The sequence below is a fragment of the Candidatus Moraniibacteriota bacterium genome (assembly GCA_016699795.1).
Classification (GTDB): domain Bacteria; phylum Patescibacteriota; class Minisyncoccia; order Moranbacterales.
On sequence record CP065011.1, the window covers coordinates 633,171 to 690,841 of the forward strand.

Genomic DNA, 57,671 nt, shown 5'->3' on the forward strand with positions numbered 1-57,671 from the left:
CACTCTTCTTGTTCTCGTTTTATAGATTTTTCTTCTACGGAAGATGAATTTGTAGGGAATGAAATTGTGACTGAGGGAGAAAAAAAATACCAATGCTCAGGTTTTTCAGTATATGATTTTGAAAAAGAAAGAACGGGAATAATTCTTTTAAAAAGTGATGTTTCTGAAACTTTAGCTTTTGGAGATAAACAGATTCTTTCCCTCGTTCTTTTTTCAGGTGGAATATTTTTTACTTTCCTTATTCTTTTTGAGATTGTAGTTTGGAGAATAATTACTTCTCCTTTGCATAGACTTCTTATTTCTATTCAAAAAGTAACTCAAAATTCAAGGAAACAAAAAATAAATATCGAATCAGGCTATGAAGTCGGAAAAATTTCTTCCGCATTTAATGAAATGATAGAGGTAGTAGAAAATGCTCGAGAAAACTTGGAAGAAAAGGTATTGAGTCGAACTGAAGAGTTGGAGAAAGTAAATAAATTTATGATAGGTCGTGAGTTAAGAATGATCGAACTTAAAAAAGAAATAAACAGATTAAAAAAAGAAAAAGAATTTTAATTGCATGACAATGAAAAAAGAAATTTCTCATATTATTTTTTTCTCAGGACTTTTTACTCTTATTGTTGTAGGTTTTTTCATAAATATATATTTTGAGAAATCAACAGAAAAAACTCTTCGAGAAGAATTGACCCGATTGAGTGAAGTTGTTAATTTGACCGTAGATTCGAAAAAAATAGCTTCTCTAGAGGGGAATTTAGAGGATGAAAAAAATGAAGAATATCTTCATTTGAGGAAACAATTCCTTCTTGTCGGAGAGGCTTTAAAAAAGTTTGATATCAGATGGATTTATTTTCTTAGAAAAGAAGGAGAATCCTGGATTTTTTTGGTAGATTCTATCGAAACAGAATCTTCTGATCATGCTTTTCCTGGAGAAGTCTACATAGATTATCCCAAAGAAATAGATTTAGTAGCAAAGAGATATGAATCATTGGTGGCGGGTCCATATACAGATCCATGGGGAATATTTATTTCTTCTTTTATTCCTGTTAAAGATTTTGAAACTGGAGAGTCGATTGGTGTTTTGGGCCTTGATATTGACGCAGATGTTTGGCAAGAAAAAATTACAAAAGCACAAATCTTTCCAAGCGTAGTAATAGGGACTCTTATTCTTTTTTGGATTTCTTTCTTTTTATATCGTCAAAAACGATCACAAAATGAAAAGAAAATTTCTATAAGAGACTTGCAATTAGAGTCTGTGACAAAAAACATTCAGGATGTGGTATATCGAGTGAATCAAGAGGGTATAATAACGTATATTTCTCCAGCTGTGGAGGCTATGTTTGGATTTTCTCCAGAAGAAATAGAAGGGAAAAGTATTGATTTTCTTCTTTTTCCTGAAATAAAAAAGGAAGAGGAAGAAAGATTTTGGCAATCATTTCAAGAAAAAAATGATAGTTTAATGAATATTTTATTGCGTCATAAAAATGGAGAGATGAGAGAAGTGGAAATTTCTGGAGTATTTATTCAAGAGAAAGAATCTATAATTGAATTTCAAGGAATAATTCATGATGTAACGAAAGAAAAAAGAATTAATCAAAAAATAGAAGCACAAACGGAAAATTTGAAAAATTCTCAAAAAGCACTTCTTAATGTTTTGGAGGATATTGAAATAGAAAAAGAAAAAATGGAGCAAGAAAAAGATAAATTAGATGCTATTTTGTATAGTATTGGAGACGGCGTGTTTGTCGTGGATCGTCATCTTAAAATAGTTATGGTGAATAATATGGTTTCTACATTGACGGGTTATTCTAATGAAGAGCTTCTTTTGAATGAAGTTTATTTTGAAAGGATGAAATTTATATCAGATGATAATGAGATGAAAAGAGATACGTTTGTAGAAGATGTAATACAAACAGGGGAAGAGAAAAAAATGATGGAGCATACAGCACTGATTCAGAAAAATGGAAATAGAATGCCTGTAGCTGATAGTGCCTCACCTTTAAAAAATAAAAAAGGAGAAGTGATTGGTTGTGTCGTTGTGTTTCGAGATGCTACAAAAGAGCGTGAAATAAATAGAATGAAGTCAGAATTTGTTTCGGTAGCATCGCACCAATTAAGAACACCTCTGACAAGTATAAAATGGTTTGCAGAACTTCTTCTTGATGAAAGTAATGTAAATTTAACCAATGAGCAGAAGGAATATGCCAAAGAAATCTATGAGGGAAATGAGCGTCTTATTGATTTAGTAAACGATCTTTTAAATGTTTCTAGAATTGAAACAGGGAAAAATTTTGTAGTAGAAATGAAAAAAACAGACATAGTTGAAATTGTAAGAGATGTGGTAAAGAAACAAATTCCGAGCGCAAAAGAAAAAAATATTACTATCGTTTTAGATGAAGAAATTCCTGAAGTCTTGCTATTGGATATTGATGGGGTTAAAATAGAACAAGTTTTCCAGAATCTTTTGAGTAATGCTATCAAATATTCTCTAGAAAACAGTGAAGTGCGATTTGGTTTCTTGGAGGAAGATCGTTCGGTATGTTTTTCTGTGAAAGACTCTGGAATAGGCATTCCTGATGATCAGAAAAAACATATGTTTGAGAAATTTTTTCGAGCAAGTAATGTTATTATGACGGAAGCACAGGGAACTGGATTGGGCCTGTATATAGCAAAGTCAATTATTGAGGGGCACGGAGGGGAGATTTGGTTTGAATCAAGTGAGAAGGGAACAACATTTTTTATTCGTTTACAAAAATAGTATGGCTTTTATCTGGAGTGATGAGTATAATCTTGGTATAGAGAGAATAGACAAACAACATAAACATTTTGCTCGTCTTATTGAAAAACTTCATAATGCTATAAATAATACAACTTTCGATCAAGAATTAGAGGGTATTATGGTTGATTTGGTGGAATATGCTCAGTATCACTTTAAAACGGAGGAATTTTATTTTGATTTGTATCAATACGAATTTTCCGAGGAACATAAAGAAGAACATAAAAAATTATTACAAAAAGCACTTGATTTTCAAAAGCAGTATAAAGAAGAAAGGGTAATTTCATTAGAAGAGTTTACTGAATTTTTAGAGGATTGGCTTGTTGATCATATGGGAGGACAAGATAGAAAATATATCCAATGCTTTCGCGAACATGGATTGTCTTAAACTTTATTCTAGAAAAAGTAAAGTATTTTGAAAACTAGCTAGTAATAAACAATAAAATTTTAAATAGAAAAATAAAAAATATAATTATATGTATCAAAAAATCCTTTTTTTATTACTCGTATTTTTTTTCTCAATTCCTTTCGGGGTTCAGGGACAAGAAATGGCAGAGACCCCCCCTCAAGCAATGGCCAATAATGAGGATTCTGAAATATTCACTATTGCCACAGTTAATATTGATAGCGTTGATGTTGTTTCAAAAGATAATAAAACATTTGATATCTCAATGGCTTTGAGTAATGAAGGTGGATTTCAGCCACAGATTGGATATTTTGTCCGATTAATTCATGTAAATGAAGATGGTTCTCAATTACTTGCAGACACAAAAACATATACGGATATTTTTGATATTGGTGAAAATTCTCGAATAGAGAAGAGTTTTTCTTATACGGTACCAGATACTATTTCAGGAACCTATGATCTCTGGGTTTTTTTGGAGAATAAGAATGGACTTTCTCTTTCGTTTACTTCGGTAAAACAGAACATTGCACTTACTGCACAAAAACAAATATTATCTTTTGATCCTTCGAAATGTTTTATTACAATTGAAAATTTAAAAACAGAACAAGCCCTTCTTTCTGAAGATATACCGAAAAGATATAATCTTTTACAAGGAGTGGATTTGGATCCAAAAAAAGAATCATTAATGTTGGAGTGTTCTATTTTTAATCCTTTTGCTGAATCAAAAGCTGTTGTTCCTCGTTTGAAAACGAAAAAACGAGCTATTCTTGGAGATACAATTTCAGAGAAAGATCTTACAGATCAAATATTTTCTTTTTCCCCTTCAGAAACAAAAACTGTAAGAATAAATATTCCTGTTCCAGAAACTCCTCAAGCGTATCAAACAATACTTTCTTTTGTTGAGAAAGGAAGTAATAGACAACTTTCTTCAGAGTTTGATCTTCATTATGTCATACAGGGAGAATCAGGGACTATTCAAAATATTCTTTTTGATAAGAATATGTATGAAAAAGGAAATACTGCTGTTATTCGTTTCTTTTGGAGCCCTTCTGCTGATGGATTTCCTTCTGCTCGAGGGGGTGTTGGAACTGAAATTACTGGTTCTCCCACAGTAGAGATTGCTATTATGGACGAGAATGGAACTGCTTGTTCTGATAAGATAGAGAGTTCTTTGAATACGAATCCCCAGCAGACTCTTTCAGTGCCTATCTTTAAAAATTGTAATAATCCAACTTCTATTGTTCGTATAAAAAATGGTGAGGGAAAAATTCTTGATGAACAAAGCGTGATGGTAATGAGCACTTTTAATGATTTCACAAAGGAAATGAAGAAAGAATCTTCTCAAGAGGAATATCAAAAAAAACTAAGCATTCTTATTCTGATAACAGTAGTGATCTCTGTAGGAATTGTTCTTTATCTTTTTTTTCGAAAGCGAAATAGTACGCATAGATTTAGAAGAAGTACGATGAATTTATTTCTTTTTCTTTTATTTCTTTTTAGTATATTGGGAATTGGTACTGAAAAAGTAAATGCATATACACAAGGATTGCGTGTAATGGGACAAGAAGGAGATCCTCTTGGTACTTTTGTTATCTATTCAGGAAGTGTTACTCTTTCTGGGAATATTGTTACAGTGACAGGAGGTGTTGTTGGGTCAGCTTGTAGTAATGCATCAGCGGAAGGATTTCTTTCTGCATCACATACACCCTCCGGAGTTGTGTGGAAAGATTTAGTAAGGAGAGCATTTTTTATAGGAGAATATGGGTTTCATCATGGAGCCCCTTTTTCTTATACGGGGAATATTCAATCGTTCACAAAATTTCCAAATAAAAATGTCGTGAACATGTACGCGGGATTAACCCTAATTGATGATTTGGATTGGATGACGATGCTTCTTGATAATGGAACATATACCATAGCACAGATAACTGCAGATAGATGGTCTAAAACATGTCGCAATGGTACTCGATGGTGTAGAAGCGTGAGTATTCTTTTTGATGTTCCTATTCCCATTCCTCCTTCCTGTCTAGGAAATAAAAACTTTCCAAACGCATCTCTTTGTTCTAATGATGAAATAAATATTACTAGGGATACACGATATACATTGGGAGAAATCTGCACACCTGCAAAATGTGAATATATTTGTGATTCGGGATATACCTTTAACGCATTTTCGAATTCGTGCACCCCCATTCCCACGCCACATCTTATTCTTTGCCCAGAAGCATTGAATCTTATAAAAGGATCAAGCGGTAGTTTAAAAGCCCAATACTGGGGTAATTATACTGGTACTCCTAATTGTTCTACTCCAGGTTTTACTGATGTAACAAATAGTTCTATTTGGTCTTCAAATAATACAACGATAGCAACTGTGAATAGAGGAACTGTACAGGCCTTAAATATTGGTAATAGTATTATTTCAGCAAGGTATAGTGGTCTTTCTGATTCTGCTTCGGTAACGGTAAGAAATGAGCAATATATACTTACTGTGACAAAAGCAGGTGACGGAGCTTCTATAAGTACCGTAAAAGCAAATAGTACTGAGTGCACTCCTTCTTGTAGTTTGACTGTGAATGGAGGAGATCCTGTTTCATTAGAAGCTATCCCTAAAACAAGTAATAATGTAATTTTTAAGGGATGGAACTCTGGGTGTAGTGGTAGGACTGAATCCTGTACAAAAAATGTGGATAGGACAGAAACAGTGATAGCAACTTTTGGCTGTAGTGATGATTATACTTGGAATTCAACTACGAATTCATGTGAAGGTGTTAGGGGGGAATGCGCAGAAAATCTACCTTGTTATGAAAAAATGCCCGAAACTAATCCTTCTACGATTCTTTGTAAAAAAGGCACTCCTAGATACCTTTCTTACTCTTCTGGAAAATTCGAATGGACATGTTCTGGTCTTGGTGGAGACATTCTTTGTACCACAAATCAATGTGCACGATATAAAGAGGTAACCCCGTAAGTTTAATAGGGGAGTGATACACTAAGATTATCAAATAAAAATGCCATAGAATGGCATTTTTATTTTTCAAAATGGGAAATAAGAAGTTATTAAAAAACAGTATCTTATGATATTCTTGTTCTAGAGTAATCTTTTAAAAAAGCATTTTAGGAGGTGAAATGGAAGAGATGGTATTTTGAAAGAAATAGTCTTTTTATTTGTTTAATTAGGAGAGGTTAGAAATGGGGATTGGGGTTGTTGAGAGAGAAAAGGCATTCTCTAGTGGAGAATAAATAGTTTTCAAGTCTTTATTATAGAAGTTTATGGTGTGGAAATATATTCTTTTTTCTTTGGGAATTGGTGTTTTGAGTATTTTTTTGTTCGAATATTTTTTTCAAAAAGATGTTGAAAAAACAACTATCGATTCTTTAGATCTTTTTTTCAAACCAAAAAATACTATTGGTCCGTATCCTTCAAAAATTATAAATCTTTCCAATTGGAAAATAACACTTCCTATCGGGACGGAAAAAAAGCCAAAATATCCTTTGGAAATTCGTCAGCCAGAACTCAATGAATATCGATTAGATCCTTGGTTTTCTCTTACTCCTGAAAAAGACGGAGTTGTTTTCCGTGCTCCAGTAAATGCTCCAACAACAGGGAATACGAAATACGCTCGATCTGAATTGAGAGAAATGAAAGATGGGGGAAAAAACTCTGCGAGTTGGTCTTCAACCGAAGGAAAACATACAATGATTCTTGATCAGGCTGTTACGGCTATCCCAAAAGTTAAACAGCATGTAGTAGCAGGTCAAATCCATGACTCAGAAGATGATGTTATTGTGATTCGTTTAGAGTATCCTAATTTATATGTAAATGTTGACGGGGAGAACGAATATGTTTTAGATGCGAATTACACATTAGGAAAAAGATTTACTGTGAAGTTTGTTGCGGAGAAAGGAAAAACTTCGATTTATTATAATAAACAAGATGATCCTGTATATGTATTAGATCTTGATTATTCCGAGGCTTATTTTAAGGCGGGTGTTTATACACAGTCAAATTGTAAAACGGAAGAAGATAAAAAATATTGTCAGAGTGATAACTATGGCGAAGTGATTCTTTATAATGTAGAAGTTATTCATATATAGTTTGTACAAAAAGAAAGTCATTTCGAAAAAAAATAAAAAAGTAAGCATTCCATATAAAGGAGAAAAATTTTTAATAAAAGTGGTGTCTATAATTTTTGAGGTAACTATGTTATTATGAAAATAGCTTTTAAAAAATAAAATTATTTGTGTATGGAAAAAAAAATGAAGATATTCCTTTCTTTTATGGGAGGGCTTGCTCTAGTCTCTATCTTTTTTATTCTTTTTGATAATTTTTATGATAAGGAAAATTCAAAGGGTATAAGCATATTTGAATCTGAAAAAAAGAAAGACGAAAGTATTGCACGTAATTCTATAAAGCAGTTTTCTTCCGAAGAAGAATTTAAACAGTATCTTGAAAATGCTGAAAAATATGAAATGAGTACTCCTCGAAATTTTGGTGAATCTGTTGATAAAAATTCTTTAATGATGGGATCTCCTAATGGTAATGGAGGTGATATGCCTTTTACTTTGGAATCTAAAAAAGGAGATAGTACGAATGCCGGAAGATTTTCTCAAACAAATGTTCAGGTTGTGGGTATTGATGAGCCAGATATTGTAAAAACCGATGGAAAAGAAATATATTATTCTCGAGAGAATGAACGATATTATTTTTATGATGATGTTACCGCATTAGAACCAAGAGGAATTTCTTTCGAAGAGAATGAAAAAAATCAAGTGCAAATAGATGCTTTACCACCATCTATTTCACCTCCTTCTTCTATTTTGCCACCAAGAGAACCAATTGAAAATGATAGTGAGACTTCCCTTATAAAAGCCTTTCCCATTGATGAAATGGTGCAAAATGGAAAAATAAAAAAGACGGGAAAGATGCTTCTTTTTGAAAATATGCTTGTGATATTTTCAGGAAATGATATTTTTGGATTTGATATTTCGAATGTAAAAAATCCGATTGAAAAATGGAAAATAGCTTCTGAGGAAAATACTTCTTTAGTTCAATCAAGAAAATTAGATAAAGAACTTTATGTAGTGAGTAATACCTTTATAAATAAAACACATCCTTGTCCTCTATATCCCTTGTCTTTGGGAGTGGATAAAATAAGTATTCCTTGTAATGAGATATATTATCCTTCTTCGGGAAGAGCTTTTATAAATTCAACCTATTCTATCTCGGTAATCAATCCAAAAAATGGATCTTTAAGAAAATCAATGTCTTTTGTTGGATCTTTGGATAATTCCACTCTCTATATGAATAAAGATTTTCTGTATATTGCTTATGGAATATACGGAGACTTTTCTAGATCTTTTTTAAATTTTATTATGGAGCAAGAGGATTTATTTTCTCCCGAAGCTTTGAAAAGAGTAGAAAAAATAGCACAGTATGATATAAGTCAGGAATCAAAAATGCTTGAATTTGGAAAGGTTATGGAAGATGAATCTTTATTCCAAAATGAAGATGATCAATTAAAGTTTTCTAATGAGCTTGAAAATAGAATGTCTCTTTTTGGAGAAAAACACAAAAGAGAAATGTATTCAACGGAAATAGTAAAAATAGCGATAAAAAATTTAGAAATTAATTCAACAGGAATTGTTCCAGGAAGACTCCTTAATCAATTTTCTTTGGATGAATATGAAGGTACTCTTCGTGTAGCAACAACGATAGATGGTAGTTTTTTTGGAGGCTCGGAATCTTCAAATGATGTCTATATTTTAGGAAAAAATCTTGAAGAAAGGGGTTCGATAAAAGATCTTGGTTTGGGGGAACAAATATACTCGGCAAGGTTTTTGGGAGATATGGGGTATGTTGTAACATTTCGTCAGACGGATCCATTTTACGTACTTGATCTTTCTAATCCTGATAAACCAAGAAAGGCGGGAGAATTGAAAATTCCTGGATATTCTTCATACTTACACCCCTTGGAGAAAAATCTTATTTTGGGAATTGGTATGGAGGAAGGGAAAGTAAAATTGTCATTATTTGATGTGAGCTCTCCGGATAATCCTCGAGAGGTAAGTAAATATCTTCTCAAAGAATATTTTTCTGAGGCGACGAATAATCATAATGCTTTTTTGGCAGACCCCAAGAATAAAATATTTTTCCTTCCTGGATCTGAAGGTGGATACGTATTCTCGTACAATGATGGGGAACTTAAAATGAAACTTGCAAGTGGTGATAAAGAAATTCAAAGAGCGGTTTATATTGATAAGTATCTCTATGTTATTGGGAAAAAATCAATATCCGTTTATGATCAAAAAAATTGGACCAAAGCAAAAGAATTTACTTTTTAGTAGGATAACAATGAGTCATTGTTATTTTCTACTGTAACTCTTACGTTTCTAGTTTAAGCCTGTGAAAATTTCGTGACAAAAGAAAATAATAATTTCATAAAATTTTTAGAGAAAAGACGTTTTTAAAAACCCCTATTTCAACCTAAAGAAGAGGGGTTTTTATTTTTTATTGAGTGATAAATAGGGAAGATTAAATTTTAAGAAGCAGATGATTTTTTACTGGAAGTACTTTTTTCTTTTGCAGCTTTTTCAGCAGCAAGACGAGCACTTTCAGCAGCCTTTTTTTGAGTAGCTAATTTTTGAGCAGCAGCTTTTTTCTCAGCAGCGATACGAGCATTTTGTTCTTCCTGATTTTTTTCAAGAACACGACGCTCTTCGTTGGCGAGTTTTTCTCTGAGTTTATTTTCCATTTCAAGTTGTTTCTCTTTAGCAAGAGCGAGTTCTTCTTCTAATTGCGTAACATAAGCAGAAATGGTATCTTTTTCTCGAATAGCTTTTTGAAACTTATCTTCCACGTCTGGGATGATATTCGTTTGATACGCCATAATAGTTCCTGAGAGAACTACAAAAAGAACGGAAGAAAAACTAAGAAGAATGGTGATGATATGTTTTTGCATACGTATCCTTTAGATATAAAAAGAAGTTTTAATAGTATAATACATATGCTTTCTGAATACAATTATCATACGAGAATAATGGGTTGTGATTTTGATTTAACCTTTCTTGCTGAGAGTGAGGAAGAAGGGGATTATTATTTTATACAAGCATTAGAAATAGCTCAAAACTATGAAGAAAAATTTTCTCGTTTTCGTAATGAGAGTGAGTTAATGCAACTCAATACAAAAAAATCAATGAAAATGACTGATGATTTTTTGGAAGTGTACGAAAAAGCTCAAATAGTATATGAAGATACGGAGGGAGGATTTAATTCTCTTATTCAAGTGGGTCGTATTGGATATGATCGTTCTTTCGAAAAAATGAAAGCAGGAGATAATATTTCTTTTGGCGATTTGAAATACAATACTTGTATGGAGGATATCCGAAGAGATAATTGTGAACTTTCTTTAAAAAAAGATCAGCGCTTAGATTTCGGGGGTTTTCTTAAGGGTTTTGTGACTCAAAAAATTGCACAAGAGAATAAATCAAAAGGATTGATAATTAATATTGGTGGGGATATTTATACAAAAGGATTGAACGCTAAAAATAAAAAATTTATTTTTACTATACTGCACCCTCAAGACGAAAAGAAAAATATTCAAGTTGTTCTTAAAGATAAAGCGCTTTGCACAAGCGGAACCTATAAAAGAAAATGGAAGTATGAAAAAAAGAATTTACATCACATTGTAAATCCTTATTCAAAAATAAGTTCAGAAAGTGATCTTATTTCGGCAAGTGTTATATGCAAGGATGGTTATATCGCAGATGCCTATGCGACATATGCAATAATTCTGGGAATAAATAAGGCTGAAAAATTTCTAGTTTCTCGAGGCGTTAATTTTGTACTTATAGATGTACATGGTAAAGTAAGAACACTGATTAATTAATAGATAATAAAAAAAATATGAAAGCATTACGAAGAATACAGAATATTCTTTTGGCGATATCACTTTTTATTCTTATGTATCTCCCTCTTTATTCTGCTTTTGGAGATGATAACTTTGTGGTGAAAGGAAATCTTTTTATGATATCCTTTTTTTCTGTATTTCTTGTTATGCTTATTCGACCTTTAGCAGATATTTTTTCTAGTCAAAAATGGCTTCGCAATTTAGTTTTGTTAAGGAAAGGATTTGGTGTTCTCTCAGCTTCGATTGTTGTGGGGTTTATGTTGGGAAATATTATTGATCCTTCTTCAAATTATTTGGCAAAAATATTTAGTGCTTCTTATTGGTCTTTAGAAAATTATGCATTCTTTGCTCACATTGGTGATATTACTGGTCTCATACTTCTTCTTACATCAAATAATCTTTCCATTATCTTTTTGAAAGGTAATTGGAAACGTATTCAGAGACTATCCTATGTTTATTTCTATGCGGGAGGAATTTATGAAGCATTTGCATTTGAGAGTGCTTTTGCTGGATATGCTATGGTAGTGGTAACAAGTGTTACTCTACTCGCTTTTTTTATAAAATTGTTAAGAAAGAGATTTGGTTGGTAGTGTAATAAAAAAGGTATGTATTTTTCTTGGAAATTTTTGCGAAAAACATATATATTTGGTTTTATTTTTGTTATATTTTTGGTTTTTATTGATTTGTTTGTTTTCTTTTTTCTTCCAAATTTTCCTTTGAGGGATGTTTTTTTAGCTACAAGAGAGCAAAATCCACTTACTTGGATAAGTAGTGTAGCTCTTTTTCTTATTGCACTTTTCTCTTTCCATACGTATTGGGAAAGTAGAGAAAAAATATGGTGGGCAGTAGCGTTTCTTTTCACATTTTTTAGTATAGATGACGCTATTTATTTTCATGAGAGATTGAGTGGTATCGTAGTTTCTAAAAATGAATGGCTTAGTTTTTTTCCTACTTACATATGGATTCTTTTTTATTTACCAGCACTTTCTTTGGCGTTTGGTTTTCTTGGTTTTCAATTGTGGAATAGTCATATAAAAAAAATAAGAAAGTATACACTCATAGCCTTTTTTTTATTGGGGATAGCGTTAATATTAGATATTCTGGATGGAATTGTATTAAAGGATGAAACATTAGTGTTTTGTCTGAACGCTTTCTGTGAAGAAACTATTGTGCATAGCATAAGGCTATGCGAAGAAATTTTTGAGGCTATTAGTTTGGGGATTTTTGGAATTTGTCTCATTTCAAAAAATATGAGAAAATAGAGTGCACTTTATTTTTTAAATATATAGTATTTATGAATTCTTTAAGAATCGAAACAAGAGCTCTTCCCTTTTTTGTTTTTGCAATCATTATGTTTTTTGGATTTTATTCAAAGCCGATGTATGCAGCAATGGTTTTGGGTGAAGAAAGTCAGAAAGAAGAATCGGAAGAAAGAAAAGATGAAACTTCGGAGTCATCAGAAAAACGAGAGGATGAGAAAAGTGAAAGAGAACCTATACAGGAAAAAGTTGTTCCTGTAACAGAAGAAGTAATTATTCCTTCAGAAGAAAAATTCAAGCAATACCTTATGGAATTTTAAACGAAGAAACTTCTTCCGAAGCGGGATTAACTGAAAATAACGAAGCTCCATTAATGGAAGAGCAAGAGATGAAAGAAGATGTATTAAAAATAATGGGCTATGAAGAAGAAAATATTCTCAATAGAGATGGAAATAAAGCAACTGTTTTAGATAGAGAAAAACTTTTTGGTATATTTCAGATAAAAATTACATCCGAAATAGAATTTGATGATAAGGGGAATGTGCTGAATAAAAAACAATCCCTTTGGAATCGAATACTTTCATTTTTGAGCTTTTAGTTATTCCTTTCTAAACTTCTTTCTAAAAAATTTAGAAAGAAAGACATTTTTCACTTTAAACAGTTGAATTTTTATTTTGTTTTGCTTTGGATTTATTTTTTGGATTGTACGGAAGAAAATTTCTTTTTTTCTTGTAAGGAATGAAAAAAGGATGCTCCGATAAGAATAGCCCCAATGAGACCAGTAACAGCTTCTGGAATTTCTTGTACAACACCAAGAAGCATTAATATTGCTAAAGCGCCAATGGCCCAAAAAGCACCATGCTCTAAATAACGATAGGTGGTGAGAGTTTTCTTTTCAACAAGCGTAATGGTAAGTGATCGAACAAAAATCGCACCTACCCCCAATCCTATGGCAATAATAAAGAGATTATTAGAAAGGGCAAAGGCACCAAGCACACCATCAAAAGAAAAAGAAGCATCAAGAATTTCAAGGTAGAGAAATCCAGCAATACCTTGGCGTATAATGGGTGAGGTATTCTCACCTTTAGATCCTCCAAGAATAGAACCAATACCTTTAGAGAAAATATAAGTAATGAGTCCCCAGAGTCCCGCAGTAAGACATTCTATACTTTCTTTTGTATCAAGCATTCCTGATACGGTAATGAGAATAAGAAGGGCGAGAGCAGCTTCAACAGCTTGAATTTGTCCAAGTTTGGTGAGGGGCTTTTCTAATTTTTCAATCCAATGATTATTTTTTCTTGTGTCAATAAAAAAGTGAAAAAATACCATAAGAAGAAACATCCCGCCAAAAGCTGCTACTTGATGATGAACACCTTCAAGAAGGTGAGCGTACCCTTCGGGATTTTCTAAAGCAAGATCAAGAACGGCAAAAGATCCCATTCCTGTTGCTAGTGCAACTATGAGTATGGGAAATAAGAGTCTCATACCAAAAACAGCAATAGGGAGTCCAAAAATAAGAAATATTCTTTGCCATTTCTGATTCCAATTTTCAAGAATTTTTGCATTAACGACAGCATTGTCTATGGAAAGAGAAATTTCTAAAACAGAAAGAAGTGCTACGATCCAGACACCTCGAAATCCATCAATAAAATATCCAGCGATAAGACCAAAAAAAAGAAAAAGAAATGATCCAAAAAAAGGAATTTCTGTAATTTTTTTCATAATAATGAGAGAGAAATAATCTATTTTTAATACTTTCTATGCTATAGTATAAAAGTTGTTATAAAAAGTAAACTTCCCCGCTGCGTATGATACGAGAAAAAATACTGTTTTCTATAAAAAAATGGAGTTTGTCTATAAGAATTATTCCTATTGTTTTGGGCGTAGTTATATTAAAAATGATATTTCATGTATTGGGTTTCGAATATATTTCTTTGAGTGCTCTTTTTACAAGCCTTATTGCTGCGACCACATTTCTTCTTGGGTTTTTAATTTCTGGAGTTATTTCTGATTATAAAGAAAGTGAAAAAATTCCTGGAGAGATGTCTTCAAGTTTAGAAGCTTTATATGATGAAATGTATATTCTTGATAAAAATAAAGGAAATAAAAGAACGAAAGAATTTCTTTTGGAATATCGAAAATTTCTTATTGATATACGAAACTGGTTTCATAAAAAAGAACGAACAAAAAGCCTTCTTTTAAAACTGCACAGTATGAATGATTATTTTGCTGATTTTGAAGGAATAATGCAACCAAATTTTTTGACGCGAATGAAAAATGAGCAAAATGCTATTCGAAAAATGATCATTCGAATTAATAATATTAGAGATGTTTCTTTTATTGCATCTGCTTATGCTATCGTTGAATTTTTAGCATTTTTTGTTATATTCGGACTTCTTATTTTAAAAGTAGAGCCATTTTACGAGGCTTTATTTTTTTCAGCTCTGGTTTCATTTTTGATGATATATATGATATTTCTTATTAAAGATTTAGATGATCCTTTTGATTATTCTAAGGGTAAAAATAATGGAACGGAAGTTTCTATAAAGCCTATTTATGATCTTATAGAACGGATGAAAATAAAAGAGAATAAATAATAGTTTTTCAGAGTCTATTCAAATTCTTTCAGAAACGAAAAAAGATTCCTTTAAATAATTCATTTTAGAAAAGTATTTTTTTTGAAGCTATTCTTTACAGTAAAGTAAATAATGGTGAGATCTTTATATATACTAAAAATTACCTAAATAAAAGGATGTTATTTAAAAATTTTTATTTTTTAAAGATTGAAGATATTTTTTAATAAGCTCTTTTTTCTTTTTTTGGGAGACATAATTTTTTCTGGAAAAAACATCATAATTATTTTCTCGACAAGCATCGATAATAGCTTTGTAAAGTATAATAGAAAAAGCAATAGGAGCTTGAGATTGTTTTGGAAAAAGATGAATATGGGAAAGTGAGTCGTTATAATATTTTTCAGCTACTTGAGCGATTTCCTCAAATATTTTTTTGAAACGAGAATCATTTTTGGCAGAGACGAAGTCTTGATGTGAAAAATTATGTTTTTTGAGAATGTCTTGTGGTATATAGATACGATCATTTTTATAATCTTCACCGACATCGCGAAGAATATTGGTGAGTTGCATGGCATGCCCAAGGCAAATAGCAAAATTTCTTAATTTTTCTTCTTTTTTGGGTGCGAGAATGGGAAGAAGCATAAGGCCCACGGTTCCAGCGACGAGATAACAGTAATCTAAGAGTTCAGAAAGAGTTTTGTAATCTTTGTGATAAAGATCTCTTTTTTGACCCTCAATCATTTCAAAAAACGGTTTGTAATCGAAGTCTTTGTAATAAAAACGAGTTGCCTTTCGAAGGGCTCTCCAGCGAAAGTGGGGTATTGTTTTTCCTTCTACAAACATTTTCAATTCAGATTCAAGTTTTAAAAGCTCTTTTTCATTTTTTTTATCATCAACAATATCATCGGCGTAACGACAGAAAGCATAAACAGCATAAATAGCATTTTTTTTTCTTTTGTTGGGAATCTTAGAAAAAGCTTTATAAAAAGTAAGTGAATTTTTTTGAATAATTTTTTTACACTTTTTAATATCAAGATATTCTTGAATATATCTATAAAAGAAGATTATCAAAAAAAATAAAAGTGCGACAATGATTGTGTAGGTAAAAAAAACATCAATCATAGAGTATTAGGATAATCTTTTATAATTTCATTGGTTGCGAGTTTTGCACTTGTGAGAACGAGGGGAACTCCTGCACCAGGATGATTACTACTCCCTGTAAAATATAATCCTTTTATAGGTTTGAATGTGTTTTGTGGTCGGAAATAGTTACTTTGAAGAAGTGTGGGCTTTAATCCAAAGGTCGCTCCGTATTGAAAATTGAATTTTTCTTGAAATGTTTCGGGTGTAAAAACTTTAACAATTTCAATATGTTTTCGAATATCTTCAAAATTAGGAATTTTTTCTAAAATTTTAAGTATCTTGTTTTTATAACTCTCTGTTTTTTCTTTTGTCCAATTGATTTTTTCATTATGAAGAGAGGGAACTGGAATGAGTATATAAAGAACTTCTTTTCCTTCGGGTGCCATAGTAGGATCTATCTGGGATGGGGAATAAATATAAAATGAAGGATCATTAGGAATGGTGAAATTGAATAAATCTTTAATATTTTTATTAAAGTTTTTGGCAAAACGAATGGTGTGTACATTTGTGGGATATTTTTTTGTAAGTCCAAGATAAAGAATGAATGATGACGAAGAATATTCCATTTTTTGTAATTTTTCTTTTTGGTATTTTCCTCGATTCCTTTCTTTTTTTATAAGATTTTGAATTGCCCATGGAAAATCAGCATTGCACAAAACAATATCTGATTGAATTTTTTTCTTTCCAATTTGAATACCTTGAATTTTTTTATTTTGAATAAGGATTTCATCTATAGTTTTATTGAGATGAATTTTCCCCCCGAGTTCAAGAAAGCGTTTTTCCATCGCCTTTGCCATGGAATACATACCTCCTTTGATATACCAAACGCCATAAAGAAGTTCGATCATAGGAATTATAGTGTAAATAGAGGGTCCTACAAAAGGAGATATTCCAATATAAAGAGTTTGAAATGAAAGCGCTTGACGTAGTTTTTCATCTTTTACGAAATGGGAAATGGAAGAATATGCACTATTGAGAGTTCGAAGTTTTAGTGCATTATAAAGAGATTTTGGATTGTAGAAGTCGATGGCATTTCCAAAAGGTTTTTCGATAAAATGTTTTTTTGCGATACAGTATCTTTTGTAAATATCAGCTAAATAAGCAAGATATCCCTGAGCATCTTCTTCATTAAAAGATTCTAATTGGGCAATGAGCTTTGTAAGATTAGTTGAAATATCTAATTTTGTTTTGTCTGGAAAATGAATGCTGTACATAGGATCGAGACGTTGCATCTCAATATAGTCATTTGGATCTGCTTTAGAAAAAATAAAAACCTCTTTATAGATGGCGGGCATCATTACAATAGTGGGTCCAATATCAAATGTGAATCCACGCTCTTTTATTTGGTACATTCTACCGCCTACTTGTTCGTTTTTTTCGTATATTTCAACACTGAATCCCAAAGATTGAAGACGAATTCCAGCTGCCAATCCACCAGTCCCTGCTCCAATGATAATAATTTTTTTCATAAAAACTAAGAATGCTTAGAGGAATGGAGAAATGAAGGGATAATTTATTTTATTATGACGAATATAACTTCCTCTACGATACAGTAAAAATGATTTTTTTGATAGATACTTTTGATACTTTTTTATGTAGCTATTTATAAAAGGAGGAAATTTTTAGCTTTCCTTAAAAATAGATATACGAAAAATATTTGAATGAAGAGTCATTTTTTTGAGGTATTTGTTGAAAAACAAAAATAACGTCAGCATCTTGCCAAAATAAATATTTAGTTTACAATCCTTCAGAGTGGAAAATAAGTCATGAAGAAAGGCTTTTGTTCACGAAATTGTTTAAATGATAATTAATAGTTTAATTAAAAAGAAAGAATAGTGCTTGTAAGAGGATTAAATATTTTGTTTAATTTAATGCTAGTACGTTCTGTAGGAAGGAAATTGTTGTATGAAAAGAGTCGCTGTTATTGGGAGTGGTGTTGTGGGAAGTGCTACGGGAAAAGGCTTTTTGGAAAAGGGGCATGATGTTGTTTTTTATGATGTTCGAGAGGAAACAATCGCTAATTTGAGAAAACAAGGCCTTTCTGCAGAGCATATTAATAATGTAGATGTGCAAAAAAGCGACATTTTTTTCTTTGTTGTTTCAACCCCTACAGAAAATGGGAAGGTTAATTTGAAATATTTAAAAAACGCGGTAACCGTTTTGGGTAAAAAATTAAAAAAACGAAAAGAATATTTTGTCGTTGTTGTTCGTAGTACTGTTCCTCCAAGAACAACACAGGATATTATTTCTCCTATTTTAGAAAAGATGTCAGGGAAAAAGGCTGGAAAAGATTTTGGCTTGGCCATGAATCCTGAATATTTGCGTGAAGTTTCCGCAGAAGAAGATTTTAGTCATCCTTGGGTATTGACACTTGGATCTCTTGATGAAAGAACAAAACTTTTTCTAGATGAAATTTTTTCGGGATATTCTTGTCCTGTACACCACGTTTCTTTGAGTGAAGCTGAGACACAAAAATATGTTCATAATCTTTTTAATGCAGTAAAAATTGCATTTTTTAATGAAATGCGAATTGCGAGTAAAGAGATTGGTATTGATCCAGATAGAATTTTTGAAATTACGACTGAAAGTGCGGAGGGTATCTGGAATAAAAAATATGGAATAAAAAATATCGGACCTTTCGATGGAATGTGTCTTCCAAAAGATACGCAAGCATTTTTTCACTGGGCTAAAAAAAGAGGAATTCGAATGGGTCTCTTAGGAAGCACTATTCAGTCCAATAAATATTTCGAAGAATTTTGGGAAAAAAATAAAAAATAAAAAACTATAGAAAATAAAACAAAAGAATTGAATTGATAATATACGTTCTGTATGGAAACTTTGGTGAATTCTTTTGTATCAATTTCGTTTTTTCAGGAACATCTTTCCTTGTGGTGGGGATATGTTCCTTTGGGTGTTATTGGTGTTTGGCGATGGTCAATATGGGCTTTTAAAAAAATTATAGCTCTCTTTTATCGTATTCCTGAAGGAAAATATGATGCAACTTTGGCAATTGTAACTCCTGTGTACAATGAAGATCCAAAGATGTTTCAAAAAGCTCTTTATTCGTGGAAACGTAATAAGCCTGATGAAATTATAGCTGTAATTGATTCTACGGATAACATGTGTATCAAAGTTTTTAAAAAGTTTTCTAAAGGATGCCCTGAAGCAACGCTTATAATTACGAAAAAATATGGCAAAAGAGCTGCTCTCGTTGATGGAATTAAGGCTTCAAAGAGTGAAATGATAGCACTTGTTGATAGTGATACCATTTGGACAAGAAAGTTTAAAAGTAAAGTTCTCGGTCCTTTTGAAAATCCTAAAGTCGGAGGAGTTGCTCCTCGTCAAGATGTTTTTGAGCCAAAAACTTTGGCGCGAAAATTATTTCGTATCCATATTTTTAATCGATATGGAAATGATTTGATTTATCAAGCGGCATTTGGGAATGCTCTTTCTTGTATTTCTGGACGAACTGGAATCTATAGAAGAAGCGCTATCGAACATTTGACGCATGAGCTAGAGCAAGAGAAATTTTTGGGAAAAAAATGTATTAGTGGTGATGATAAAAGATTAACAGGTCTCGTGCAACGTGATGGATGGTTGGTAAAATATGTAGAAAATGCTCTTGTTTATACACCAGGAACGAGCGACATGAAAACGTACACGAAACAACAGGTTCGGTGGACGCGAAATAGTTGGAGGTCTGATCTTAAGGCAACTTTTTCTCGATGGTTATGGAGAAATCCCTTTCTCGCTTTTCATATATTAGATCGCTTTGTGCAGCCATTTACACTTCTTTTTGGTCCGATATTTTTTATCATTGCACTGTACCGAGGTGATTGGTTGGTAGCTTCTATTATTTTTTGTTGGTGGATGGTAAGTCGAGCGATCAAAATTTTCGGTCATTTAAAAAATTATCCTAAGGATATTTTTATTTTGCCTCTCTATGTGTTTTATTGCTTTTTTCTTGGGATGATAAAAATATATACATTGATTACTGTGGATGAACAAGGTTGGATTACTAGGTGGGATAAAAGCCGTTTGAAAGCCTTTGTTTTCTTTCGAGATACTTCCGCTCATATTGCAACTCTGGCTATTTTAGTTGGTCTATTTTTTGTAGGATTTCAAATGAATAGCGGATCATTATCTCATCTAAAAGAAATGCAACAGAAAATTTTTGCTGCAGAAGAACGTGCTGAAAAAAGACTTTGGAAAACAGAAGATCAAAGTACTCTCGTGGATATTTCAAAAGAAGAAGCTCAAATATTTCGGGATACATTGATAGAAAAGATTGAAGCTGATGCTTTTGGATACTATCGTATCCAACCAGGAGAAACGCTTTCTGATGTGAGAAGAAGATTTTTTCTTGAACAAGAAACATCTTTATATACTGAAGAAAAAATAGTATTAAAACCTTTTGAAAGAGTATTTTCAGGAACAAGAATTGCTATTCCTGTAAAAGATCTCCGGACTCCTAATTGGAATTGGTATCGTGAGAAAAGTAGAACTCGATTTGTCGCTCTTGCTTATCCAAAAGAGAATGCGATACGAATAAGTGGAAAAGGATCTTTTGTAACTATTCCTGAATTAACAAATCGATTAAGAAACCCTTCAATACTAGAAAATTTAGGAAACGGAGAATTTATTCTTCGAAAAAATCTTTTTATTGATAATGGGGTTACTCTTCTTGTGGAAGGAGAAGATGTAAAATGGCTGAAACTTAGAAGTGGAGTAAATGATTTTTCTTGGATAAAATCGGAGGGAGGAAATATTTTTATACAAGGAACTAAAATTACTTCTTGGGATGAGGAAAATAATAATTATGATAGTAATTGGGAAGACGGAAGGAGCTATATTTTACAGAAATTAAGCGGAAGAATGGATATTATAAAAAGTGAAGTTGCCTACCTTGGTTATTTCGGCTCTCCTCAGCGAGGAAAACCCTTTGGGGGTCCTTATGGTGTTTCATGGAAGATTTCGGATGATTCTTTTCGAGATGAACTTTCAACAGGCGTGATAGATGAAAGTAGTATTCATCATAATCTTTTTGGTTTATATACCTATGGTATGACAGGGGGAATATTCACAAGAAATGATGTTTCCTATAACGTTGAATATGGTTTTGATCCTCATGATGATTCGAATAATTTATTGATCGAAAATAATAGAGCGACCTATAATGGAAATCATGGAATAATCACTTCAAAACGATGCTTTTCAAATATTATTCGAGGAAATGTTTCAAAATATAATCGTTTGCATGGAATTATGCTAGACCGATCTTCTAATAATAATTTAGTGGAAGGAAATACTCTCTCAGGAAATATTAATGGAGTTGCGTTGTATAATTCTATCGATAACGTTGTTGTAAATAATATTCTAACTGAAAATGGAATTGGTATCCGTGCCAACAGGGAATCTCGACAGAATTTCTTTGGTGAAAATATGATTACTGGAAGTAAAAAAGGTATTTATGCGTATCAGGAATCATTCGATAATTATGCCTTTGAAAATGTACTTGTTAACAATAAAATTAATATACATATAAAAGATGGTTCGAATTTGTTTTTGGTAAAAAAGGATAAAGTGCCTTTTATACGAGCTAAAGAAGAAAAGATTGTTGGCTATTAAAAAAGAAGATTTGGTCGTTTTTCTTGAATTAAGAAATTATAATATAAAATTATTTTTTGCTATTTTAAAAGAAATTTTCTATGAAAATGAGTAGCATTTTTTTTGTAGCAATAGGTCTTAGTATAATTTTTTTTGTTTTCTTTAATAAAAAAATTGAGGTAACATCGGAAATCTTCGTAGAAGAACAGCAAGAGGAAGTTGAAAGAAAAGAAAAAAAATATTTTATTTCACCTCTTGGTAATGATTTATTTGATGGTCTTTCTGAAGAGACGGCTTTTGCGACTATACAAAAAGCCGTCGATATCCTTGATGCTGGAGATCGAGTATTTCTTTTGGAAGGAGAGTATTATCAAGATATTATTTCTATTCGTTCGGGAAAAAAAGAAAAACCCATTATTATAGAAGGGACAAAAAATTCTATCATAAAGGGAGCTGGTAATCGGGAAAAAATTGTTGAAATTCGACACAGTTTTATCCATCTTATAGGATTTACTCTTGATGGCCTTGTTGGAGAGGGAAATCAAGAAATGCATTATAGAAGTAAACTACTTTATATCGAAGGATCGGAAGTTCTTTCTGGTGTAACGGGTATGAAAGTTCTTTCTATGAATTTTCAAAATGCCGGAGGTGAATGTATTCGTATAAAATATTTTTCCCATGAGAATGAAATTGCCTATAGTTCTATTCGTTCTTGTGGTGTATATGATTTTGTTTTTGGTGGGGGAGGAAAAAATGGTGAAGGTATTTATATAGGAACAGCTCCAGAACAAATTACAGAAGATAAAAATCTTACGAGAGATGTTGATGCATCAAATGCTAATTGGATTCATCATAATACTATCGATACTCAAGGAAATGAGTGCATTGATATCAAAGAAGGATCCTCGGAAAATATCGTAGAATATAATTCTTGTACGGGTCAGAAAGATTCTCAATCCGCGGGATTAGATAGTCGTGGAAATCGAAATATCTTTCGAGAGAATGAATCATTTGGAAATGTTGGAGCGGGGATTCGTTTGGGAGGGGATAAAGAAGAAGATGGTATATATAATAGTATTGAAAGTAATTATTTTCATAATAATGAAGGGGGTGGTGTGAAATTACAGAGAATGCCTCAAGAGAAAATATGTAAAAATCGTTTCGAAAATAATAAGAAAGATGATTTTGTAGGAGAATATAAAGAAGAAGGTAAAAATGAAAATTCTTGTTAATCCTGTTTCTTGTGGAATTATTTTTAGTAATTTATAATAAAAAATCGATTTAATCTGATAGCCTGAATTGGAATGAAAAAAAGTCAAAAAACAGCCCTCATTATAGGTGCTGGTCCTGCAGGTCTTACAGCAGCGCTTGAAATACTGAGAAAAAGTAATCTCCAAGTTATTATTATAGAAAAAGACTCTGTTGTTGGAGGAATTTCTAAAACAATTCCCTTTAAAGGAAATCGTATTGACATAGGAGGTCATCGTTTTTTTTCAAAATCAGATGAGGTAATGCTTTGGTGGAATGAAATACTTCCCATACTCGACAAAAACAATGATCATTTCTTACCCAAAGAGAGTTTTCACTTTATTTCTCAAAAAGAGTATAAAAAGAATCTCCCTAAAAATATAATGTTTATTCGAAAAAGAATCTCAAGAATATTCTATGCCAATACATTCTTTACGTATCCCATAACATTTACTTTAGAGACCCTTAAGAATCTCGGTTTTTTTTCTTCCCTTACTATAGCCTTTTCCTATATTTTTCATAAACTCTTTCCAAGGAAACCAGAAAACACTTTAGAAGATTTTTTTATCAACAAATTTGGAAAAAAACTTTATTCTTTATTCTTTAAAGAATATACCGAAAAGGTATGGGGGACTTCCTGTAAAAACATACAAGCTACGTGGGGAGCACAAAGAATAAAAGGACTTTCTTTGAGAAAGGTTATTTCTCATTCATTACATACCTGTTTTTCAAAAAAAACTCTGTCTTCCAAAAAAATTGAAACCAGTCTTATTGAAAGATTTCTTTATCCAAAATATGGACCAGGACAAATGTGGGAACTCGTAGCAAAACACATACTAAAAAGAAAAGGAAAGATTCTTTTTCATCATGAGATAGAAAATATATATATTTCAAAAAATACAGTTACTTCTCTAGAAATAAAAAACAAAGAAACTCAAGAAAAATTCACCATAAACACCGACTTTGTTTTTTCAAGTATGCCCATTTCTGAGCTCATTCACACCATGAAAGATCAGCCACCTCAAGAAGTTCAAGCTATTTCTAAAGAACTTACCTACCGTGATTTCATAACAGTCGGAATACTTTGTTCTTCTTTTTTACCCTCAACAAAAATCAAAGATAATTGGATATACATACAAGAACCAGGATTACAAGTAGGAAGAATTCAGATATATAACAACTGGAGTCCTTTTATGGTGAAAAATCCAAAAGAAACAATATGGATTGGATTGGAATATTTTACGAATAAACATGATGCTTTTTGGAGTATGAACGATGAAGAAATTCTTTCTTTAGCAAAAAAAGAATTAGTTCAAATGAAAATGACTTCATTAGAAAATATTCTGGATGGTATTGTTATTAGAGTTGAAAAAGCCTATCCTTCTTACATAGGAAGTGGCTATAAACAATTCTCTATAATAAAGGAATATCTTCTTTCTTTAGAGAATCTTTATCCTATAGGAAGAAATGGAACACATACCTACAACAATCAAGATCATTCCATGCTTTCAGCGATTCGATCTGTTGAGCATATGCTTACGAATTCTCCAAGTAAAGAATCTCTATGGCGGATTAATTCTGAAAAAGAATATCATGAGAAAAGGTGAGGTATTTATTTTTTTTCGAGAATAAAAAATATATTGATATGCGGAATGTGTAAATAAAGGAAATCAGGTATAATATGGATGAAATACGAAAGTTTTGGAAGATTTTCCCGGTAATTCTTTTTGGTCTTTGGACGTTTGGAATTCTCATTGCTTATTTCTATTTCTATGAAAATTATAGAATAGCCCTTCTCGATGGGCTATTTATTCTTCTTTTTCTTGGTTTAATTTTTTGTATAGGAGCTTTTTTCTTTTTTTGTATTTATTTGACGTTTGCAATTTTTAAAAAACCATTACCAAAATTCTTTTCATTATTTCTTTATTTCAAACATAAAGAAATAATTTCAATTTCTCTGAAAAAGATTATCCTTTCATTTTTCACCGTTTCACTTTTGTGGATTGTTCTTATTTTTCTTATTTCAAAAAATTTTCAAATAGTTGTTAATAATGTAGTTTCTCTTATTCTTATCTTTTTTTTCGTTTTATTAGGATTTTCTTTGGGTAGTGTTCTTATTCGATATTTTCAAATAAAGACCTTAGGACTTCTTGAAAGATATATTCTGGCGAGCCTTTTTGGCTTTGGAATTCTTATGTTTTTGATGTACGTCTTGGGAATGATCGGTTTATTGTATTCACGGAGCGTTTACATAATACTTTTCGGTATTCTTATTTTTTTTCGAAAGGAGTGGTTCCAACTTTTTGATGAGATGGGGACGGTACATTTTCAGTGGAAAATCCGACCATTTCTTTCATTTAAAAATTTTTCTTTTTTGGCATTATTTATTCTTTGTTCTTTAACTCTGACGAGTCTCTTCTCGCAATTCCCAATTGGTTTTGATGAACTTCATACCTATCAAGGATTTTCTCACAATTATGCAGAAAATCATCGTATTGTGAATTTTCCATACTGGCTAACAAATGGATTCCCACAGAATGGAGAAATGCTCTTTACTTTCGGACATCTTCTCGGAGGATTCCAAGTCTCGGCTGGTATAAATGTTGTTTTTTATTTTCTTTTGGGTGGAATTTTAGTTCTTTTTTTTCGCTTTCTTTTTGTTCGATCGAAAGAATATTATCTTCTTCTTTTGTACTCGATTTCTTCTATACCATTTTGGATGCTTTTTGATCATAAGATCGATCTTATTTTTTGGAGTTATGTGATGTGCGGAATATATTTTCTTTTGAAATTTATTGAACAAAAAAAGAAAGAATTAATGATTCTTTCTTTCATTCTTTTAGGAATTTCTGCTGGAGTAAAATACAATTTTTTTTCTCTTATTTTACCGAGCATTCTTTTTGTACTCATCTTCTTTCCAAGAGAGTTTGCTTTTAAAAAAAGATTTTTTAATAGTATATTGTGCATTTTCTTTGTAGGTCTTTTATTTAGTCCTTGGGCTTTGAAAAATGTTCTTTTTTCAGGAAATCCCATAGAACCAGCTTTCGGTGATTATTTATCTCGAAAGGATGTCTTCTTTAAACAGATAGGGAGGAATTATTCCGATCATCTAAGAGAACAACTTGCAGATGGTTTTGTTTGGGCGGAGAATCAAGATACTAGGGATTGGAAATTTTACGCAACATTACCATTTCGATTGACATTTAATTATGAAAAAGAAAATTTTTCTGATACTTTGAATGTGGGGCCAATATTTTTAATTTCATTTCCTTTTCTCTTTTTTCTTTTTCAAAGAAAATATAAAAATATAAAAATTTTTCTTATTTTTCTTCTTATTTTTCTTCAAATATTATTTTGGATTTTTTTTAGTAACCTTCTTTTATTTTATAGTTTTATTGCTTTTCTTCTTTTATTTTTAATTTTAAGCGATACTTTGAGCAAAAAAAATATCTTCTCTCTCCTTTTTAGAATTTCTTTTTTTGTGTTGGTTTTTACGATAGTACCATTACGTCTCACTAGCTTCTTTTATAATGAAACTTTTTTTATTTTGGAAAATAATGGAAACTATAATCTTTTTGAAGTGGCACAATTTATTAATGAGGAAAAACTTCCCGGACTAATTTGGGATTCTTACGGACTTTCTTTAAATTATTATGTTCAAAATGCTCATTCAAGAATTATTTATGATTTTTATATGTTACTTTTTTATTTCTTATGTCAAAGATATGAGGGAGATGTGATTGTGGATTTTATGAAATCACATAATGTTTACTATTTTATTTATAAAGAAAATAGTATTAAATATTGGCAAAATGTTAGTAGACGAGCGGAAAAGGTCTCCCCCTTTTCCTCAAAATTATATTTACAAAGCTTTGAAGGATATTTGGGATTTAGGGAAAAACATCTTAAAGAAATATTTCGTAGTGGGGATATTGGATTATATACGTATAAAGATTAAAATATGAAAACAATAAAAAGAAAGACTTCCTGGAATTATTTCGATAAATTAACTTCATTTTGGAGAGCGCAATTTATAAAACCTTTTTTGTCCGATAAAAAAACTTTTTGTGATGTGGGTTGTGGTCAACAGGGGTCAGTTCTCTTGAGTATTGCAGATAAAATTAAAGAAGGTTACGGCTTTGATTTTAATGTAAAGATTGAAGGGAAAGTTCGAAAAAACATCACACTTTCAAGAAAAGATTTTCTTCTCATAAATAAGAAATTCGATGTTATTATTTGTTTGGCAGTATTAGAGCATTTACCTTATCCTAAAGAGTGTGAAAAGGTTTTGAAAAAGATTTTTGAAAATTTAAAACCCGGAGGATTTTTTATTATGACCACTCCAGACAAAAAAGCAAAATGGTTGCTTGAATTTTTAGCTTACAAAATACATATCCTAAACAAAGAAGAAATACTTGATCATAAGCACTATTTTGATAAAAAGGAGTTATTTCTTTTTATAAAAAAAGCAGGATTTATCGATATTAAACATCGATATTTTCAATTGGGTTTAAATAATCTTGTTATTTGCAAAAAGAAAAAATAGTAAGTGTTTATGCAATTAAAAGTAGGAAATAAATTTTTACTTAATTTTTTTGATTTTCTGAAGGCAGTATATAAGTACGAGCAAAAGAAGTCCTTCAGTGATGATTTTAAAAGATTCTTCCAAAATAGTATAGAGAATAAAAAAAGTTGTGTTTTCTTTACTTTTTCCCAAAGAATCGAAAAAAATCATAATAAGAAAAGAGATGGTGGAAAGAAAAAGAAAAGATCGTGTTTCTTTGAAAGTATAAAAACTATTGCGAAAAAAGAATACCCAAAGAGAAACTATCAAAAAATAAGAAAAGACAATTATATCATCAAGTCGACTTGTTTGTTTGTTTGTGATGATATGAAGGAAATCTCGAATGTTTTGTCCAAGTAGATTGTGAAGCATAAAAACTTCATCAAAGGAGAGAAAAAGAAATCCTATGCCGAGAAAAATCCAGAAAAAAACAGAAGAAAATTTTTTCTTTGCTTGATAGAAACGAGAGGCAATATAAACACAAAAAATAGAGAGAAGAAAAAGAAAAGAAAAAGAGACCCAAGCTATGATGCCATTTTGACCGAAATGTATAGGAAGATTATGAGAATAATATCCTATGGTTATAGTGACGGAGAGAATACAAAATTGAATAAAAGCGATCCAAAAAATAGATTCTTTTGTTTTGGAAAAAAAGAGAAGGAAATCTCTTCGAAATTTTTTCAGGAGGAGAGCTTTCATAGAAGATATGTTTTTAATAGAGAGATTCTTTTAGTCTAAGTAGGTTAGTTAAATATGTAGTAGTGTGGGGTATTGGTAGGGGAGCTCTTGAGAAAGAGATACCTTTAAAATTTTTTTGCCTTTAGGTATTTATTTTTTGGAGAGAATTTTTCCAGTCATTTCGGGTGGGATTGGAATATTCATAAGAGAAAGTATGGTTGGGGCAATATCGGGAAGTGTGCCATTTTCCAAAGTATATTCTTTTTTTGTTAATATCGCAGGTACAAGATTTGTCGTGTGAGCTGTATGTTTTTCTTGCGTTTTGTGATCAAAATTTTGTTCTGCATTCCCATGATCAGCTGTAATAAAAACAAAACCCCCTTTTTCGATTGTTTTTTCAACAACTCTTTGAAGTTCGCGATCTACCGTCTCGATAGCTTTTTTGATAGCAGGAACATTTGCAGTGTGTCCAACCATATCAGCATTAGCAAAATTTATGAAAATAAAATCAGTACCTAATTGGATTTCTTCTAGCGCTTTATCAGCTATTTCTTTTGCTCGCATTTCTGGGGCTAGATCATGCGTGGGAATATCTTTTCTGCTAGGAACAAGAATGTGTCTTTCTCCTTCGTGAGGAAGCTCTCGACCTCCATTAAGAAAGTATGTGGCATGGGCATATTTTTCTGTTTCAGCTATGTGTGCCTGAGTAAGTCCTTTTTGGGAAATTTCTCCAGCGAGTGTTTTTTTTGGACGAAAAGAGGGAAAAGCAACAGGATAAGCGAGTGTTTCATCGTACTCAGTAAGCGTTACAAAATATATATTTTTTGCTTTTGCGTATTCGAGAGATTTTTTTGTAAGCATTCTTGCTCGATCTGCTCGGAAATTATAAAAGAATAAACCATCATTTGGCTCGAGGGCATAATTTTTTCCTTCGGAATCGAGAAATACGACAGGCTCAACATGTTCATCAACAATACCTTTTTTGTAAAGATTTCTGATGACTTGGGAGGCTTTTTCGTTATGATATTCTTTTGTTCCTTTTCCTTGAAAGATAGCATTCTCGACCTTTTCAAGACGATCCCAGTTTTCATCTCTATCCATAGCATAAAATCTTCCAGAAGCTGTTGCTATATGACCAACACCCATATCATCTAAAATATCTTCAAGTTTTTCTAGATAGACAGCTGCGCTTTGAGGAGAAACATCTCTTCCATCAAGAAAGGCATGAATGGCTATTTTTTTTATTTCTGCGTCTCTGGCTGCACGAAGAAACTCATAGAGATGTGTTTCATGGCTATGAATACCGCCAGGGGAAAGAAGTCCTTTCACATGAAGGGTAGAATTGTACTTCTTTACATGATTAAAAAGTTCTATAAATGCCGTATTTGAATTGAATTCGTGACGAGAGACGGCTTTGTTAATACGAACTAAGTCTGTGTCGATTGAAGTACCAGCTCCAATCGCCATATGTCCTATTTCACTATTACCCATTTGTCCTTTAGGAAGACCAACAGAAAGACCACTAGCATCTAATTGCGAATGGGGATAGGTACGAAGTAATGAATCAAAAAAAGGCGTAGAGGCATCATGAATAGCATTATGCTCTTTCTCATTTCGAATTCCCCAACCATCGAGAACGATAAGAATAGCGGGAGAATGAAAAATTTTCTTTTTTTGCTTCATAAAAATCTTTATGGGACTGTTGTTAACCTCCTTTTGTAAATGAAACTTCAAATTTTCATTGAATTTACAGTGAAAATTTGGAAATTGCAGTAGAAAATGGAAATTGGCAACAGTCCCTTTATACAATTGCTACATTCTTATGCGAATGTTTATAGTATAATAAGGTAATGGTATTTTTATCAAGCTAATGGAATGGATTACAAATTTTTTTAAATGTATAACTGAATTATTATATGTTTTTATAAAAGAAAAATAGTGTATACTTATTTTTGCAATAATATTTTTTATTTGCTTAATGGAGTAAATTTGTAGTAATTATGGAGCAAGAGCAAGAACGGGAGTTTGTTGTTTTAATAGATGAAAAAAATAATATCATCGGAACAATGCTAAAGAGTGAAGTACATGGGAGGGAAACACCTTTACACAGAGCTTTTTCAACATTTATTTTTCGTAAATCAGATAAAAAATTATTACTTCAACAACGAAGTCATGTAAAGAAGACATGGCCTCTTATGTGGTCGAATAGTTGTTGTGGACATCCAAAACCAAATGAGGATACTGTAAGCGCTGCCAAAAGAAGATTGGATTTTGAGCTAGGTTTACAGCCTTTGTGGATTGAAGAAGTTGCTCCTTATCAATATTGTTTTACTCACAAAGGGGTTATGGAAAATGAAATTTGTCCCATACTCATTGGAATGGTGGATAGTGAGCCCATTATTAATACTGAAGAAGTAGAGGCTGTTATGTGGGTAGATTGGAATTGGTTTGTCGAAGAAACAAAAAAACATCCGGAAAAATATTCTGAGTGGTGTGTGGAAGAAGTAGCCATTCTTGATAAACTTTCGCGAGTGAATGAACTTTTTATTTCATAAATATTTATGAGCGAAATATTTCTTTTTTGGGGAAGTGTGTTTGTTGCAATTAATGTAGGCTCTTTCCTCTTGATGTTTTTTGATAAATACCTTTCAAAAAAGGAGGGAGGGAAGACAAGGATTTCTGAAGGCGCCTTATTTTTTATAGCTATTTTATTCGGAGGGATTGGTGTTTATCTTGGTATGTTTTCTTTTCATCATAAAACACGGCATTGGTATTTTATCGCTGGAATACCTTTATTAATATTTCAAAATATTGCTTTTTTGTATTTTCTTTTTCTTTTTTTCTCTGATTCTTTTTAGTTTTTTGGAATATATGATAGAAAGAAGAAAGTATTTTTCAGAGAAGAAATATTTAATAAGTCATTTCTGATATTTGTCATTAAATTCAAATAGCGGGCTATTTTTTATGGAGAGATTATATTATCTTGAGGGGCTTCGTGGAATAGCTTCTTTAGTTGTAGTTGTGCATCATTTTATTTTAGCTTTTTATCCGGCTTTATTTTTTGGTTCTTCCTTTTCATACCATTTTCAAAAAGACGTAGAAAAATTTATGTCTGGATCGGTTCTTAGTCTTTTTTATAATGGAAATTTTGCTGTATGCTTGTTTTTTGTTTTAAGTGGATTTGTTTTGAGTTATAAATTTTTTTTAGAAAAAAAATACGAAAGTGTGCGAGAAAGTATTGTGAAACGATATGTTCGCCTTATGATTCCTGTTGTTTTCTCTATTTTCCTCGTGTTTTTTTTGATGAAACTCTCTCTTTTTTTTAATAGTCAAGTTGCGTCTATTTCTGGATCAACTTGGTTCGGTGATTTTTGGTCATTTGAAGAAAATTTTTATGATGCTCTTTATGCGGGATTTATAGGTTCATTTTTTTCAGATGTATTTCCTTATAATATTGTACTTTGGACGATTTCATTTGAATTCCTCGGTTCTTTACTTGTTTTTGCTTTTCTTGCTTTGTTTGGAACTATGAAAAAAAGAAGCATTGTTTATATAGTAGGTATGATATTTTTTTTCCAAACATATTATTTAGCATTTATTCTTGGAATGCTTTTGAGTGATATAGCAACATCGCAAAGAGGTTTATTAGAAAAGATTTCAAGAAAAAAATGGATGGTTGGAGGATTGTTATTTTCTGGACTTTTTTTGGGAGGTTTTCCTTCAGATTATACTGCAACCATAGGAACTTTTTATGAAAATATGCATGATCCGATCTTTAAAAATGCTACTGCGTTGTATCATACTATAGGAGCATTTCTTTTTATCGCGGCTTTACTTTGTTGTAAGAAAGCTCAAAATATTCTTTCTTACAAGTATTTTGTATTTTTTGGAGAAATTTCTTTTTCTTTTTATCTTTTACACTTTATCGTTTTAGGCTCTCTTACAAGTTTTATTTTTTTACAATTACATCTTTATTTTTCTTATAACATTTCTGCTCTTTTTGCTTTTATTATTTCCTTGGGATTTTTAATTATTTTTTCGTATTGGATGTATATATATATTGATAAAAAAGCTATTCAATTTTCAAAGTTTTTGTATGTACGATTTTTTAAATGAAAAACAAGGTATATACGTAAACGTAAAAAGAAAAATGAGAAAGGATAATAAAAAATGTACTTATCATAAAATAAAAAAGAATCTTTTGGGTAGTTTTAGTGTACAAGAGATGCCTCAAATATCTATTTATTAAAAGCAAAAGCAGGATTAAAAAGAAGAGTTTTTTGGAGATGGTTTGCAAAATTAAACTTCTTGGGTGTAAAGTACGTTTTAGTATTTTTTCTTTTTAAAAAAATAAGAAAAAATATTTTTTTATTACAAATATAATAGAAGGAAATATGACATTTACACTCCCAGCACTTTTATCAGTTTTTTCTCTCCTCGCTATCTCTAGTGCTGTTTTTTTTCTTTCTTCTCGATTGAAGTTTCCTTATACAGTATTGTTGGTTGCGGTGGGAACATTTATTCTTGTTCCTTTGAGTACGTTAAGCCCTTTTACTTTTCTTCGGGAATTTACATTAACACCAGAACTTCTTCTTTATGTCTTTCTTCCGATATTAATTTTTGAATCGGCATATAATATTGATATTCGAAGATTGTTTGAAAATATTCGCTCTATTGGAGCTCTTTCTATTATCTCACTTCTTCTTTCTGCAGGATTTATTTCTTTAATGCTTTTCCTTTTATTTCCTCTTGTAGGGCTTCAGATTTCTTTTCTTTTATGTTTTTTATTTGGAGCTCTTATTAGTGCTACTGATCCAGTTGCTGTATTGGCGCTTTTTAAAGAAGTGGGAGCACCGAGACGACTCACTTTGCTTTTTGAGGGAGAGAGTATTTTTAATGATGGTACAGCAGTAGCTCTTTTTCTTGTTGTTTTGGGAATAGCTGAACATGGTTGGCATGGATCAGAATCAATTCTTTGGGGCGTATTGGACTTTAGCGTGATGGTCTTTGGAGGAATTATCTTAGGAATTATTATAAGTGCTTTTTTTGTAAAAGCTATTGATCATGCGCGATCAAATGAGTTTGTTCAGATTGCACTTATGATTGTTTTGGCACATTTTACCTTTCTTCTTTCCGATTATATCTCTGAGCATTTTTTCTGGTTTGGACATCATTTTCATCTCTCTGCTATTATTTCAACAACAATCGCTTCCATGGTAATAGGAAATTATGGACGAGCGAAAATTTTACCTCATGCGCAGGAATTTGTAGAAAAGTTTTGGACAGAATCAGCTTTTTTAGCTAATTCATTAGTATTTCTTCTTATTGGATTTATTTTTGCAGCACTTCCTATATCACTACTTCCTTTTAGTATTCCTATTATTATCGCGGTTCTTGTTGTTGCTGTTGCTCGAGCCTTTTCTATTTATCCTGTAGTATGGATTTTAAATAAAATGAAAAAGGAAGATTTTATTCCTTTTTCTTGGCAGCATTTATTAGCGTGGGGAAGTCTTCGAGGCGCTTTGGCGATTACCATGGTACTTCTTATTCCTGATGATTTGTATGTTTCTGGTTGGTCATTTGAATCAACTCCAAAAGAATTTATTCTTGCTCTTACTATTGGTTGTATTTTTACTACACTTTTCCTTAAAGCAACGACGATAACGTGGTTGGCAAGAAAATTAAATATCGGATCTTTAAGTGAGATGGAGAAATTGGAATATCAAGAAGCAAACGCACTTTTGCATTTACAAGCTCTTGAACGAATCGAACGATTTTCAAAGAAGGGTTATATCGAACCTTCCACCGCAAATGTTTTGAAAAAAGAGCATAAAGAAAAATTTAAAAAAGCATGTTCATTATGTGTTAAAAAACTTGAAACAGAAGACACTCTTCTTGGAGAAAGAATTTTGCGTCTTTATGCAATTGGAGTAGAAAGAGAAACTTTAGACACATTGTATGACTTTTCTGAGGTGAATGAGCGGGTGTATCGACGAGTGTTGGCTAAGCTTACTCTTCAATATGAGCGAACAGAATTAGGAAATCAAGAAATAGACCCCTCTGAAGAAATAATAGATCCAATTAGCAGACTTTTTCATTGGATAAGCGGGATGTTAAATGCTAAAAAAAGAGGTCCCTCAACGGAAGATCGATATTTGTATTATCGAACACAAACAATTTTATCTCGAGCCGTTCTTCGAGCTTTGAGGCATATGGATGAAGAACATGCACCTCTTTTGTTTGGAAAGAAATCATTCGTTCATATACGAGAAATATACGAAATCTTTCTTGCGGGTTCTCAGGAAAAAATGAAAGCTGTAACAAAAGAAATTTCCGAAGAAGCAAAAATTCTCTCGGAAAGATTCGCAAGACGATCTTTGCTCGAAACAGAATCACGTTTATTAGAAGAACTTTTTCATCGTTCAATGATGACGCCCAAAGTATATATTGCTTTAAAAGAAAATATTGAACGAGAATCCGATGTTGTTTTGCAGTAAAAAAGAGTATAGTAATAAAAAGAATTATAATTTTTTATTTTTATGAAAACATTTTTTATTACGACGCTATCTTCAATAATAGTTCTTTTGACAATTGATTCGATATGGCTCACTCTCATGGCTCAAAAATTCTATGCGCGTCATATAGGGCATCTTATGGCAGAAAGTCCCAATTTTTTCGTAGCCATTCCTTTTTATATTCTTTATGTGGTAGCTTTGGCTTTTTTTGTTATTATTCCTTCTCTTGAAGGAAATTTCAGCCTTTCAAAAACATTTTTCTATGGGGCTTTTTTTGGACTTGCTATGTATGCCACTTATGATCTTACCAATCAAGCAACACTCAAAGGATGGCCAACAATAGTTACTTTAGTTGATTTGTTATGGGGGGCTTTACTTACTGGTACAGTTGCTGTTTCGAGTTTAATAATAAACAAATATTTTTCTTAAAAGTGTATGGAATTTTTTTTAGAGAACTATAGCATTCTTTCTTTTGCTATTTTTCTTTATATGACACTGTGGTTTTTTATCGCTCTCCTTTTAAAGCGAAGTGATATTGCTGATATTGCATGGGGATTAGGTTTTATTTTAGTGGTTTGGATTTCTTATTTTTTGAAGGATTTTTCAGAAAATAGGGGATTTTTAATAAGTATTCTTGTAAGTATTTGGGGGCTTCGTTTGGCGGGACATATTTATCTTCGAAATAGAGGGAAGGAAGAGGACTATCGATATAAAAAATGGAGAAATGAATGGGGAAAATGGTTTTATATGCGAACATACGCACAGGTATTTCTTCTTCAAGGAACGCTTTTGCTTTTGGTTGTAAGTCCCGCTGTTATTGGAATTATTTTTCAAGGAGAGTCTTTGGACTTGCGAGATGGAATAGGTATTTGTATTTGGATGTATGGATTTTTGTTTGAATCAGTAGGAGATTTCCAACTTTCAAAATTTATAAAGAATCCTCAAAATAAAGGAAAAATAATGCAATCAGGTTTGTGGGCATATACGAGACATCCTAATTATTTTGGAGAAGTGACTCAATGGTGGGGTATCTGGATCCTTTCTTTAGCAACCCCTTTTGGATGGTTAGGTATTATCGGACCTCTTGCTATTACATTTCTTATTGTAAAGATTTCTGGCATACCTCTTTTGGAGGAAAATATGAAAAAAAATCCAGACTTTCAAAAATATGCATCTCGAGTAAGTATCTTTTTTCCGCTTCCGCCCCGAAAGGAATAATTTTTTGAAGATTAAAAAGTAATAATTAGTTAAAAATTTAAATTTTAAAAACAGAAAGAAATAGAAATTGAATATAGTATATATGAATCGATATGTAGACAGGAGAAGAGTCCGAGTTCTTAATAGTCCTGAAATTAAGAAAGGACCAATACTGTATTGGATGAGTCGTGATCAAAGAATAAAAGATAATTGGGCACTTCTTTATGCTCGTGAGTTAGCTGAAGAATTAAAACAATCAATGTTGGTTGTTTTTGTTTTAACTCCGAATTTTTTGGATGCAACTTTGAGGCAATACGATTTTATGCTCAAAGGTCTTCAAGAAGTAGAAGATGATTTAAAAAATTTACAAATACCATTTTATTTTCTTTTTGGAGAACCAGATCAGGAGATTTTGAAATTTTCTCATACTATACAAGCAGGAGCTCTTGTGAGTGATTTCGATCCTTTGAAGATAAAAAGAGAATGGAAAGAATCTATAGTAAAAAATAGTAAATGTGCCTTTTTTGAAGTGGATACTCATAATATTGTTCCTTGTTGGGAAACATCTTCAAAGCTTGAATTTGGAGCCTATACCATAAGGCCAAAAATTAAAAGACTCCTCAATGAATTTCTAACGGAATTTCCAAAAGTAAGACCAAATAAAATTCTTTGGAAGAATAAAATTATTTTAACAAATTGGAAAAATACTCGAGAAATTTTAAATTGTAACAGAAAAATACAAACGGTAGATTGGATTCTTCCCGGAGAAAAGAATGCTAAGAATGTTTTGAATAGTTTTCTTGAAAATAAACTTTCTCATTATGAGGATCTGCGAAACGATCCCAATTCTTTAGGACAGTCAAATCTTTCTCCTTTTATTCACTTCGGACAGTTATCAACACAACGAGTTGTGTTGGAAACTCAAAAAATGAAAGGTAACGAAATATCAAAAAATTCTTTTTTAGAGGAATTGATAGTAAGAAGAGAATTATCTGATAATTTTTGTTTTTATAATAAAGAATATGATTCTTTCGAGGGCTTTCCTCACTGGGCCAAGGATTCTCTCGATATGCATCGTGAAGATGTAAGAGAATATATATACACATTAGAACAATTTGAGAACGCTATGACACATGATCATCTTTGGAATGCATCTCAACGAGAAATGGTGCGAACAGGAAAAATGCATGGATATATGAGAATGTATTGGGCTAAAAAAATTCTTGAATGGACGAAAAGTCCTGAAGATGCGTTGAAAATAGCAATATCTTTGAATGATAAATATGAACTTGATGGAAGAGATCCGAACGGTTATGCGGGTATTGCGTGGTCAATTGGAGGGGTTCATGATAGAGCTTGGTTTGACCGCCCTGTTTTTGGAAAAATTCGTTATATGAATGCTAATGGTTGTAATCGTAAATTTGACGTAGAAAAATATATCTTTAAAAATAAAGAAATATAATTTAGCGAGCAAGTGTTATTCCCCATACTTCTTTTGCGCCGGAATTTTTGAGAACGAGGGCGCATTCTGAAAGTGTTGTGTTTGTAGTAGCAACATCATCAATAAGCCAAATACGTTTCCCTAAAATTTCTTCGGGGGATAAATTTTTATTATATGAAAAAGCGTCTTTGAGGTTAGCGACTCTTTCTTTTCGAGATTGCATGGTTACTTGAGATTTTGTAAAACGTATTCTTTTGAGGATATCATCTCGAATAGGAAAAGATATTTCAGGAAGAAGATAATAGGAAAGATGTTTCGCGATAAATTCTGATTGATTGAAGCCTCGATGACGATAACGAAAAGGATGTAAGGGAATGGGAATAAAAAGATCAGGAAGAGGAATGGGGAGAAATCGAAGCCTGTTGGCGAGACGAATACTAAGAGGCTCTAGAAGTGAGGGGATAAAACGATATTTAACTGTTTCAATACATTCTTTGACGATAGTTTCTTTGTAAGAGAGTGCTCCAAAAACTCCCTCAAGAGGAGATTTTTCATAACAAGCTAGGCATTTTTGTCCGATATCTGTTTCAACTTTTTGACACACAGGGCATGTATTCTTTGTTTGAATAGGAAGATGATCTCGACAATAATTACAAAGATAGCGATCTCCTGTTCTTTTGGAACAACACAAACAAGATGCTGGAAAAAGAAAAAAAGGAAAAAGATGTATCACAACGAAAAGATATTTAGAGAATTGAAGCAATAACAATTTTATTATTTTTTACTTCAAGAAATATTTTTTTGGAAACAATTTTTTTTCTAAGAATTGCATTTGCGATGAGATCTTCAATGATCTCCTGAGTTATTTTTCGAATATAACGAGCTCCTGCATTTGGTTTATATGCCTTTTTCGCTAAGAGAGAAAGAACTTCTTCATTCCAAACAAGATCAGACTCTTTATTCTTAAGTCGTTGAGCAATTCCTTCGAGAGCTATGTTCGCAATTTTTTGAAGATTAGAAAGTGTAAGAGGACGATAAATAATTATTTGGTCTAATCTGTCGAGAAGCTCGGGGCGAAGTGCTTGTTGTAATTCTTGTCGAACTTTGGATTCTATGAGAGAAAATTTTGGCCGAGAAGCTTTTTTGTCGTGGGAAAAGCCAAGTTTTTTTTCAAAAAGATTTTTAATGTGAGTAGATCCTATGTTGGATGTCATAAGAATGATACTTTCTCGAAAAGAAACATTACGTCCTTCACCATCTTGTAATGTACCCTCTTCTAATATTTGAAGGAGAATATTAAGAATGTCTGGATGCGCTTTCTCAATCTCGTCAAAAAGAATGACACTGTGAGGTCTTTGTCTGACTTTTTCAGTAAATTTTCCACCTTCTCCATAACCAATATAGCCAGCTGGAGCACCAATAAGGCCGGAAAGTTGATGGCGTTCTTGAAATTCACTCATATTAACTTTTATAAGTGCATCAGGACGATCAAAAAGTGCTTGTCCAAGAATTTTTCCAGTCAAAGTCTTTCCAACGCCACTGGGACCAAGAAGAAGAAAAGATCCAAGAGGTTTATTTTGATCAGAAAGACCACAAAAAGATCGCATAAGTGAACGAGCAATACTATCAGTTGCTTTTTTTTGGCCGATAATGTGACGATTGAGCTCTCGTTCAAGAGAAGTAATATTTTTTGTTTTTTGAGAAAGTATTTTCTTTTGAGAAATACCTGTTATTTCTGATACTGTTGTGGCTATATCATTTGAACTAAGTTCTGGAAATTTTTTCTGCACAGTGTTTTTTAAATCTTCTTTGAGGACGAATAATTTTTCTTTAAAATGTTTAATTCGTGCAGTTAATTCAATCGCTTCTTCATATTCTTCTTTTTCAATACATTCCTTTTTCTGTTTTAAAGCATCGGCAATATTTTTTCGAAGAGAGAATATGTCATTTTCTTGAGGGCTAATACTATCACCAAGTTGAGACCGTTTTGAGCTAGCTGATTCATCTAAAAGATCAATGGCTTTATCAGGAAGAAAACGATCGGTGAAATGACGAATGCTTAAATCTACCGCTGTGGTAACGGATTCTTTGGTAAAAGTTATTTTATGATGTTTCTCAAAATTTTCTTTGATTCCATCGAGCATCTCGATAGCTTCTTCACGAGTCGGTTCATTTATAATCACACGTTGAAATCGGCGATCAAGAGCACTATCTTTTTCTATATGTTTTTTATATTCAGAAAAAGTCGTAGCGCCGATACATCTCACATCTCCTCGAGCAAGAGCGGGTTTAAGAATATTTGCTGCATCAAGAGATCCTGAAACATTTCCCGTTCCGATAAGGGTATGTATTTCATCGATAAAAAGAATGACTCGAGGATCTTGAGTGGCTTCAAGAATTATATCTTTTATTCTCGCTTCAAATTCGCCACGAAAACTCGTACCTGATACAATCATTGCTAGATCAACTTCATGGATAATTTTTCCTTTAAGTTGGGGAATTTTATCACAAGCTAATAACGTAGCTAATCCTGAAACAAGAGCTGTTTTTCCTACCCCGGGATCTCCTACAAGAAGAATATTATTTTTTGTTTTTCTTCCAAGAATATTAATCATTCTTTTTAGTACAGATTCTCGACCAACAAGGGGAAGTTCGCGTTTATCAGAAGATCTTTCATTGAGATCGATACAAAATTCTTCTAAAGCTGAAATTTCTTCTTCCTCATTCATATTGTCTTGAGGTATGCGAAAAGGAAATTCGGAAGGTTTAAAAAAACCATTAGGTATAGGCGAAGATTGAAAGCGGGAATTTTTTGGAAGAACTTTTCTTTGTTTTTTGGCTGTAGAAAAAATAGAATGAATGACAGGGGATTTATTTTTGTGACGAAGAATGGCCCGAACAATATGCTCAGTTCCAATGAAAGGGCTTTTGGTATTTCTAGCCAATTGAAAAGATGCGAGAACTATCTCTTTGAGAGACTCAGATAAAGGAATGGTTTTTTTTGAAATTGTTTTCGTTTTTTTTATAAGGGATGTGTTTTCAAAAAGAAAAGCAAAGGAATCTTCTTGAAGCCCGATATCGGTTAATACGGAAGCCCCAACACTTCCTCGACGCAAAAAAATTGCCAAAAGAAGGTGCTCTGGATATATTTTAGCTTTCCCACATCCGAAAGCAATCTTCTCTGCTTCTTGAAGACTTGTTTTTGCATGAAAAGTAAATCGGTTTAAGGAGGGAATCATGAAGGTATAAAATAATGATGAATAGAAATTCATTGTATGATTTTTCGCTGAAATGTCAATGTTTTTGGTGGGCTTGGCGAGTTTTTCAAAGTGTGATATCTTTAGTATAAAATAATCGTAGAAAGAAAAAAGAGATAAATACAAATATGGAGCTGTTTTCAAAATTTTTTCGAAAAAATGTTTTCCTTGGAATCGATGTAGGAACTTCTTCTATAAAAGCAGTCGAGGTTCTTTTTGAGGGACAAAAAGTTCAACTTCTTAATTATGGAAGTATTTTAATAAGAGACCCTTCTCTTGATACGGGTGATTCTCCTACGGTAGATGTGGCTATACGAGCACTTCTTCGTGAGATGAAAATAAAAGCAAACCGTTTGTATATTTCACTTCCAGGATCAAATGGATTAGTCGCTCTTTTGGAGTTTCCAGAAATGTCAGAAAAAGATCTTGAAAAAGCTGTGCAATTTGAGGCGAGTAAATACGTTCCTACAGATATGGAAGACGTTGCTTTGAGTTGGGAGGTGGTAAGAAAAAGCGAATCTCAAAAAGAAAGAATAATTCCCGAATCTTCCCTTGAAAAAGAAAAAAAAGAAAAATCTTCCAAGAAAGATACTCAAGAAGTTCTTTTGGTAGCAGCTCTTAAGAATGATGTTGCTATGATGAGCTCATATTTTAAAAGAGCACAATATCAAATTCATGCTATAGAGCTAGAATCATTTTCATTGGTACGAAGTCTTGCTGGAGGAATGGAAGGAGATGTTCTTGTTATCGATATTGGATATAATTCATGTAATCTTGTTTTGGCGCGAGATGGGGTTGTTCGAATTAGTAGAACTATAGATGCTGGTGGAAAAGGAATTACTGAAACGATTGCTGATGGGATGAACATTTCAAAATCTCGTGCAGATGGAATAAAAAAAGAAAACGAAGATCTTTTTAAGAAGAAAGGAATGCCAATGACTTTTTCGAGTCTGGAAATTATTTTAAATGAAGCTCAGCGTATTATTACTTCATATGAAAAAAAACATGCGCATAGAAAAATAAATAAAATTATTTTATCCGGAGGCACTTCTCTTATGAGGGGAATAGAAGATTTTTTCAAAGAAAAAACAGGGCGACAGGTTTTTGTTGGAAATCCTTGGAAAAATATAGAATATAACCCTCAATTAGAACCGTATATGGAAGAAATGGGAGGATCGTTTTCTGTAGCGGTGGGATTGGCTCTTCGAGGGGTAGAAGATTATAGGAGGGGTATTTAAGAATGAATTTTTCTTGGGTGTTTTTTCTGAAAATATGATACTATAAAAATAGAGCATTAAAAAAGTAAAAAATAATTTTATACAATAAAGAACGTATGGCTAATTCCATGAACTTGTATCAGGAAAGTGAATTTGAAAAAGGACATAAAAAAAGTGCAGCTGACTATGGTCTTTATTCTTTGATCGGAGTTATTATTCTTATTCTGGGAGTTTCTGGTGGTTTAAGTTTTTATAATAAATCTCTTCAGGCAAATATTGAAGAGCTTAATACTAAAACCGCCAATCTGGCTAAAAGTATTGAAGGAGAAGCTCTTCGATCGACGAATGATACCTATCTTCGTTTTCAAGCTGCTAAAAATTGGGAGAATGAATTAATTCTTACTAAAGGACATTTCGGAGCTTTAGAAAGATCTATTGTTTCAGATGCTGTTATTAGAAATTACGAATTTGACAAAGAGAGAGGAGAAGTTGTTCTAAAAATTGCCTCTAATGAATTGGAAGGTATCTCTAGGCAAATTCTTTCTTTTCGAGGAGACAAAGAAATTGCATCAGTACGTATAATTTCTATGGGAATGGAAGAAATGGAAGAGCGTCAAGAATTTGTTGCTGAAGCAGGAATTGTTTATAAAAATATGGAAAAAAAACCGAAAGATTCTTCTAAAGAAATAGTAACTTCTGTAGTGAATCCTGCGATGTAATGTAAATAGTAAATGTTTTTTTGGTAGGCAAATTAAAAAATATAATGAAATAGTTTAGCGCTTATGTTGCGAATTCTAACATTTGTTCTCCTCGTTATAGCAGGGTTTTATGCTATTTTTTCTTGGACCGTTCCTGAATTTAAGAATATTGGTGTTTCAAAAGATAATTTTGATAAAGCTACTCTCTCATTTGTGAGTGCGGAGAAAAGAAAAGCTTCTTTTCAGGAAATTGATCAATTTATAAATACTCAGAAAGATGACGTTACTAAAGTAATGAATTATTTCCCCAATCTTGAACAGGAAGACAAAATCCTTCATGCTTTGTCTTTAGCTGAAGAAAAATCAGGTGTTCTTATTAGTGATTTTAAAATAGAGAAAGGATCAGTAAATGAAGTTCTTCCTGTAGCAGAAGTTGCTCCAGTTACAACAACAATGGGAACAAGCGAAGTTCCTGCAGAACCTTTGATACCGAATGACCTTAGAAATAAATATGTAGAAGTAACTATTTTGGGTACAGGAACGTATGCATCTGCCAAAAATTTCTTGCAAAGTATTCAAGATGTCGAAAGAAACTTCGAGGTAAAGTCTGTTTCTATCGGAAAAGATACTTCTCTACAAAAAGAAAAAGGAGATGAGGCATTGTTCAAAGATATCGTTGCTATTGATGTGACTTTGCGATTTATGTTTGCAAAAGAGTCATTAGCGAAAGATGATACGATTTTTGCTTCATTTGAATCTAGATCTTCAGAAGACATGAAAACTTTTGGAGAAAAACAATCAATTTTTCCAGTAGAAGGTTTACGAGATCTTGATTTTCAAGGAGGTCGTGAAAATCCTTTTGTAAGCGTTCGATAGAGGGAATGGGGAATCTTTCGATTTTTATTTCAAACAAAAAAATACAGCAATGTTTGAGCAAAATACTTCAAAAACAGATGTGGCAACAAAATTAAGTACGCAAGGAGGCGCTGTTTTTACAGGGGATGGAACTGAAAAGATAAATCCTCATATACTTCGTATTATACCTGAAGATACAGCGAGAAAATATCGCGTTGTCGCTGTGGAGCAACAAGATAATGTTGTTCGGGTTATTATGGAAGATACTCAAAATGTACAAACTCTGAGCATACTTCAGTTTCTGGCAAGAAAAGAAAAGATAGAGTTTGATGTTATGATTGCGAAGGCATCCGTCATAGATAATGTTCTTGGTCAATACGAAACAGCAGAACGACTTTTGGAAAAGGCTGTGCAGAACTTGAAAGACGATGATGAAGCATCTCTTATTATAGAAGATGAGTCAGATGCGGATAATGTTGTTTCTAGTTTTCAAGATGCCCCAGTCGCTAAACTTGTAGATGTTATTAGTAAGCATGCTATTGAGGGAAAAGCGAGTGATATTCATATTGAACCTGTGGATAGAGAATATCGTGTTCGTTTTCGTGTGGATGGTGTTTTACATTCCTCGCTTGTTCTTCCTAAAGAAGTAGGAAAAGCTGTTGTGGCACGTATTAAAATTCTGTCGAACTTAAAAATCGATGAAAAGCGTAAACCACAGGATGGAAGATTTCGTATAGGTGATAAAGATAAATATATTGACTTTCGCGTCTCAACCCTTCCTGTTTTGGATGGTGAAAAAGTAGTTATGCGTGTTCTTGATAAAAATAGTGGCTTGGGAGACATGACCTCGCTTGGACTTATGGGAAGAAATTCTGAAGTCTTTACTTTAAGAATTCGTGATCCTTATGGAATTATCCTTCTTACAGGACCGACAGGTTCAGGAAAATCAACGACACTCTATACTTTCTTAAGAATTCTTAATAAAGAAACAACGAATATTGTTACTCTTGAGGATCCTGTAGAATATTTATTGGATGGAATAAATCAAAGTCAGGTACATCCTGAAATTGGCTATACATTTGCTGCTGGACTCCGATCAATTCTTCGCCAAGATCCTAATGTTATTATGGTAGGAGAGATTCGTGATGCGGAAACTGCAGAACTTTCTATTCATGCAGCTCTTACAGGACATCTTGTTTTTTCTACACTTCATACAAATACAGCAATAGGTGCGATTCCTCGTTTGATTGATATGGGGATGGAGGGTTTTCTTCTTTCTTCCGCTCTTCGTGTCGTGGCCGCACAACGTCTTGTTCGAAGAATTTGTCCTCAATGCAAAGAAGAGCAGAAAGTCCCAGGTACTATACATGAAGCAGTCAAAAAGATTCTTTCTCCTTTAAAGAAAAATCATCTTGAAGATTATAAATTAGATTTAGAAAATCTTGTCTTCTATAAAGGAGCGGGCTGTGATGCTTGTGGGCAGACAGGATATAAAGGTCGTGTTGCTATTTATGAGGTATTGGATGTAGATGATGAAATGACTATAGCTATGACTCAGCCTGGTTTAAATGAAGATGTTATTGAAAAACTTGCTATCAAACAAGGTATGATGTTTTTAAAACAAGACGGTCTTCTCAAGGCTTTACAAGGACTTACAACAATTTCTGAAGTGGAAAGAGTAACTGAAGGAAAAATTGCCGTTGGAGGAGATATGTCAGATGATGTAGGATGATAGAAATTTGATAAGTGAATTAAAAGAAATAGAGGATACTATCGGAGAGAAAAGAATTTTTTATTTAATCAGAGAATGAGAAAGAAATATTATGGATGAAAATGAGAAAAAAGGGAAAAAGGTTCTTTTGGCTGAAGACGATGTTTTCGTGAGTGATGTCTATAGTATGCGCCTTCGAAAAGAGGGTTATGATGTAACACTTGCCAAAGACGGACGAGAAGCACTTGATCAATTAAATCGAGATATTCCTGACATTCTTCTTCTTGATATCATGATGCCGTATATGGATGGAATGGAAGTATTGGAAATAGTGAAGAAAAAAGAAGAATTTAAAAATATTCCAGTTATTATGCTTACGAATCTTTCTGAAAAAGAGAATATACAAAAAACAATTGAAATGGGAGCAAGTGATTATCTTATAAAATCTCATTTTACTCCTTCAGAGGTTGTTGAAAAGGTTAATATTACCCTTTTTCAAGAGTAATTCGAGTAAAGTATATTTGTATGGTATACTTTTAGATACAAAGAATTGATATAAAAATATGGATCGTTTGCACATAGAACAAAAAATAAAAAATTTATTTCGACTCGTTCCTCAACAAGGAGCATCTGATCTTCATCTTGTTGTGGGGAGATACCCAACCCTTCGTATTGACGGAAGACTTTTTTCTATTACTCAGGGTGAAATTCTTAAAGATGAAGACACAAAAGCATTTGCTTCCGTTCTTTTATCTGAACGAGAAAAGAAGGAACTTGCTGAAAATGGACAGGTTGATTTCTCTTACGATTTTGAAGGAAAAATGCGATTTCGTGTAAATACTTTTTATCAGCAAGGATATACAAGTATTGTTATGCGACTTATTATGAAAGATATCCGAACATTGGAAGAACTTCATGTCCCAGATATGCTTTATGAAGTAGGTAAATTTTCACAAGGCCTGGTTTTAATTACGGGTCCTGTAGGACATGGGAAATCAACTACACTTGCGGCGATCATTGATCATATAAATCACAATCAAGATAAAAACATTATTACAATAGAAGATCCTATAGAATTTATACATCAGCAAGATCGTTGTATTATTTCCCAACGCGAAGTAGGAAAGGATGCGGAAAGTTATCCCAAAGCACTGAAGGCTATTTTTCGTGAAGATGTAAATGTTGTTCTTTTGGGAGAGCTCCGAGATCTTGATACGATAAGTACAGTTATGACGGCCGCAGAAACAGGTCATCTTATTTTTGCTACGCTCCACACAAATGACAGCTCACAAACGATAGACCGTATTGTGGATGTTTTCCCTGCATATCAGCAAAATCAAATTCGTTCTCAGCTCGCAAGTGTTCTTGTTGCGGTTACGTCACAAAGATTGGTTCCAAGAATTGATGGAGGAAGAATCCCTGCTCTGGAGATTATGTTCAAAAATAGTGCTATAGAAAATCTTATTCGTGAAAATAAAGCTTTCCAGATAAATAATGTTATCGAAACAAATTTAAATCAAGGAATGATTTCTCTAGATAAGTCATTGGCAACCTTGGCTCAACAAGGGCTCATTACCATCGAGAATGCCTTTGCATATGCAAGAAATAAAGATTATATTAAAATGCTTTTGCGAACATAAATAACGTATTCTATAAAAAAATAGTATGATGAATATATGAAATATCGTTTTATTGCCAAAGATAAAGAAGGAAAAACAAAAACAGGTTTCGTTGAATCCAATGATGCCAAAGGAGCAACGCTCCTCCTTCAGAGTAATCAACTTGTGGTTATTTCTTTGGAACAGGCTAATCGGGGTGGTCTTTCGAGCGAATTAAGTTATTTATGGGAAGGTGTAAAGGCTTCAGAATTAGTTATGCTGTTTCGACAGCTTACGACGCTTCTTGAAGCAAAGGTTCCTATACTCGTTTCTTTTCGTGTAATCGAAAAACAGGTTGCTAATGCATATCTTCGTCGGATTATGAAAGAGGTGGGAGATGATATAGAAGATGGAACGCCTCTTTTTGAAAGTCTTTCTCGTCATCCCAAAGTATTTACTCCCCTTATGGTGAGTATGATAAAATCAGGAGAAGTCTCAGGACATTTACAAAGTTCTTTTTCTTATATCGCTGGAAATCTTGAGAAAAATTATGCTCTCACTTCCAAAATAAAAAGTGCACTTACATACCCAGGATTTGTACTAAGCGCGGCGATTATCGTAGGTTTTCTCGTGATAACGTTTATTTTACCAAATCTATCTTCCATTATTAGAGAAATGGGAAGTCAAGAAATTCCATGGTATACAGAACTTCTTATGGCAACAGGAGATTTCTTTCAGAACTATTGGTGGGTCGTTGCAGGATCAATTATTGCTTTGATCGGAACTTCTTATTATTATGTCCAAACTCCTGTAGGAAAACGTGAATGGGATAGGGTAAAATTAAAATTGCCAGTTATTGGGAGATTGTTTCAGTATATGTATATTTCAAGATTTTCAGATAACTTTGCCACGCTTCTTTCAGGAGGAATACCCATTGCTTCCGCTCTTCAGATCGTAGCGAGCGTCGTAGGAAATGGTGAATATGAACAAGTTATTTTGTCCGCTGGGGATGAAGTAAAAAAAGGAGGAAGTATTAGTACGGCGTTTCGGAAACGTCCAGATCTTTTCCCTACGATAGTGCCACAAATGCTTGAAATTGGCGAAGAAACAGGAAAGACAGAAGATACGCTCAAAAGTGTAACGTCTTTCTATGATCAAGAAACGGATAATATGGCAAGAAATATGACCTCACTTATAGAACCTGTTCTTATCGTTGCTTTGGGTATAGGTGTCGCTGTTATGGTGGTGGGAGTGCTCTTGCCGGTGTATAGCATTTCTTCACAAGCAATGCAATAAAAAAAATGTGTTATAATATTTTATAAATTAAAAAATAAAGGATAATAAAAAATATGAAAAAAAATATGGATACTGTATAATATTCTTTTAGACGATAAAATAAAAATATTTTTGTGGAAGATTCGTATATAAATAAAAGATAATAAAAAATATGAAAAAAGGATTTACCCTTATCGAGCTCCTCATTGTTATTGCTATTATTGGGATTTTAGCATCTATTGTATTAGTAAGCTTGAGTAGCGCGAGGGAAAGAGCTCGAGTGGCAGAATTTAAAGCGCAGGCTTCAAGTGCTGTAGCAGCATCTATTATTGATTGCGAGGATGGTTCATGGGATGGGATCACTCTTCCTGTGGGTGTCTCATTTATTGCTAGTGGAGAACCGGATTGTTCCGAAGGATGGACAGGAACACTTGACACAACTAATATTGATGGTGGATGTGAGACTGGGTTCCAAACAGAAGGGGTTGTTGCTTGGGGATGTTAAAAAAAGTAAAAAAGAAGGGAGGTGATATGTATGAAAAAAACAATAAAAGGATTTACTCTTATAGAGCTTCTCATCGTTATCGCTATTATTGGAATACTAGCTTCTATTGTATTAGTGAGTTTAAGTAATGCTCGAACAAGAGCTCAAGTAGCTTCTTTTAAAGCAGCTGCGTCTTCTTGGAATGCAGCCGCTGTGGTTGAGTGTGATAAGGCAACACCAGCACTTGGCGTTGCTCCATTTGCAGCCGCTAGTCCTATAACTAATGGATCCGTTACTACTGCTGTTACTTGTAGCGCAGGCGCTGTCGCTGGTGGCGTGGTTACTATGACCAACACATTTGGTGTTTGTACAGGAACTTTACAATCAAATGGAACAGGTGTTACATTTGCTGGGGCTGGTTGTTAATGAGAGATTTATTACACATAATACGTTCTTTCTTGATTTTTTTACTCGTCGATTTTTTTCGACGAGTATATAAAATAGAGAAAATTGAAACAAAATGATTTGTATAGAAATTAAGCAATGATCACCTTTCTCTTCTTATTTTTTCTTTTTGGGCTTATTGTGGGAAGTTTTCTTCATGTTGTTGTTGTAAGATTTCATTCCGCGGAGACTTTATTGGGAAGGTCGTATTGTCGGGTATGCCGAAGGCTTATTCAATGGTTTGATAATATTCCCTTGTTAAGCTTTCTTCTCCTTAGAGGAAAATGTCGGCGATGCAAATCCCTTATATCATGGAGATATCCTTTGGCGGAGCTTTTGACGGGATGTTTGTTTTTTCTTGTTGGGTGGAAATTTTTTGAGAGTACAGATATGTTTTCCTGGGGAGAAACTTTTTTTTATCTTCTTGTCGTGAGTTTTTCTTTGATAATTGTTTTATACGATGCTAAACATTATGAAATCCCCATGCGTATTCTTTGGGGTTTATTATTTTCTACTATAATTTTCTTCTTTTTTGTTGATTTTATTACTTTTTCACAAAAAACTTCTTTTTGGGATTTTCGTTTATATTCAGGATTATTTTCTGGGACGATTGCTTTTTTGTTCTTTTTTTCTTTGAGTTTTTTTTCCAAAGAGCGTTGGATGGGGTATGGTGATGCCTACGTTGCCTTTACTATAGGACTTCTTTTGGGCCCAGATTCGCTGGAAGCTATTCTTTTGTCCTTCATCTTAGGAGCACTTTATGGGGTGGGACAAATAATATTGAAAAGAAAGACACTATCTTCGCAAGTTCCCTTTGCGCCTTTTCTTTTTTTGGGAATGTTTTGTAGTGTCTTTTTTGGTGATGTTCTTGCTAAATTTTTCCCATTTGTCTTTTTTTTCTAAATAAAGTATAGTAAATAATATAGCGTATGAAAAAAATAAAAATACAAGAAAGAAAAGGGTTTACACTTTTAGAAATGATGATGGTAATAGCTATTATCGGCATTCTTTCTTCTCTTATTCTTGTAAGTGTCGATCGAGATTCAGGCGTTGTACAATCTGCAGCGAGAGAATTTGCAACGGATCTTCGATCACTCAAACGCTCAGCTCTCAACGGAACTATTCCAACTGGCGGTGGTTATGCTTGTGAATTTCGTTTGAATCCAATTGTGGCTTCTTTTACTTCATATACTTTTTCTTTTAGATCTAAAAACTCTCCGACAGACGCTTGTTCTGGTTTTAACACTTACGCTCCTTACAATCCAAAAGCATTAAAGAATGGGGTTTTCTTTAGAGATGGAGTGGGTGAATTGATTTTTTCAGTTCCACATGGAGAAGTAATCACAGGAGGAGGAGTAATATATACCTTAAAAAGGGGAAGTAAATGTGCTGGTGTGACGGTCTCTGTAAGTGGGGATATTGTGGAAGATGGTTTATCGGATTGTCCATAATTATATGAAAAAGTATAAGACATTATTTGTTTTCAAAAAAGCATTTTCTCTTGTAGAGGTGGTTATCTCTATAGGAATTCTTTCTATAGGACTTCTCGCTGTTTCAACGTTGTTTTCTAATAATGTAAAAGAGATGTTTGAAATCCGTGATCAAACAACAGCTGTAGCTCTTGCGCAAGAAGGAATCGAATTTGTACGAAATTATCATAGTAATCCTACTAATAGCCCACTATCCTTACCATCTAATGGAGATTATATTTTTTATGGTAAGGATTCATATATTCAAAAAAAGGATTTTACTTTGGATAAGGCTACCTTTAACTACGTTTTTACTAATGGAGATTTAGGACTTTTCACGCAAAGAGATGATCTTGGAGGAGAAGTGACAAAGTTTAAAAGAAAAATAAGCATAAGTGATAGTGGAACATCTAAAACAGTAAAGAGTTATGTCATTTGGGGAGAGACCTTTCCGGCGTCTGACTCTAATTGTAATGCGGCAAATAAATGTGTTTATTCAAAGGTAGAACTTTACTAATACTCTATATGAAATATTTTTCTAAAAATTTTTCAGGAAGAACTTCTCTTTTTTTTCGAAAAAAAGAAAGTTTTCGTTCTGGAATGTCGATGCTGGAGATCGTGGTAACCATGGCTGTTTTTTCTATCATCATGGTTTCAACGGTAGATATTTTTGCCAATATGACACAAACTCGTATGAAGTTTGATAAAATAAGAAAAAATCATGAAAATGCACAGATTGCTTTGGATTCGTTAGCGAAATCAGTTAGAAGTGGTACTTTGGTAAATATTATAACGGGGGGGGGAGGCGATGCTAGCGCAATTAGAATTTATGATTATTCTCAGAAACTTTGTGTTGAATATATGTTAGATAATGGTGCTGATAAATCTTTTAAGATGAAAAGAAAAACATCAGAGAGGGATGAGTGCAAGGTGGATACCAATTTAGGTTCCGCAATAACTCTCGTTTCCGATGTAACCATTGGACGATTTGATGTGGGTCCTGATACTGTTAGTGGTGGTGGTTCATCTCCGCCAGCCAACTATTCAAACTATACAACATTGTTTGTTCGTATTCGAATGATACTTCCTTCTTACGATGCTCAAAATACTCGTATACAAACAGCGGTTTCTATGAGAAATATGGAATAATAATGATATACATATAGTATGGGACTTAATGATTTGGAAAGAAAATTCTCAAAAGAAGACTTTGAAGCAAAAGAAGAGCTTCGTCGTTCAAGTCAGTATAATGTAGATGATTCTTTGAAAGAAAACTCTCTTAGGAATGAAGAAGAAGATATTAAGCATGATGAGTCTGTGCTTTTGGCGGATGAACGAGAGAATCAATCTAAGAAAAAAAGAAAAAAAATTCTTCTTCTTGCATTTTTGGGGATTGCCTGTATCGGGAGTATCGCTATAGGATCAGTTCTTTTTGGTGTGTATCGAAAAATTTCTTTCAATGAAAAAAAAGTGATCTTAACTATAGAAGGTCCTCAAGAGGTTTCAGCTGGTTTGGATGTGGCTTACCGTATTTTTTTGAAAAATGAAAATGGGATAAGTTTGAAAAATACATCTCTCGTCGTTCAATTTCCTTCTGGATTTGAACCAAAGGCTAATATTTTTACTACACGAGAATCTGCACAAAAGGGCACTATCTCGATAGGAAATCTTTCTCCAGGAGAAAGCTTCTCTTCCGAAATAAAAGGAAAATTCGCTGGATCTGAGGGGGATGTTCTTTATATGGATTTTTTTGCAAAATACGAAACGGGAAGAGAAAATGGTCAATTTGAAAAACGATCCCAACTTTCTACAATCCTTCAAGACTCAAGTGTTTCTTTGGACATAGTCGGTATTTTGGAAGTTACTCCGGGAGAAAAATCGGAGTATCAAATCAACTATTCCAATAATACTAAAAATGCTATCTATAATGCACAGATAGTAACGGATGTTTCTCAAGGTTTTCATTTTGAAAAAGCAGAACCTGAAACTGCAAAAGAAAATATTTCTCAACTTATTTGGAATCTTGGAACATTAAATCCGGGTGATTCTGGTACTGTGCGAATGTGGGGAGCTTATTATCAAGAAGCTGGATCGAAAGGGGTTATAGCTTCGAAGTTAGGGTATGTTCAGGGGGATGGTTCATTTTTTGCCTTTACAGCAAAAGAAGCCACTACAGTAATAACAACTTCTTTATTAAGTACATCTCTTTCTGTGGGGGTTGCGGGAAACATTGTTTCTGTAGGACAAGAAGTTCCTCTTTCTATAACGTATGCGAATACGGGTGATATTGCTTTGCCAAGCGGTATTGTCCAACTTGTTTTTGAGGGGGATATCTGGGATTATGATAAACTTGCTATAGAAAAGGGAAATTGGAATAAGGAAACGCGAACGATAACATGGAGGGCTTCTGATATTCCGGAGCTTAAAGATCTTTCTTTGGGAGAGACGGGAAAGATTAACTTCTCAATTCCTGTTCGAAATTATTTTGAAATAACGGGAACAAAAGATAGAAATTTCTTTTCTACTTTGCGCGTGGTAGCGGATAGTCCTGATGCTTTGAGTCGATTGGGTCTTAAAAATGTAGCAGGAAGAGCTGAACAGATTGTAAAAATGCAAACATTCGTGGGGATTGATGTAGAAATAACACAAGCTTCAACAGGAACTCCTTTTAATCAAGTTCGTTTTAGAAAGGATGAAGAAGTTGTTTATAATGTGAAGCTTCGTTTAGAAAATCCGTATAATGACGTTACAAATGGAAAATTTTCTCTTTTCATACCTTCTGTTTCTGAATGGAATAACTTTGTATCAGGAACAGAAACGGAAGCTGTCACGTATGATGAACGAAGAAGAAAGATTGAATGGGATTTGGGTATGATCCGTGCTGGTACTGGTGTGTATGAGAATGCGAGAGAAATAGTATTTTCTATCCGCTTTATGCCGAGAGCTTATCAAGAAAATTCAAAAATTATTCTTCTTTCAGAAAAATCATTTACAGGAAAAGATGTTTATGTTGAAAAAAATATCGATTTCACCTTGGATGATTCTGAAATTTATATGGGTATATTTTAAAAAATCCTTTTTATTTCTGAGTTATCTCAAAATAGCTTTTTCTTTTACTTGAAGTTTTTATCTTAAAAGAAATACGCATAGATATTCTATAGATTTTTAGATTATTTATGATAAAAATTTGATGGTATTCTTGCCAAAAAAAGTTCTTATAATCTCACTGGTAAAATTCCATACTTTCGTCTAAACTTCAAAAACATTTCTTTATAATTTTTAAAAATGAAAATTTTTTGAGGAAAAGAAATGAATAACAGCTCCATAAAAAGAATTTTTTAATAGGAAATGCGGGTATGAAAGAAGGAGAGGATACTAGTATAAATGAAGAAGAAAAAAAACTTCGTTTTGTTTCTGTTTCAACAAAAAATGGTACGCTTGAGACGCCGTTCTTTATGCCTGATGCAACAAGGGCGACTGTTCGAGGTCTTATGTCGGAAGATATTCGACAAGCGGGGATCGAGGCTCTTGTTGTAAATACGTATCATCTTCTTCTTCAGCCGGGATGTGATCGTGTGGAGCATTTGGGAGGGATTCATTCCTTTATGAAGTGGAAAGGTCCTATATTATCAGATTCTGGTGGGTATCAAGTGTATTCGCTTATCCATAAAAATTCTGGCTTAGGAAAAGTAACTGAAGATGGCGTGGAATTTCGATCCCCTCTAAATGGCTCAAAATTTTTTTTAACGCCTGAGAAATCTATTGCTTTGCAGTTTGAACTTGGCGTTGATATGATGGTTTGTTTGGATGATCCTCGTCCAAATGAGGCTCCCCGAGAAGAAATAGAAAAGGCGGTAGAAAGAAGTATTCGATGGGCACTTCGATGTAAAGAAGAGTATGAAAAACAATGTCGACTTCGAGCATTGGAAAATGACAAAATACCTCTTTTGTTCGGAGTAATTCAAGGAGGACCTTATCGAGATTTGAGAAAAAAAAATGTGGAGGGAATACAAGAATTTGATTTTGATGGTTATGGATTTGGAGCGAGGCATATTGATGAACAAGGAAATTTTTTGAGTGATATTATTTCCTATACAGCTTCTATTTTACCTCAAGATAAACTTCGATTTGCATTAGGAGTGGGGACTCCTCTTGATATAATCCGATGTTTTTTGGCCGGTTGGGATATGTTTGATTGTGTTATTCCAACAAGAGAGGGAAGGCACGGAAGAATTTTCTTTTTTAAAAAAGAAGAAATAAATTTGAATGAACCTACGAAAATAGATTCCTCTTGGTATGATACATTTTCCGTAATGAATAAAAAATATCAAGATGATACTCAGCCACTAGAAGAGGGTTGTGATTGTCATACATGTTTATCTCGATATTCTCGAGGATATATTCAACATCTCTTTCGTGCTCAAGAAATGCTTGGTCCGAAATTGGCCACTATTCATAATTTACGTTTCTTTTCTCGACTTATGGAAAAACTTCGAAAAAAGAAAACGGAGAAAGATTGATTTTTTGTCGTTTTTTATTTTTAGGTGTATACTAAAAATAATATATATTTTGTAATTAAAGGTGGATAATTTTTAGTATAAAAAATCCACGATGAAATCAAAAAAAGAAAAAGTATGAGTGGATTGAAGAACTCCCTTTTCCCGGTTCTCGGGGTATTTTTTTCCAAAGGAATAACGTATCTTTTTGTTCGACAGAAAGAATCAAAAACAAAATTTCTTTTGAAAGGCGAATTGAATAAAGGAGATGGATTTTCTCTTTTGGAAAAAGATCTTGTAATTATTGATTTGGAAGAAAAAGAAGAAGATATATCTTTGTGTCGTGATTTTCGTTGTTTTAATGTTTCAGGAAGAACGCTTCGATTTGCTCTTACTTATATAAGTCTTGCTTCAGGGAGGGCAGAGCTTCGGATTGCCCACTCCATGGATATGATACATTGGAAGACGGTATCTATACTTCCTTATATTCATTCCCCGGGAGCTCTTATTTATATAAAAGAATCAAATCAATACATTCTCTATCATGGGAAAAATTCTCTTTCTTCTTCCTTTTCTTTTGATTTACGAACATTTGAAACTAAAGGAGTCGCCTCTTCACTTCCCCCTATGAGCACGAAGAACACTCTTCGCGTTGCTGATGTGAAACGTGTCCCGGAAGGTTTATTAGTTCTTTATTTTGCATATAGTGAAACGGAGCTATTTCAAGCAAAAAATTGTGCTATTTATGGAGTACTTTTCGATAGAAAATTACCAGAAAAAATTCTTTGGCAAAGTGAAGAACCTCTTTGGGTTGTTTCTGATCGACATGCTGAACTTCGAGATCCGATATCTTTGGTGTTTCTTGATGATGAACATATTATTTCCTATTGGAGGGGAATGGATAATAAGTTGTACGCGTTTCAACATTGGATAGGTGCTAAACAAAAAAAATCTCTCAAAAGAAAAGAGCTCAAAGAAACTGTTCATAAAGAAATTTCTTTGCCTTTAGAAAACCCACAGCCTTTGATTCAACGACATATTGAAAATCCTATACTTTTACCAAAGAACGAAAATGAGTGGGAAACAAAGGCGGCTTTTAATCCCACAGCACTCTGTGATGACGAAGGTCGTGTACATATTGTTTATCGAGCTATTGGAGAAGGAGATGTTTCTGTTTTGGGATATGCCTTGAGTTATGACGGCGTTACTATTTTTGAACGGGAAGAAAAACCAATGTATGTGCCAAGAACGGTACATGAAGGCCTCTGCGAAAATGTTTTAAAAATGAGTGATTCTCTTTTTTCTCCTTATTCTTCTGGAGGAGGTGCTTGGGGAGGGTGTGAAGATCCTAAACTTACCAGAATAGAGGATACTGTCTATATGACATATGTAGCCTATAATGGTTGGGGACCTCCTCGTATAGCGTTAACTTCAATTCCTATGGAGGACTTTTTGAATCGAAATTGGGAAAATTGGAAGTACCCTATTCTTATCTCTCCTCCTGGAAAAGTTGCAAAAAGCGCGGCGATTTTGCCGGAAAAAATCAATGGTAAGTATGTTGTTTTTTATAGAATATTTCCCGATGTATTGGTGGATTTTGTTGATTCCCTTGATGATTTTGATGGAGAAAATACTTTCTTACAAAATATTCACCAAATAAGTCCAAGAGAGGGATTTTGGGATGCGGGAAAGTTTTCTTTTGGAGCTGCTCCTATTCGAACAAGTGAGGGTTGGTTGGTTATATACCATGCAGTAACAGGACGCCAAGAGTGGCCAGGAAGTGATCTTCGCTACAAAATAGGGGCCATGCTTTTGGACTTAGAGCATCCTGAGCGTGTTATCTGTCGAAGTTCTCGCCCTATATTAGAGCCAGATCTTGATTATGAAAATGGAGGTTGGAAAGCGGGTGTAATTTATCCATGCGGAGCTATAGTGCGAGAAGATATTTTGTATGTATATTATGGAGGTGCTGATACCGTGACGTGCGTTGCATCTGCTCCACTTCAGGAATTTTTGAAAATACTTTTGCAGTATGGAGATCCTGAACTTACTCTTATAGAGGAAACATTTTGAAAAAATTAATGAGGCCTATTATTTATTTTTCTATAGCATATGAGAATTAAACGTCATCCCAATAATCCTCTCCTCGGACCCGACATTGATCACGAATGGGAATCTGAAGCGGTATTCAATCCTTGTGTCGTAGAAAGAAATGGGGAAAAACATTTTTTTTATCGAGCATTATCCGTTTTGAAACCGCACAATGGAGTGGAAATGAAAGTTTCTACTATTGGATATGTAAAGGGTGATGGAGATTGTTTGTCAGAAAGAAGTCTTCTTATTGAACCTCAAGAAGTTTGGGATTCTTTTGGTTGTGAAGATCCTCGAGTTACTTATATAGATGGTAAATATTATATTTTTTATACAGCACTTTCAAATTTCCCCCATACTCCAGAAGGAATAAAAATAGGAGTGGCAATATCGAAAGATCTTAAAACTTTTGAAAGACATTTAGTAACACCTTTTAATGCGAAGGCAATGGCGTTATTTCCAGAAAAAATAGGAGGAAAATTTGTTGCTGTTTTGAGTGTTGATACGGATCGATTGCCCGCTAAAATTGCCATAGCTGAATTTGAAAAAGAAGAGGATATGTGGTCGAATGAATATTGGAAGGAATGGTATGAACATATCGATGAACATCTTTTGGATTTACAAAGAAAATTTCGAGACCATATTGAAGTGGGCGCTGCCCCAGTAAAAACTGATGCTGGTTGGGTTTTCGTACATTCTTATATCTATGATTACAAAACAAACAAACCAAATTTTACGGTAGAAGTAGCTTTATTGGATCGGGAA

49 protein-coding genes and 1 pseudogene (2 of these 50 cut by a window edge) are annotated in these 57,671 nt (G+C 33.1%); 42 read left to right on the forward strand and 8 right to left on the reverse strand.

Annotated features, from left to right (window positions below; genetic code table 11):
* The 6 genes from IPN70_03090 to IPN70_03115 form a co-directional block, all read left to right on the forward strand.
* On the forward strand, window positions 1-555 hold the 3' portion of the coding sequence (locus IPN70_03090) for a HAMP domain-containing protein (GenBank protein ID QQS60852.1). 522 nt of this gene lie to the left of the window's left edge; 555 of the gene's 1,077 nt are visible here — the last part of the coding sequence; the start codon falls outside the window, past its left edge; its stop codon occupies window positions 553-555.
* A 10-nt stretch (window positions 556-565) separates the two neighbouring features.
* Entirely contained in the window at window positions 566-2,755 is a 2,190-nt protein-coding gene (locus IPN70_03095) for a PAS domain S-box protein (protein QQS60853.1), read from the forward strand.
* A gap of 1 nt (window position 2,756) precedes the next feature.
* Window positions 2,757-3,161, forward strand: coding sequence for a hemerythrin family protein (locus IPN70_03100; GenBank protein QQS60854.1), 405 nt, complete (start codon window positions 2,757-2,759; stop codon window positions 3,159-3,161).
* Between the two features lie 88 nt (window positions 3,162-3,249).
* The gene (locus IPN70_03105) at window positions 3,250-6,147 is read left to right on the forward strand and encodes a hypothetical protein (protein QQS60855.1); all 2,898 of its coding nucleotides are present in this window, start codon (window positions 3,250-3,252) and stop codon (window positions 6,145-6,147) included.
* A 302-nt stretch (window positions 6,148-6,449) separates the two neighbouring features.
* Complete coding sequence (locus IPN70_03110; protein QQS60856.1) at window positions 6,450-7,274, forward strand: polysaccharide lyase family 7 protein; 825 nt, start codon at window positions 6,450-6,452, stop codon at window positions 7,272-7,274.
* Between the two features lie 150 nt (window positions 7,275-7,424).
* Window positions 7,425-9,521 (forward strand): beta-propeller domain-containing protein, encoded by a 2,097-nt coding sequence (locus IPN70_03115; GenBank protein ID QQS60857.1) that lies wholly within the window; start codon window positions 7,425-7,427, stop codon window positions 9,519-9,521.
* A 197-nt stretch (window positions 9,522-9,718) separates the two neighbouring features.
* Here the strand turns inward: IPN70_03115 and IPN70_03120 are convergent, their stop codons facing one another.
* A complete protein-coding gene (locus tag IPN70_03120; GenBank protein QQS60858.1) occupies window positions 9,719-10,138 on the reverse strand; it encodes a hypothetical protein in 420 nt (139 codons plus the stop codon).
* Between the two features lie 45 nt (window positions 10,139-10,183).
* Here IPN70_03120 and IPN70_03125 point away from each other — a divergent pair, with 45 nt between their 5' ends.
* The 5 genes from IPN70_03125 to IPN70_03145 all read left to right on the forward strand — a co-directional run bounded on the left by IPN70_03125 (window position 10,184) and on the right by IPN70_03145 (window position 12,943).
* Entirely contained in the window at window positions 10,184-11,065 is an 882-nt protein-coding gene (locus tag IPN70_03125; GenBank protein QQS60859.1) for an FAD:protein FMN transferase, read from the forward strand.
* Between the two features lie 17 nt (window positions 11,066-11,082).
* Window positions 11,083-11,676 carry a hypothetical protein gene (locus IPN70_03130; GenBank protein QQS60860.1) on the forward strand — a complete coding sequence of 198 codons (594 nt, stop codon included), beginning with the start codon at window positions 11,083-11,085 and terminating at the stop codon, window positions 11,674-11,676.
* Window positions 11,677-11,712: 36 nt separating this feature from the next.
* On the forward strand, window positions 11,713-12,348 hold the full coding sequence (locus IPN70_03135; protein ID QQS60861.1) for a hypothetical protein: 636 nt from the start codon (window positions 11,713-11,715) through the stop codon (window positions 12,346-12,348).
* A gap of 32 nt (window positions 12,349-12,380) precedes the next feature.
* Window positions 12,381-12,665: a hypothetical protein gene (locus tag IPN70_03140; GenBank protein QQS60862.1), complete on the forward strand. Its 285-nt coding sequence runs from the start codon at window positions 12,381-12,383 to the stop codon at window positions 12,663-12,665.
* Window positions 12,666-12,733: 68 nt separating this feature from the next.
* Window positions 12,734-12,943, forward strand: coding sequence for a hypothetical protein (locus tag IPN70_03145; GenBank protein ID QQS60863.1), 210 nt, complete (start codon window positions 12,734-12,736; stop codon window positions 12,941-12,943).
* 92 nt (window positions 12,944-13,035) lie between these two features.
* Here the strand turns inward: IPN70_03145 and IPN70_03150 are convergent, their stop codons facing one another.
* Complete coding sequence (locus IPN70_03150; protein QQS60864.1) at window positions 13,036-14,067, reverse strand: DUF475 domain-containing protein; 1,032 nt, start codon at window positions 14,065-14,067, stop codon at window positions 13,036-13,038.
* 86 nt (window positions 14,068-14,153) lie between these two features.
* Between IPN70_03150 and IPN70_03155 the strand changes: the two genes are divergently transcribed.
* Window positions 14,154-14,942 (forward strand): hypothetical protein, encoded by a 789-nt coding sequence (locus IPN70_03155; protein ID QQS60865.1) that lies wholly within the window; start codon window positions 14,154-14,156, stop codon window positions 14,940-14,942.
* A gap of 162 nt (window positions 14,943-15,104) precedes the next feature.
* Here IPN70_03155 and IPN70_03160 read toward each other — a convergent pair whose 3' ends face one another.
* The gene (locus IPN70_03160; protein ID QQS60866.1) at window positions 15,105-16,040 is read right to left on the reverse strand and encodes a phytoene/squalene synthase family protein; all 936 of its coding nucleotides are present in this window, start codon (window positions 16,038-16,040) and stop codon (window positions 15,105-15,107) included.
* Window positions 16,037-17,530, reverse strand: coding sequence for a phytoene desaturase (crtI, locus tag IPN70_03165; GenBank protein ID QQS60867.1), 1,494 nt, complete (start codon window positions 17,528-17,530; stop codon window positions 16,037-16,039). Before crtI ends, IPN70_03160 begins: the two co-directional genes overlap by 4 nt.
* A 436-nt stretch (window positions 17,531-17,966) precedes the next feature.
* Here crtI and IPN70_03170 point away from each other — a divergent pair, with 436 nt between their 5' ends.
* The 6 genes from IPN70_03170 to IPN70_03195 all read left to right on the forward strand — a co-directional run bounded on the left by IPN70_03170 (window position 17,967) and on the right by IPN70_03195 (window position 27,462).
* On the forward strand, window positions 17,967-18,839 hold the full coding sequence (locus IPN70_03170) for an NAD(P)-binding domain-containing protein (GenBank protein ID QQS60868.1): 873 nt from the start codon (window positions 17,967-17,969) through the stop codon (window positions 18,837-18,839).
* 51 nt (window positions 18,840-18,890) lie between these two features.
* Entirely contained in the window at window positions 18,891-21,689 is a 2,799-nt protein-coding gene (locus IPN70_03175; protein ID QQS60869.1) for a glycosyltransferase, read from the forward strand.
* Window positions 21,690-21,775: 86 nt separating this feature from the next.
* Window positions 21,776-22,900, forward strand: coding sequence for a right-handed parallel beta-helix repeat-containing protein (locus IPN70_03180; protein ID QQS60870.1), 1,125 nt, complete (start codon window positions 21,776-21,778; stop codon window positions 22,898-22,900).
* A 72-nt stretch (window positions 22,901-22,972) separates the two neighbouring features.
* Window positions 22,973-24,523 (forward strand): NAD(P)/FAD-dependent oxidoreductase, encoded by a 1,551-nt coding sequence (locus tag IPN70_03185; protein ID QQS60871.1) that lies wholly within the window; start codon window positions 22,973-22,975, stop codon window positions 24,521-24,523.
* Between the two features lie 74 nt (window positions 24,524-24,597).
* Window positions 24,598-26,874 carry a glycosyltransferase family 39 protein gene (locus IPN70_03190; GenBank protein ID QQS60872.1) on the forward strand — a complete coding sequence of 759 codons (2,277 nt, stop codon included), beginning with the start codon at window positions 24,598-24,600 and terminating at the stop codon, window positions 26,872-26,874.
* Window positions 26,875-26,877: 3 nt separating this feature from the next.
* Window positions 26,878-27,462 (forward strand): class I SAM-dependent methyltransferase, encoded by a 585-nt coding sequence (locus IPN70_03195; protein ID QQS60873.1) that lies wholly within the window; start codon window positions 26,878-26,880, stop codon window positions 27,460-27,462.
* Between the two features lie 36 nt (window positions 27,463-27,498).
* On the opposite strand, the gene IPN70_03200 is transcribed toward IPN70_03195, so the two are convergent.
* Entirely contained in the window at window positions 27,499-28,179 is a 681-nt protein-coding gene (locus IPN70_03200) for a hypothetical protein (GenBank protein QQS60874.1), read from the reverse strand.
* Between the two features lie 129 nt (window positions 28,180-28,308).
* Window positions 28,309-29,841 (reverse strand): 2,3-bisphosphoglycerate-independent phosphoglycerate mutase, encoded by a 1,533-nt coding sequence (locus IPN70_03205; protein ID QQS60875.1) that lies wholly within the window; start codon window positions 29,839-29,841, stop codon window positions 28,309-28,311.
* 317 nt (window positions 29,842-30,158) lie between these two features.
* On the opposite strand from IPN70_03205, the gene idi reads away from it, so the two are divergent.
* From idi to IPN70_03240, 7 genes are all read left to right on the forward strand, one after another.
* The gene (idi, locus tag IPN70_03210; GenBank protein ID QQS60876.1) at window positions 30,159-30,713 is read left to right on the forward strand and encodes an isopentenyl-diphosphate Delta-isomerase; all 555 of its coding nucleotides are present in this window, start codon (window positions 30,159-30,161) and stop codon (window positions 30,711-30,713) included.
* A gap of 6 nt (window positions 30,714-30,719) precedes the next feature.
* Complete coding sequence (locus IPN70_03215) at window positions 30,720-31,016, forward strand: DUF1294 domain-containing protein (protein ID QQS60877.1); 297 nt, start codon at window positions 30,720-30,722, stop codon at window positions 31,014-31,016.
* A gap of 106 nt (window positions 31,017-31,122) precedes the next feature.
* A complete protein-coding gene (locus tag IPN70_03220; GenBank protein QQS60878.1) occupies window positions 31,123-32,274 on the forward strand; it encodes an acyltransferase in 1,152 nt (383 codons plus the stop codon).
* A 278-nt stretch (window positions 32,275-32,552) separates the two neighbouring features.
* The gene (locus tag IPN70_03225; GenBank protein QQS60879.1) at window positions 32,553-34,655 is read left to right on the forward strand and encodes a sodium:proton antiporter; all 2,103 of its coding nucleotides are present in this window, start codon (window positions 32,553-32,555) and stop codon (window positions 34,653-34,655) included.
* Window positions 34,656-34,697: 42 nt separating this feature from the next.
* Window positions 34,698-35,102 carry a DUF2177 family protein gene (locus tag IPN70_03230; protein ID QQS60880.1) on the forward strand — a complete coding sequence of 135 codons (405 nt, stop codon included), beginning with the start codon at window positions 34,698-34,700 and terminating at the stop codon, window positions 35,100-35,102.
* A gap of 6 nt (window positions 35,103-35,108) precedes the next feature.
* The gene (locus tag IPN70_03235) at window positions 35,109-35,891 is read left to right on the forward strand and encodes a DUF1295 domain-containing protein (GenBank protein ID QQS60881.1); all 783 of its coding nucleotides are present in this window, start codon (window positions 35,109-35,111) and stop codon (window positions 35,889-35,891) included.
* Between the two features lie 82 nt (window positions 35,892-35,973).
* The gene (locus IPN70_03240; GenBank protein ID QQS60882.1) at window positions 35,974-37,332 is read left to right on the forward strand and encodes a deoxyribodipyrimidine photo-lyase; all 1,359 of its coding nucleotides are present in this window, start codon (window positions 35,974-35,976) and stop codon (window positions 37,330-37,332) included.
* A 1-nt stretch (window position 37,333) separates the two neighbouring features.
* Here IPN70_03240 and IPN70_03245 read toward each other — a convergent pair whose 3' ends face one another.
* Together IPN70_03245 and IPN70_03250 are read right to left on the reverse strand one after the other, a co-directional pair.
* Window positions 37,334-38,044 carry a ComF family protein gene (locus tag IPN70_03245; GenBank protein QQS60883.1) on the reverse strand — a complete coding sequence of 237 codons (711 nt, stop codon included), beginning with the start codon at window positions 38,042-38,044 and terminating at the stop codon, window positions 37,334-37,336.
* Window positions 38,045-38,057: 13 nt separating this feature from the next.
* Complete coding sequence (locus tag IPN70_03250; protein QQS60884.1) at window positions 38,058-40,550, reverse strand: ATP-dependent Clp protease ATP-binding subunit; 2,493 nt, start codon at window positions 40,548-40,550, stop codon at window positions 38,058-38,060.
* Window positions 40,551-40,696: 146 nt separating this feature from the next.
* Between IPN70_03250 and pilM the strand changes: the two genes are divergently transcribed.
* From pilM to IPN70_03335, 17 genes and pseudogenes are all read left to right on the forward strand, one after another.
* Window positions 40,697-41,806, forward strand: a complete 1,110-nt coding sequence (gene pilM, locus IPN70_03255; GenBank protein ID QQS60885.1) for a type IV pilus assembly protein PilM — start codon at window positions 40,697-40,699, stop codon at window positions 41,804-41,806.
* A 95-nt stretch (window positions 41,807-41,901) separates the two neighbouring features.
* Entirely contained in the window at window positions 41,902-42,504 is a 603-nt protein-coding gene (locus IPN70_03260) for a hypothetical protein (GenBank protein ID QQS60886.1), read from the forward strand.
* A gap of 63 nt (window positions 42,505-42,567) precedes the next feature.
* Window positions 42,568-43,359 (forward strand): hypothetical protein, encoded by a 792-nt coding sequence (locus tag IPN70_03265; protein ID QQS60887.1) that lies wholly within the window; start codon window positions 42,568-42,570, stop codon window positions 43,357-43,359.
* A gap of 49 nt (window positions 43,360-43,408) precedes the next feature.
* Window positions 43,409-45,070, forward strand: a complete 1,662-nt coding sequence (locus IPN70_03270) for a type II/IV secretion system protein (GenBank protein QQS60888.1) — start codon at window positions 43,409-43,411, stop codon at window positions 45,068-45,070.
* Between the two features lie 91 nt (window positions 45,071-45,161).
* Window positions 45,162-45,554, forward strand: coding sequence for a response regulator (locus IPN70_03275; GenBank protein QQS60889.1), 393 nt, complete (start codon window positions 45,162-45,164; stop codon window positions 45,552-45,554).
* 58 nt (window positions 45,555-45,612) lie between these two features.
* Complete coding sequence (locus tag IPN70_03280; GenBank protein ID QQS60890.1) at window positions 45,613-46,689, forward strand: PilT/PilU family type 4a pilus ATPase; 1,077 nt, start codon at window positions 45,613-45,615, stop codon at window positions 46,687-46,689.
* Between the two features lie 36 nt (window positions 46,690-46,725).
* Entirely contained in the window at window positions 46,726-47,943 is a 1,218-nt protein-coding gene (locus tag IPN70_03285; GenBank protein QQS60891.1) for a type II secretion system F family protein, read from the forward strand.
* A 151-nt stretch (window positions 47,944-48,094) separates the two neighbouring features.
* Window positions 48,095-48,169: pseudogene (locus IPN70_03290) on the forward strand (prepilin-type N-terminal cleavage/methylation domain-containing protein).
* Window positions 48,170-48,457: 288 nt separating this feature from the next.
* The gene (locus IPN70_03295; GenBank protein ID QQS60892.1) at window positions 48,458-48,832 is read left to right on the forward strand and encodes a type II secretion system protein; all 375 of its coding nucleotides are present in this window, start codon (window positions 48,458-48,460) and stop codon (window positions 48,830-48,832) included.
* 117 nt (window positions 48,833-48,949) lie between these two features.
* Window positions 48,950-49,753 (forward strand): prepilin peptidase, encoded by an 804-nt coding sequence (locus tag IPN70_03300; GenBank protein QQS60893.1) that lies wholly within the window; start codon window positions 48,950-48,952, stop codon window positions 49,751-49,753.
* Window positions 49,754-49,779: 26 nt separating this feature from the next.
* Window positions 49,780-50,301, forward strand: coding sequence for a type II secretion system protein (locus IPN70_03305; protein ID QQS60894.1), 522 nt, complete (start codon window positions 49,780-49,782; stop codon window positions 50,299-50,301).
* A 4-nt stretch (window positions 50,302-50,305) separates the two neighbouring features.
* The gene (locus IPN70_03310; GenBank protein QQS60895.1) at window positions 50,306-50,836 is read left to right on the forward strand and encodes a prepilin-type N-terminal cleavage/methylation domain-containing protein; all 531 of its coding nucleotides are present in this window, start codon (window positions 50,306-50,308) and stop codon (window positions 50,834-50,836) included.
* An 8-nt stretch (window positions 50,837-50,844) separates the two neighbouring features.
* The gene (locus IPN70_03315; protein ID QQS60896.1) at window positions 50,845-51,468 is read left to right on the forward strand and encodes a type II secretion system protein; all 624 of its coding nucleotides are present in this window, start codon (window positions 50,845-50,847) and stop codon (window positions 51,466-51,468) included.
* Window positions 51,469-51,486: 18 nt separating this feature from the next.
* The gene (locus IPN70_03320; GenBank protein QQS60897.1) at window positions 51,487-53,388 is read left to right on the forward strand and encodes a hypothetical protein; all 1,902 of its coding nucleotides are present in this window, start codon (window positions 51,487-51,489) and stop codon (window positions 53,386-53,388) included.
* A 287-nt stretch (window positions 53,389-53,675) separates the two neighbouring features.
* Window positions 53,676-54,839: a tRNA guanosine(34) transglycosylase Tgt gene (tgt, locus tag IPN70_03325; protein QQS60898.1), complete on the forward strand. Its 1,164-nt coding sequence runs from the start codon at window positions 53,676-53,678 to the stop codon at window positions 54,837-54,839.
* 114 nt (window positions 54,840-54,953) lie between these two features.
* Window positions 54,954-56,888, forward strand: coding sequence for a hypothetical protein (locus IPN70_03330; GenBank protein ID QQS60899.1), 1,935 nt, complete (start codon window positions 54,954-54,956; stop codon window positions 56,886-56,888).
* Between the two features lie 39 nt (window positions 56,889-56,927).
* Window positions 56,928-57,671: the 5' portion of a hypothetical protein gene (locus IPN70_03335; protein QQS60900.1), read on the forward strand. Its footprint extends 1,179 nt past the window's final position; 744 of the gene's 1,923 nt are visible here — the first part of the coding sequence; its start codon is at window positions 56,928-56,930; its stop codon lies beyond the right edge, outside the window.

Bases quoted from the DNA above. Each gene is read 5' to 3' on its own strand.
- IPN70_03125 (QQS60859.1), top strand. From the start codon at position 10,184: ATGCTTTCTGAATACAATTATCATACGAGAATAATGGGTTGTGATTTT.
- IPN70_03320 (QQS60897.1), top strand. From the start codon at position 51,487: ATGGGACTTAATGATTTGGAAAGAAAATTCTCAAAAGAAGACTTTGAA.
- crtI (QQS60867.1), bottom strand. From the start codon at position 17,530: ATGAAAAAAATTATTATCATTGGAGCAGGGACTGGTGGATTGGCAGCT.
- IPN70_03310 (QQS60895.1), top strand. From the start codon at position 50,306: ATGAAAAAGTATAAGACATTATTTGTTTTCAAAAAAGCATTTTCTCTT.
- IPN70_03100 (QQS60854.1), top strand. From the start codon at position 2,757: ATGGCTTTTATCTGGAGTGATGAGTATAATCTTGGTATAGAGAGAATA.
- IPN70_03225 (QQS60879.1), top strand. From the start codon at position 32,553: ATGACATTTACACTCCCAGCACTTTTATCAGTTTTTTCTCTCCTCGCT.
- IPN70_03305 (QQS60894.1), top strand. From the start codon at position 49,780: ATGAAAAAAATAAAAATACAAGAAAGAAAAGGGTTTACACTTTTAGAA.
- IPN70_03315 (QQS60896.1), top strand. From the start codon at position 50,845: ATGAAATATTTTTCTAAAAATTTTTCAGGAAGAACTTCTCTTTTTTTT.
- IPN70_03200 (QQS60874.1), bottom strand. From the start codon at position 28,179: ATGAAAGCTCTCCTCCTGAAAAAATTTCGAAGAGATTTCCTTCTCTTT.
- IPN70_03105 (QQS60855.1), top strand. From the start codon at position 3,250: ATGTATCAAAAAATCCTTTTTTTATTACTCGTATTTTTTTTCTCAATT.
- IPN70_03230 (QQS60880.1), top strand. From the start codon at position 34,698: ATGAAAACATTTTTTATTACGACGCTATCTTCAATAATAGTTCTTTTG.
- IPN70_03180 (QQS60870.1), top strand. From the start codon at position 21,776: ATGAGTAGCATTTTTTTTGTAGCAATAGGTCTTAGTATAATTTTTTTT.
- IPN70_03300 (QQS60893.1), top strand. From the start codon at position 48,950: ATGATCACCTTTCTCTTCTTATTTTTTCTTTTTGGGCTTATTGTGGGA.
- IPN70_03120 (QQS60858.1), bottom strand. From the start codon at position 10,138: ATGCAAAAACATATCATCACCATTCTTCTTAGTTTTTCTTCCGTTCTT.
- IPN70_03265 (QQS60887.1), top strand. From the start codon at position 42,568: ATGTTGCGAATTCTAACATTTGTTCTCCTCGTTATAGCAGGGTTTTAT.
- IPN70_03115 (QQS60857.1), top strand. From the start codon at position 7,425: ATGGAAAAAAAAATGAAGATATTCCTTTCTTTTATGGGAGGGCTTGCT.
- IPN70_03155 (QQS60865.1), top strand. From the start codon at position 14,154: ATGATACGAGAAAAAATACTGTTTTCTATAAAAAAATGGAGTTTGTCT.
- IPN70_03150 (QQS60864.1), bottom strand. From the start codon at position 14,067: ATGAAAAAAATTACAGAAATTCCTTTTTTTGGATCATTTCTTTTTCTT.
- IPN70_03110 (QQS60856.1), top strand. From the start codon at position 6,450: ATGGTGTGGAAATATATTCTTTTTTCTTTGGGAATTGGTGTTTTGAGT.
- IPN70_03295 (QQS60892.1), top strand. From the start codon at position 48,458: ATGAAAAAAACAATAAAAGGATTTACTCTTATAGAGCTTCTCATCGTT.
- tgt (QQS60898.1), top strand. From the start codon at position 53,676: ATGAAAGAAGGAGAGGATACTAGTATAAATGAAGAAGAAAAAAAACTT.
- IPN70_03140 (QQS60862.1), top strand. From the start codon at position 12,381: ATGAATTCTTTAAGAATCGAAACAAGAGCTCTTCCCTTTTTTGTTTTT.
- IPN70_03330 (QQS60899.1), top strand. From the start codon at position 54,954: ATGAGTGGATTGAAGAACTCCCTTTTCCCGGTTCTCGGGGTATTTTTT.
- IPN70_03270 (QQS60888.1), top strand. From the start codon at position 43,409: ATGTTTGAGCAAAATACTTCAAAAACAGATGTGGCAACAAAATTAAGT.
- idi (QQS60876.1), top strand. From the start codon at position 30,159: ATGGAGCAAGAGCAAGAACGGGAGTTTGTTGTTTTAATAGATGAAAAA.
- IPN70_03095 (QQS60853.1), top strand. From the start codon at position 566: ATGAAAAAAGAAATTTCTCATATTATTTTTTTCTCAGGACTTTTTACT.
- IPN70_03275 (QQS60889.1), top strand. From the start codon at position 45,162: ATGGATGAAAATGAGAAAAAAGGGAAAAAGGTTCTTTTGGCTGAAGAC.
- IPN70_03130 (QQS60860.1), top strand. From the start codon at position 11,083: ATGAAAGCATTACGAAGAATACAGAATATTCTTTTGGCGATATCACTT.
- IPN70_03170 (QQS60868.1), top strand. From the start codon at position 17,967: ATGAAAAGAGTCGCTGTTATTGGGAGTGGTGTTGTGGGAAGTGCTACG.
- IPN70_03220 (QQS60878.1), top strand. From the start codon at position 31,123: ATGGAGAGATTATATTATCTTGAGGGGCTTCGTGGAATAGCTTCTTTA.
- IPN70_03250 (QQS60884.1), bottom strand. From the start codon at position 40,550: ATGATTCCCTCCTTAAACCGATTTACTTTTCATGCAAAAACAAGTCTT.
- IPN70_03280 (QQS60890.1), top strand. From the start codon at position 45,613: ATGGATCGTTTGCACATAGAACAAAAAATAAAAAATTTATTTCGACTC.
- IPN70_03175 (QQS60869.1), top strand. From the start codon at position 18,891: ATGGAAACTTTGGTGAATTCTTTTGTATCAATTTCGTTTTTTCAGGAA.
- IPN70_03215 (QQS60877.1), top strand. From the start codon at position 30,720: ATGAGCGAAATATTTCTTTTTTGGGGAAGTGTGTTTGTTGCAATTAAT.
- pilM (QQS60885.1), top strand. From the start codon at position 40,697: ATGGAGCTGTTTTCAAAATTTTTTCGAAAAAATGTTTTCCTTGGAATC.
- IPN70_03240 (QQS60882.1), top strand. From the start codon at position 35,974: ATGAATCGATATGTAGACAGGAGAAGAGTCCGAGTTCTTAATAGTCCT.
- IPN70_03145 (QQS60863.1), top strand. From the start codon at position 12,734: ATGAAAGAAGATGTATTAAAAATAATGGGCTATGAAGAAGAAAATATT.
- IPN70_03260 (QQS60886.1), top strand. From the start codon at position 41,902: ATGGCTAATTCCATGAACTTGTATCAGGAAAGTGAATTTGAAAAAGGA.
- IPN70_03185 (QQS60871.1), top strand. From the start codon at position 22,973: ATGAAAAAAAGTCAAAAAACAGCCCTCATTATAGGTGCTGGTCCTGCA.
- IPN70_03205 (QQS60875.1), bottom strand. From the start codon at position 29,841: ATGAAGCAAAAAAAGAAAATTTTTCATTCTCCCGCTATTCTTATCGTT.
- IPN70_03285 (QQS60891.1), top strand. From the start codon at position 46,726: ATGAAATATCGTTTTATTGCCAAAGATAAAGAAGGAAAAACAAAAACA.
- IPN70_03195 (QQS60873.1), top strand. From the start codon at position 26,878: ATGAAAACAATAAAAAGAAAGACTTCCTGGAATTATTTCGATAAATTA.
- IPN70_03190 (QQS60872.1), top strand. From the start codon at position 24,598: ATGGATGAAATACGAAAGTTTTGGAAGATTTTCCCGGTAATTCTTTTT.
- IPN70_03235 (QQS60881.1), top strand. From the start codon at position 35,109: ATGGAATTTTTTTTAGAGAACTATAGCATTCTTTCTTTTGCTATTTTT.
- IPN70_03160 (QQS60866.1), bottom strand. From the start codon at position 16,040: ATGATTGATGTTTTTTTTACCTACACAATCATTGTCGCACTTTTATTT.